This is a genomic window from Acidobacteriota bacterium (assembly GCA_016208495.1).
In the GTDB taxonomy this organism is placed as follows: domain Bacteria; phylum Acidobacteriota; class Blastocatellia; order Chloracidobacteriales; family Chloracidobacteriaceae; genus JACQXX01.
Genome location: JACQXX010000006.1, coordinates 1 through 45,909, shown reverse-complemented (window position 1 = coordinate 45,909; position 45,909 = coordinate 1). Strand labels below are relative to the sequence as shown.

The 45,909-nt window shown below is 48.9% G+C and carries 37 protein-coding genes; 20 read left to right on the top strand and 17 right to left on the bottom strand.

All coding sequences use genetic code 11. From position 1 onward, the window contains the following. The first annotated feature begins 158 nt into the window (after window positions 1–158). The 7 genes from HY774_01050 to HY774_01020 all read left to right on the top strand — a co-directional run bounded on the left by HY774_01050 (window position 159) and on the right by HY774_01020 (window position 10,666). Window positions 159–1,343: a hypothetical protein gene (locus tag HY774_01050; GenBank protein ID MBI4747049.1), complete on the top strand. Its 1,185-nt coding sequence runs from the start codon at window positions 159–161 to the stop codon at window positions 1,341–1,343. A 999-nt stretch (window positions 1,344–2,342) separates the two neighbouring features. Next, entirely contained in the window at window positions 2,343–4,064 is a 1,722-nt protein-coding gene (locus HY774_01045; GenBank protein MBI4747048.1) for a right-handed parallel beta-helix repeat-containing protein, read from the top strand. Between the two features lie 48 nt (window positions 4,065–4,112). Next, window positions 4,113–4,589 (top strand): hypothetical protein, encoded by a 477-nt coding sequence (locus tag HY774_01040; GenBank protein ID MBI4747047.1) that lies wholly within the window; start codon window positions 4,113–4,115, stop codon window positions 4,587–4,589. A 363-nt stretch (window positions 4,590–4,952) separates the two neighbouring features. Then, window positions 4,953–5,795 (top strand): alpha/beta hydrolase, encoded by an 843-nt coding sequence (locus HY774_01035; GenBank protein ID MBI4747046.1) that lies wholly within the window; start codon window positions 4,953–4,955, stop codon window positions 5,793–5,795. A 358-nt stretch (window positions 5,796–6,153) separates the two neighbouring features. Further along, window positions 6,154–8,067, top strand: coding sequence for a squalene--hopene cyclase (gene shc, locus HY774_01030; protein ID MBI4747045.1), 1,914 nt, complete (start codon window positions 6,154–6,156; stop codon window positions 8,065–8,067). A gap of 404 nt (window positions 8,068–8,471) precedes the next feature. Beyond that, entirely contained in the window at window positions 8,472–9,413 is a 942-nt protein-coding gene (locus tag HY774_01025) for a MoxR family ATPase (GenBank protein MBI4747044.1), read from the top strand. Then, window positions 9,410–10,666: a DUF58 domain-containing protein gene (locus tag HY774_01020; GenBank protein MBI4747043.1), complete on the top strand. Its 1,257-nt coding sequence runs from the start codon at window positions 9,410–9,412 to the stop codon at window positions 10,664–10,666. Before HY774_01025 ends, HY774_01020 begins: the two co-directional genes overlap by 4 nt. A 12-nt stretch (window positions 10,667–10,678) precedes the next feature. Here HY774_01020 and HY774_01015 read toward each other — a convergent pair whose 3' ends face one another. Both HY774_01015 and HY774_01010 read right to left on the bottom strand, forming a co-directional pair. Next, complete coding sequence (locus HY774_01015; protein MBI4747042.1) at window positions 10,679–11,047, bottom strand: hypothetical protein; 369 nt, start codon at window positions 11,045–11,047, stop codon at window positions 10,679–10,681. Window positions 11,048–11,171: 124 nt separating this feature from the next. After that, the gene (locus tag HY774_01010; protein ID MBI4747041.1) at window positions 11,172–12,878 is read right to left on the bottom strand and encodes a hypothetical protein; all 1,707 of its coding nucleotides are present in this window, start codon (window positions 12,876–12,878) and stop codon (window positions 11,172–11,174) included. Between the two features lie 140 nt (window positions 12,879–13,018). Between HY774_01010 and HY774_01005 the strand changes: the two genes are divergently transcribed. Further along, on the top strand, window positions 13,019–14,995 hold the full coding sequence (locus HY774_01005) for a winged helix-turn-helix domain-containing protein (protein ID MBI4747040.1): 1,977 nt from the start codon (window positions 13,019–13,021) through the stop codon (window positions 14,993–14,995). Between the two features lie 97 nt (window positions 14,996–15,092). Next, entirely contained in the window at window positions 15,093–15,986 is an 894-nt protein-coding gene (locus HY774_01000; protein MBI4747039.1) for a haloalkane dehalogenase, read from the top strand. Here the strand turns inward: HY774_01000 and HY774_00995 are convergent. The 4 genes from HY774_00995 to HY774_00980 all read right to left on the bottom strand — a co-directional run bounded on the left by HY774_00995 (window position 15,973) and on the right by HY774_00980 (window position 19,778). Beyond that, window positions 15,973–16,725: a response regulator transcription factor gene (locus tag HY774_00995; GenBank protein MBI4747038.1), complete on the bottom strand. Its 753-nt coding sequence runs from the start codon at window positions 16,723–16,725 to the stop codon at window positions 15,973–15,975. The two genes, HY774_01000 and HY774_00995, sit on opposite strands and share 14 nt — an antisense overlap. Beyond that, window positions 16,722–17,864 carry a histidine kinase gene (locus tag HY774_00990; GenBank protein MBI4747037.1) on the bottom strand — a complete coding sequence of 381 codons (1,143 nt, stop codon included), beginning with the start codon at window positions 17,862–17,864 and terminating at the stop codon, window positions 16,722–16,724. Before HY774_00990 ends, HY774_00995 begins: the two co-directional genes overlap by 4 nt. A gap of 12 nt (window positions 17,865–17,876) precedes the next feature. Further along, complete coding sequence (locus tag HY774_00985) at window positions 17,877–19,214, bottom strand: hypothetical protein (GenBank protein MBI4747036.1); 1,338 nt, start codon at window positions 19,212–19,214, stop codon at window positions 17,877–17,879. Between the two features lie 81 nt (window positions 19,215–19,295). Continuing rightward, window positions 19,296–19,778: a hypothetical protein gene (locus tag HY774_00980; protein MBI4747035.1), complete on the bottom strand. Its 483-nt coding sequence runs from the start codon at window positions 19,776–19,778 to the stop codon at window positions 19,296–19,298. A 287-nt stretch (window positions 19,779–20,065) separates the two neighbouring features. On the opposite strand from HY774_00980, the gene HY774_00975 reads away from it, so the two are divergent. The 7 genes from HY774_00975 (at window position 20,066) to HY774_00945 (ending at window position 27,389) form a co-directional block, all read left to right on the top strand. Next, entirely contained in the window at window positions 20,066–20,563 is a 498-nt protein-coding gene (locus HY774_00975) for an Rrf2 family transcriptional regulator (GenBank protein MBI4747034.1), read from the top strand. 50 nt (window positions 20,564–20,613) lie between these two features. Next, entirely contained in the window at window positions 20,614–22,050 is a 1,437-nt protein-coding gene (gene sufB / locus HY774_00970) for a Fe-S cluster assembly protein SufB (protein MBI4747033.1), read from the top strand. 199 nt (window positions 22,051–22,249) lie between these two features. After that, window positions 22,250–23,023 (top strand): Fe-S cluster assembly ATPase SufC, encoded by a 774-nt coding sequence (sufC, locus tag HY774_00965; GenBank protein MBI4747032.1) that lies wholly within the window; start codon window positions 22,250–22,252, stop codon window positions 23,021–23,023. Window positions 23,024–23,170: 147 nt separating this feature from the next. Next, window positions 23,171–24,514, top strand: a complete 1,344-nt coding sequence (gene sufD, locus HY774_00960; GenBank protein ID MBI4747031.1) for a Fe-S cluster assembly protein SufD — start codon at window positions 23,171–23,173, stop codon at window positions 24,512–24,514. A 260-nt stretch (window positions 24,515–24,774) separates the two neighbouring features. Further along, window positions 24,775–26,034 (top strand): cysteine desulfurase, encoded by a 1,260-nt coding sequence (locus HY774_00955; protein ID MBI4747030.1) that lies wholly within the window; start codon window positions 24,775–24,777, stop codon window positions 26,032–26,034. Beyond that, window positions 26,035–26,487 carry an SUF system NifU family Fe-S cluster assembly protein gene (locus tag HY774_00950; GenBank protein ID MBI4747029.1) on the top strand — a complete coding sequence of 151 codons (453 nt, stop codon included), beginning with the start codon at window positions 26,035–26,037 and terminating at the stop codon, window positions 26,485–26,487. 422 nt (window positions 26,488–26,909) lie between these two features. Then, complete coding sequence (locus HY774_00945) at window positions 26,910–27,389, top strand: hypothetical protein (GenBank protein MBI4747028.1); 480 nt, start codon at window positions 26,910–26,912, stop codon at window positions 27,387–27,389. A gap of 90 nt (window positions 27,390–27,479) precedes the next feature. On the opposite strand, the gene HY774_00940 is transcribed toward HY774_00945, so the two are convergent. From HY774_00940 to HY774_00925, 4 genes are all read right to left on the bottom strand, one after another. Beyond that, window positions 27,480–29,033, bottom strand: coding sequence for a hypothetical protein (locus HY774_00940; protein ID MBI4747027.1), 1,554 nt, complete (start codon window positions 29,031–29,033; stop codon window positions 27,480–27,482). Window positions 29,034–29,291: 258 nt separating this feature from the next. Then, on the bottom strand, window positions 29,292–30,086 hold the full coding sequence (locus tag HY774_00935; GenBank protein MBI4747026.1) for an ABC-2 family transporter protein: 795 nt from the start codon (window positions 30,084–30,086) through the stop codon (window positions 29,292–29,294). Between the two features lie 69 nt (window positions 30,087–30,155). Continuing rightward, window positions 30,156–30,941 carry an ABC-2 family transporter protein gene (locus HY774_00930; protein ID MBI4747025.1) on the bottom strand — a complete coding sequence of 262 codons (786 nt, stop codon included), beginning with the start codon at window positions 30,939–30,941 and terminating at the stop codon, window positions 30,156–30,158. A 352-nt stretch (window positions 30,942–31,293) separates the two neighbouring features. Next, window positions 31,294–32,247, bottom strand: a complete 954-nt coding sequence (locus tag HY774_00925) for an ATP-binding cassette domain-containing protein (GenBank protein MBI4747024.1) — start codon at window positions 32,245–32,247, stop codon at window positions 31,294–31,296. A 197-nt stretch (window positions 32,248–32,444) separates the two neighbouring features. Here HY774_00925 and HY774_00920 point away from each other — a divergent pair, with 197 nt between their 5' ends. Continuing rightward, window positions 32,445–33,581, top strand: coding sequence for an ankyrin repeat domain-containing protein (locus HY774_00920; protein MBI4747023.1), 1,137 nt, complete (start codon window positions 32,445–32,447; stop codon window positions 33,579–33,581). A gap of 44 nt (window positions 33,582–33,625) precedes the next feature. Here the strand turns inward: HY774_00920 and HY774_00915 are convergent, their stop codons facing one another. Both HY774_00915 and HY774_00910 read right to left on the bottom strand, forming a co-directional pair. Beyond that, on the bottom strand, window positions 33,626–34,873 hold the full coding sequence (locus HY774_00915) for an FHA domain-containing protein (GenBank protein MBI4747022.1): 1,248 nt from the start codon (window positions 34,871–34,873) through the stop codon (window positions 33,626–33,628). A 54-nt stretch (window positions 34,874–34,927) separates the two neighbouring features. After that, window positions 34,928–35,581 (bottom strand): DUF4384 domain-containing protein, encoded by a 654-nt coding sequence (locus HY774_00910; protein ID MBI4747021.1) that lies wholly within the window; start codon window positions 35,579–35,581, stop codon window positions 34,928–34,930. Window positions 35,582–35,878: 297 nt separating this feature from the next. Between HY774_00910 and mgtE the strand changes: the two genes are divergently transcribed. Further along, the gene (mgtE, locus tag HY774_00905) at window positions 35,879–37,276 is read left to right on the top strand and encodes a magnesium transporter (GenBank protein ID MBI4747020.1); all 1,398 of its coding nucleotides are present in this window, start codon (window positions 35,879–35,881) and stop codon (window positions 37,274–37,276) included. Between the two features lie 395 nt (window positions 37,277–37,671). Here mgtE and HY774_00900 read toward each other — a convergent pair whose 3' ends face one another. The 3 genes from HY774_00900 to HY774_00890 form a co-directional block, all read right to left on the bottom strand. After that, window positions 37,672–38,055, bottom strand: a complete 384-nt coding sequence (locus tag HY774_00900) for a hypothetical protein (protein MBI4747019.1) — start codon at window positions 38,053–38,055, stop codon at window positions 37,672–37,674. Between the two features lie 189 nt (window positions 38,056–38,244). Further along, window positions 38,245–38,724: a hypothetical protein gene (locus HY774_00895; protein MBI4747018.1), complete on the bottom strand. Its 480-nt coding sequence runs from the start codon at window positions 38,722–38,724 to the stop codon at window positions 38,245–38,247. A gap of 505 nt (window positions 38,725–39,229) precedes the next feature. Further along, window positions 39,230–41,833 (bottom strand): protein kinase, encoded by a 2,604-nt coding sequence (locus HY774_00890; protein ID MBI4747017.1) that lies wholly within the window; start codon window positions 41,831–41,833, stop codon window positions 39,230–39,232. A gap of 121 nt (window positions 41,834–41,954) precedes the next feature. On the opposite strand from HY774_00890, the gene HY774_00885 reads away from it, so the two are divergent. Further along, window positions 41,955–43,853 carry a M14 family metallopeptidase gene (locus HY774_00885; protein ID MBI4747016.1) on the top strand — a complete coding sequence of 633 codons (1,899 nt, stop codon included), beginning with the start codon at window positions 41,955–41,957 and terminating at the stop codon, window positions 43,851–43,853. A 62-nt stretch (window positions 43,854–43,915) separates the two neighbouring features. Continuing rightward, window positions 43,916–44,146: a CDGSH iron-sulfur domain-containing protein gene (locus HY774_00880; protein ID MBI4747015.1), complete on the top strand. Its 231-nt coding sequence runs from the start codon at window positions 43,916–43,918 to the stop codon at window positions 44,144–44,146. A gap of 310 nt (window positions 44,147–44,456) precedes the next feature. Here HY774_00880 and HY774_00875 read toward each other — a convergent pair whose 3' ends face one another. Together HY774_00875 and HY774_00870 are read right to left on the bottom strand one after the other, a co-directional pair. Further along, window positions 44,457–45,434: a polysaccharide deacetylase family protein gene (locus HY774_00875; protein ID MBI4747014.1), complete on the bottom strand. Its 978-nt coding sequence runs from the start codon at window positions 45,432–45,434 to the stop codon at window positions 44,457–44,459. A 273-nt stretch (window positions 45,435–45,707) separates the two neighbouring features. After that, window positions 45,708–45,909 (bottom strand): hypothetical protein (locus HY774_00870; protein MBI4747013.1); only part of this gene is annotated, 202 nt, incomplete at its 5' end.

Here is a 45,909-nt window from a genome sequence, read left to right as displayed (position 1 = left end):
ATGTCGGCTCCGTCAGACCGATTTCAGGAAACGTGACGCACATCACCGTCAAGCTGGTGGCCGAAAAAGGGCGGGAACGCTTTGCCTCGGCCACCTACCAGACACAATAGCGACCGAATGACCAGCACTTTGATTGTATTCCAATGGAGAGAATGAGTATGAAACAGCGACCAACCAGACAACCAGTCTTGCGAACCCGGCGGTATCGAGGCTACATCGTGCCGTGCACGCTCCTGATCTGTTTTTTCATCCTGAGCTGGCTGCTCGTCCTGGGACTGGAAACCGCGGCGAATGTCAGACTGGCGGCGCACGAAGGGTATCGGATTCAGGCCGAATCGGTGTCGTTCGCGATGCAGCCGGATTTGAAGGTGGCGGCGGAAGCATTTTTCGTGCGGACGGCCTGTGCGCTGGAAGAAGAATGGCAGCAGAAATTCGCGAAAGCGACCCCGCCAACACCACAGGAGGTGCGGCAGTTTATAGACGACCGGTTTCCATACTACCAGCCGATAGAGATGTTTTACGCGACGCTGGTGCAGGGAGCGCCGGAAGAAGTGGCGCAAGGATTTCGGAAGGTGTATGGACAGGGGATGATCAAACTGGACGTTGACGCCATTGAGTTGCGGACAGTCGGAGGGCGGCCAAACCGGATCGTGATCCCGTTCACGATGGTGATTCCATACCGGATCTCATTTGCATCGAGGGATTTAGCGCCGTCGCCGCAGGCATTTTTGGACGTGTACGGCTCGATCTGGCATCCGCCGACGGGAGTGCTGTTTGATGCCAAAACGGTGGATAAGAAAAATGACATCAGCGCGTTGACGATGCCGAACTTCGACAATGCGATCCAGTACCGGGCAGAGTTGGTATTGGTGCTGGAGAAACCAGGAGTTGAACCACCAGTTTGGAATCCACCGGCTGGGATACGCCCTGGAAAACCCGGCCCCTGTCCAGTATCGGTCGCCCGGAATGCGGATGGAACGTGTGATGTGGTGAACTGTAATGGGGATAATGTGTCAGGTGGAGGGACCTTTACCGATTGTGCTGAGGCTCAAGACGTGGCTGATGCCTATAACCAAAATCCAGGGCAAGGGCAGCAAGCATTGCAAACTGCAGCCTATGAGGGAACTTTTAAAAGTTTTTGCCTGGGATTAGATGCCTGTCAGCAACCCGTGCTAATTGATACCTCACAATACACCAATCTTGAGGATTATGGCGAAACAGTCGATGGAGATAAACCGGTTGATAACCTCGGGGTTCCGCCTGGGTCACTCATTCGTGAAGCCAAAGTCCGCTTTCCCAAAGAAGGGTTCTTTCGAGGAATTCCACGTCGGATGAGGTTTTAAATGAGAAAAGTACAAATCTATTTTCTTCCCCTTTGGGTTGTCTGGACCATTGCCTTTCAACAACCCGTACTTGCCTTTTCATTCTCGTGTGAACTCAACTCGAGTACTGAGTCCTCAAGACTCATCGGCCATATCCTCTCACCTGCAGAGGTTAAACGGGCAGATGGAATGTTGAGTCTCGTGGGAAAAATATTAAAGATTGGGGGGAATGGGTACTATGACCAACACCCAATCAGGGAATTTGAAGAACTATCTCTAGCAAACAATGCTTTTGGTTCCCCAATAGAGCGGTATGTGGTCCTCAGGGAAACCGTTGGGACTTTGATAAAAATGTACCGAGCGACTGAACCAGCAACCAGGCAGCCTACCCAACCGGCTGGATTCCTGGAAGAATCAGATTATGCAAATTTTTCTGAAATTGTAATTTCAAACACAGGTGATTCAGGGGCTGGAACGTTGCGTGACGCTGTTGCCCTGGCAAATCGTACAGGGGGAAGCCGACGAATCGTCTTTAGACTACCAACATCTGACCCAGGTTATAATCGCCTAACAGGGGTCTGGCGGATTACGCTAAAAGATCCCATCATCCTCCAAACAAATAAAGTTTTCCTGGATGGACTCTCGCAAGCCAAATTTGGCGGAGAAACAAATCCCAATGGTCCTGAAATTCAAATTTATGATGGGATCCGAAGGGGGTTTGAAACTTTACCCGGTCAAAATAACAGTATTTTTCTACAGTCAATGATTTGTATTTATAGTGGGAGCCAAAATTGGATCCGTGGTTTTAATTTTGGCTCAGACGAATCACTTGCAACGAGATCCTGGGGCGGACCCGAGATATGCCATTTCAATAGTGATGGAAGTGCGTTTGCTTCAGGAAATAAAATTACAGATAACTGGTTTGGGTTAGCACAAACTGGAGAAGCAATCGAAAGTAATTTAATGACGCCCGGAATTTTGTTTGATCAAGGAGCTAGTGATAATTTAATTGAGCGAAACGTGATTTGTGCATATGGCCTTACTGTTTTACTAGATGGATCAGCCACCTTTACTTCTATACAAAGGAATATTATAAGACAAAATTACTTTGGTACTAATAAAACAGGAACGAGAAGGTTAGAATACAAAGCATTTCTCCAAGGTCCATTTTTTTTTCCATCAACTTACATTGACGTAGCGGAAGGAAGCACTGGCAATATAATTGAAAGTAACTACTTTGCGGGAAACGAAGCAGGTGCAATTGGTAGAACCAGCAATTTTGGAGGATTATCCTCTGGCGATATTATCAGGAATAACTTTATTGGGGTTGGAGTGAACGGAGAAGATATTGCCCCAAATGGAACTCCAGATAATCCCCCATTGCCCGAAAATGATACTGGTGCTTTTTCAATTGGTATCCAGGTTGCTGAAGGTGATCAAGTTACAGGGAACATAATCGCCAATTTCCCCTACTGCGGGATTATCGTTCAAGATTTGACACGTGACCCTGATCCAAGAAAAAGAACACTTGTGGAAAATAATCAAGTATTAAACACACCAGTTGGAATCCAGATCTCAAATATAAGTTCTCAAACTACTATTCGCCAAAATCGACTTGAAAATTGTCCACGAGGAGGAATTGTCCTTTGTTCTAACCCATTTAATATAGTCAATTTGTACTACCCCACTCAAGAAGTTAGAAACTATATTACCAACAACATCACCATCTCAAACAACACCTTCATCAATGTCGGAGGCCCAGGCATTGCCCTGACTGAATTCTTTCGGACCGTGTTTGAACGCCGCTGGGTGCCCAATCAATTGACCGAACTCCAACCCACCGGGCCGAATAATTACCAGCCATCGGTGATGCTGGCTTCGGCCAAGAAGCAAAAAGATGGAAGTATCGTTGTTTCAGGGACTTCGCCAGGGTCGGGGACGATGGAGCTGTGTGCGTCGCAGCGACCGGCACTCCCAAATGCTCCGGCGACCGAGCCGCTTGCTTACGGACTGGGAAATTTGATCCAGTCCGCCCAAATTGGCACGGGAGCGTTTCAAGTGACGATTCCTGTGGATAAGGCGTCAGGGGTGACGGATATCACGGCTACCCTCACCGTCAACAACCAGACCTCGGAGTTTGCCCGAACCGTGGCGGTGACTCCCGCCGATGTTGATCCGCCTCCAGATACAGTCAAGCCAACCGTGTCTGTCACTTCCCCGGCTCAAGGACTGGTGGTCGAATCCCGTCCCAATGCCCAGGTTGAGGTCATCTGGCAATCTTCTGACAATGTTGGAGTTACTGGTCATTGGATCAAACTCGACGGCAGCCGCAACGGCACTCCGTTTGAGGAAACCCTCGCGGCTGGGCTGCCTGGAACCGCCACCAGTTTCACGCTCCAAATCACTGAAAACGATGCCTATTCCCAGGCACAACTCATGGTTTCGGCCACCGATGCCGCCGGCAACGTTGGAGACGGCCAATCCGGCATTTTCCCGAATGTGACCATTTCCTGGACCTCAGCCGACAACATCGCGGTGACGTCGCACGACGTGCTCTACGCCACCGATGGCACGACCTTCTCGACAACGGTGGTGACTGGATTGCCTGGGAATCAACAACAATTCGCCTGGACGGTTCCAGCTTCGTTTGCCAAAACCAAGAAAGCCCGCGTCAAAGTCATCGCCCGCGATGCGGCCTCCAATTCCGGCGAAGCTGTCAGCGGTACTTTCGTGGTCAAGTAGCGGCGCCCGCACGGCTTTGCGTGCTCCCCCGGAAAAAAAGGATAGAACATGCAAATCAAAGTTTCAAAAAAGAAATTGATCTCGCTGGCAGTTTATTTTGTGGTAGGTGACCTGCTTGCCTTATCGGTAGGCATTTACATTCTGACCCACCCCGACGCGAGCTTGAAAATGATAACTACGGCCTCAGGCGCTGTGATTTCGACAAATGAATACCAGGCTGCCGCCCATAAAATCGCTGATGCAATCAAGGCTCAACAAATTCCAGGCGGGCGAATGTTCATTTTGGGAGTCTGGGTTGACCAGAACGGCAAAGTGTATGCCGAAGAGGCTGAAAGTCATACTGTGATTTTAGATGAGGACCCAGACCCGAAACAGGGAAAGGTATTGATGGGTGGCGTCAACCTGGTCAATTTACCCTTTGACACCGTGAGTGGATTGCTGATTCTGACCGAAGACGAACACACACTCGTGGGTCAGTCAGCAACCGTCTACCAGCGAAAACCACTTCCTTCCCAGCCCAAATGATTGCAAAGAGGAATTGACAAAATCATTCCTTGCAAACAAAAGACTTACCATTCACTCAAATTTGGGATGCTTCTGAACATTCAATCTGAACCGTGCATCCCGGCACAGGATACCTCCAAAAAGCTGTGGGTCAGCGTCAGCGCCACCCATGGGAACATTCCATAAGCGCCAAAATAGGAAAATAGCCTGTGAGTGGTGACCATTTTACATTGTTCTTGCAGGGCTTTGGCCGACATTTCTTGATTTCTGTTCGTCAAACGGAGTAATTTTCAGGTAACACAAAAAACAAGACCTAACCCCCTTAGCCACCAGACTTAACAAATTCTTTCATAGTCCACTCAATAGCTTGCCTTGAAACAGAAAATGCTTGTTTTACTGAAAATCTCGCTGGTTGTCGTCGCAGCCGGGTATATCGGTTTGTTAGTCCTGTTGTACCTTGGACAAGAATGGCTGATGTTTCCTGGAAAAACCAACCAGGGAACGACATATGCTCAAGTGAAGCCTGGGGAAGGTGAGGAACTTCTCTCCCTTCAGACGCCATCCAGGGATACCGTGGCTGCCCTGTTTGGGAAAGCGCTAACCCCGGACGGCAAGATCCACCCCGACGCGAAGCAATGCCCAACCTTGATCTATTTTTATGGCAATGGCATGTGTCTCCAGGATGCCTTATATGAATTTGGCGAGTACCGCCGGTTGGGCGTCAATATGATTGTTCCGGATTATCTCGGGTACGGCCTGAGTTCCGGAACTCCTTCAGAACAAGGCTGTTATACTGCGGCGGATGCTGTCTATGACCATCTGCGTTCGCGAACGGATATTGATCAAACGAAAATTATTGCTCTTGGCCGGTCACTTGGGTCTGGAGTCGCGGTTGACCTGGCTGCCCGCAAACCACTCGCCGGGCTGATTACTTTTAGTGCCTACACCAGCATGGTGGAGATGGGAAAGGCCAGCTATCCGGTCGTGCCGGTCTCAATGCTGCTCAAGCACCGGTTTGAAAGTATCGGGAAAATCCAGCATGTCAAATGCCCGATTTTGTTTGGACACGGGAAGCGGGATGATGTGATTCCGTTCACGATGACGCACCAGTTAGCCCAAAAAGCCCAGGCTCCCGTGACTGAATTTTATGTGGACCATCTGGGGCATAATGATTTTTGGGGTGAAACCACCCTGCAACCACTCCAGAAATTCCTGAACCAGTTTTGATACTGTTCAGAATACAAGCTTTCGCTTGCGAAAAATGGATGCTTCCTTCCTGGTAAGTTTTTGAAGAGATTTGAGTTGCTCGATAATTGAGACATCGGTAAGCTGAAGCTTGAACTCGGTACTGTTTTTCATGATCTAACCCGCCAATTGCCACGAGACCTTTGAATAAATTCCCCATTCGCCTATTATCCAGCATCTTTTGTCTGATTCAGACGCCCAATTCCGAAACATTTAAGAAAGTGTCATGCCAGTCTCAATTCGCCATTTTCTATTCGTAGCTGGCTAAGTAACTCAAAGAAAATCACTTAGCAAACTACTGACTTCTGACAGCCGACTGGTAATGAGAGGTTGAATATCCATGAGTTTTGCGAAAACTGCCATTGCCGTTGAAACATCCGCCCTGGCGAAGGCAATCGAAAAAGCACAGCAGTACACGCTCAGTCAGCAATACCCGGAAGGTTACTGGTGGGCTGAACTGGAAGCAAATGTCACCTTGACCGCCGAATATGTCATGTTGCACACCATTCTGGGTACCGGGGCCAATCGGCCTTTGCGGAAGGTCATTCCTTATTTATTGAATCGCCAAAGGGAACACGGTGGCTGGGAATTGTTTTATGGCGACGGTGGGGAGCTCAGCACGACAGTCGAAGCTTACTTTGCTTTGAAATTGTTAGGAGTATCAATCGAAGATCCTCGAATGCAGCGTGCCCGAACATTTATCCTGGATCGGGGCGGGGTTACCAAAACCCGGATTTTCACCAAGCTCCATCTGGCCTTATTTGGTGCCTTTGATTGGAAGGGGATTCCAACGCTGCCAGCCTGGATTATGGAATTTCCGGAATGGTTTCCGTTCACCATTTATGAAATGGCAAGCTGGGCGCGGAGCAGTACCGTTCCGTTACTGATTGTGTGTGATAAGAAACCAGTTTGGCCCACATCGAATGGCCTCCTTGATGAGTTGTATGTTGGTGGGCGTGAAGCTGCCGACCTTTCGCTGCCGTGTGAGGATGGGTTCTTTTCGATTGGGAACACCTTTGTCCAACTCGACAAGTTGTTTAAATTCGCTGAAAAGATAGGATTTGTCCCACTTCGGGAAAAGGCGCTCAAGCACGCCGAACAGTGGGTACTGGAGCATCAGGATGAGCCTGGCGATTGGGCGGGAATCATTCCGGCGATGTTGAATTCATTGCTGGCGTTCCACGTATTGGGCTATCCGGTAACGCACGATGTGGTGCGAAAAGGACTGGAAGCGATTGACCGGTTTGGAATTGAAACAGACGACGAATTCCACATCCAGCCCTGTGTATCGCCAGTTTGGGATACTGGGCTCATGCTGATTGGGTTGCTCGATACTGGAATGCCCGCTGACCATCCGGCCCTGGTCAAGGCTGGGGAATGGTTAATTTCAAAACAGATTTTGCGCAAAGGCGATTGGGCCATCAAAAATAAAACTGGGCAGCCCGGCGGTTGGGCATTTGAGTTTTTTAATGATTTTTACCCTGACGTAGACGACACCGCCGTCATCATTATGGCGCTTGACCGGCTCAAATTGCCGAACGAAAAACGCAAACAGGAATCAATCCGGCGTGCCCAGGAATGGGTGCTCAGCATGCAATGCAAAAAAGGCGGTTGGGCGGCATTTGACGTTGATAACGACCTGGATTTGTTGAACCAGATTCCCTATGGTGACTTAAAGGCCATGATTGATCCATGCACTTCCGATCTCACCGGACGTGTATTGGAAATGCTGGGACGCACCAAATACAAAACCGATCAACGAGTGATTGATCGAGCCATTCAATTCCTCAAATCGGAGCAGGAATCCGAAGGGTGCTGGTTTGGTCGCTGGGGGGTGAATTACATCTACGGCACGAGCGGCGTCATCAACGGAGCCGTCCAAATTGGAATTGACCCACGTGAAACCTTTCTCATGCGTGGGATTCAATGGCTGTATGCCCATCAAAATGAAGATGGCGGATGGGGCGAAAGCTGTGATTCCTATAAAGATCGAAATCTCATGGGCGAAGGCAAAAGCACGGCGTCGCAAACTGCCTGGGCCTTGATGGGGTTAATTGCTGGAGATGAAGGCCACTCCGATGCGGTCAAACGGGGAATTGAATACCTGATTCGCACCCAAAATGAAGCCGGGAACTGGTCGGAAGATGAATTTACCGGCACGGGTTTTCCATGCCACTTCTACATCAACTATCACTTTTACCGGAACTTCTTCCCATTGATGGCTTTAGGGCGATATTTGCATAAGACGAAGTAGGGCTGAAAGACCATCGGGCTGAAGAAGTTGGGCTGAAGGCTCGAAGACTCGGGGCACAGAAAGGGATGAGGGATGAAGGATGAGGGATGAAATAAAACCAGTTCTTCAGCCCTGAGCCCCAAGCCCTGAGCCCGTTGTCTTCAGCCCCAAGCCCTCAGTACAAGTTCCCATAAATGGGGGATGGAATTTCGGTGATTTCGAATTGGCTTTCGCCCATCCGGGCGCGAACCCGTGATGGTGACTCTGTCCGGTGGCTGCGTGTCCAAAGCGACACTTGCCACCGGCTATTTTCCATCGCCCATCCGGGCGAAAACCAATTTTTCTTTCATCGAGTGGTCGAATTTCATCCCCCTTTTATGGGGACTTGTACCAGGCCCTAATGATGAAAAGCAGGAGCAAAGTGCTTGCAAACCACACACGCTGTTGAGTTAATTGCCAAAGTCCGTGAGAACCTATGCCGGGTCATCATTGGAAAACAAAAGCAGATTGATTATGTGCTGGCGGCTTTAATCAGCGGTGGGCATCTGCTGTTGGAAGATATTCCTGGCGTTGGGAAAACCACCCTGGTCAAGGCACTGGCGGCTTCCGTCGGCGGCAAGGTCAGTCGTATTCAATTTACCCCAGATTTATTGCCGACCGACATTGTTGGCGGTTCGATTTATAACCAGAAAGACGGTCAGTTTCACTTCAACCCGGGGCCGTTATTTGCCAATGTGATACTGGCTGACGAAATCAACCGGGCTTCACCACGCACCCAATCTGCCTTGCTTGAAGCCATGGGGGAAAAACAAATTTCGATTGATGGAAAATCAATTCGATTAGAACCCCCGTTTGTGGTGATTGCCACCCAAAATCCGGTTGATTCGCATGGAACCTATCCACTTCCAGAAGCCCAGCTTGACCGGTTTTGTATGCAATTGTCGCTCGGCTACCCAACCACCAGCGAACTCAAATCCATCATGCTGGGAGACGGCGGAACGGCAAAACTGGATGAATTGACACCGGCCATGTCGCTTGAGGAACTGCTCCTGATTCAAGCACTTGCGAATAAGGTCGAGATTGAAAACTCCGTCGCTGATTATTTGCTGGCCCTGGTGGATGCCACCCGGTCGCATCAGGCGGTCAAGTTCGGAGTTTCCCCACGCGGTGCCATTGCCTTCCTGGCGACTGTCCGGGCACTGGCATTTATGAACGGTCGTCTTTACGTTTTGCCTGATGATTTGAAAAAGCTGGCAGTCCCAGTCCTGGCTCACCGGCTGGTGCTGGATATGAAGTCAAAATATGCAGGCATCCACAAAGACACGGTCATCACTGAAATTCTGAGTACCGTGCGAGTTCCACGATGAGGAAACCGAAAGCGAACCCGACCAAAAATCGTACCTTGCGCCGGTCAAAACTGGTGAATCTGGCTGAGCTTGTGGTTCGAGGGTATTTGACGCCCACAGGGTGGGTCCTGGGGTTAGTGACTGTGATCGGAGGCGGTTTGGCTGCCGGGCGAGATGCGGATTTGACACTCATTCCAATGATTTATGCGGCGGCGTCGTTTTTGATTGGCCTTTTCACCACTGCCTGTGTCGTGGCTTACTTTCACAAATCAAAGGTGTTTTTCAGACGTCGGCCAATTGTCCCAACCACTGCGGGCAAAGACGTGGTGATCGTGGTCGAAGCCGAAAATCGGTCTGCGAAACCGGCTCTGGGAATTGAAGTAATGGAACTGGTGCTTCCTGAATTCATTCAATCGCCTTCGGAAGCGGCTCCGGTTCTGATTGAGCGAATTGAACCGGGAGAAACAGTTCGAGTTGAAGTGCATCTGAAGTGTGAGAAACGGGGAAGTTATACCCTGAAATATCTGTGTGGTGGTTCAGCCTATCCCTTTGGAATTTGTCGGGGTCTGCTTCGGTGTCGGCAGGAGTCAACGTTTTTGGTGTATCCCAAATTTGAGTTGCTTGATGAATTTCAGGTGCCCGAGGGGCGGCGGTATCAGCCGGGCGGTTTTCTGGTTTCTTCCAATGTTGGTGAATCGCCTGAGTTTATGGGCACGCGGGAATATCGCACCGGAGACAACTTGCGGCATATTCACTGGTCATCCTGGGCCCGGTTGGGAAAACCGGTCGTCAAACAATTTCATGAAGAATATTTTGTGCGTCTGGCTGTGATTGTGGATACCGAAGTCCCTTCGGGTTTCTCAGACCATGTTTTTGAAGCTGCTGTCTCCAAAACGGCTGCCATCGCGGAATTTCTTTCCCGCCAGGAATACCTCATTGACATTTTCGCGGTTGGCACGACGGTTTATCACTTCCAGTCAGGCCGGGCGATTGCCCATTTTGAAAACATTCTGGAAATTCTGGCCTGTCTTGAACCAACACCTGACGTTGACTGGAAAACCTTGTGGAATGAGTTACTGGCCGAAGCGGCCAAACTGACCGCCATTGTTGTGGTCTTGTTGACCTGGAATGAGCAACGGGCGGCATTTATCAATCAGTTGAAAGCGGTTGGGGTTGGCATTCGAGTCATTTTGGTGTCAGATCAGGACTCATTTCCAACCCCAGGAGGGTTTGACACTCAAGAATTTGTTCATCTTCAATCGAGTGGATTGTGATGCGGTGACGATTTAGGGAACGTCAACGGTGACTTCCTTAATTTCGGGCTCGGCTGAGTTTCGACCACCAATTTTTACACCTTTTGAATTTCCATCAGTAAACTCAACTTTTTCGGTAACCGTAGTTCCATCCTTTAAACAAACGGTTATTTCATAAGTGCCATTGAGATGAGCGCCTTTTTCGGGGTGGGTACCTTTAGCATACAAATACCAGCCCCCTGATGTCCCTTTGACTTCATACCCATTTGTTTTAGCGCCTTTTGTCAGTGTTATTGATGCTGCCAGTACCAGAGCTGGAAACATAAGACTCACAGGAACAGCCCAAAAAAGGCAGTTCAACAAAGACCGTCGGGTTCGATTCGGTTCATTTGAATTTTTCATACTTCTCCTTAATTGCTAGAATGGGATTGTAAGGCCCTCAAATCGGTTAATTGGTTGAGTGATGATTTAACTAATTGATAAATCAGGGTTTACCACGGCTGTAAATTCTGAATCCGAACTTGGATTAATTGGTTGACCGTAAATAAACAGTCTTGTCTTCACCTGTTGCGATTTCGAAGAATACCGGAGCATAGCTTCCTTTATGGCTCCAGCCATCAACCCGATAGCGTCCAGGAAGAATCGGATGTTTTTCGTTTGAAAGTTTGTGGATCCGCTCCTGTCCCGATCCAGTGCTGACAAAACAGCGGTCTTTTTTATCAGGGCTTCCATCTGCTTTTTGGTAGGCAAACGTGATATATCCGACCGGAACAGAAATGGTGAGGTGCTGGGATTCCTGGTTGGAAATGGTCACCCCTGGCGAGACATGGGGCACTAATTTGTTGAGGAGATGGAGTTCATAAATCCCTGGTGTCACCGTTGCACCGTTCACGGAGTGTACTTCATAGATTTTCTGATTTCCCTGCCATAACTCCATATTGTCTCGAAATACAACCTCAGAACCAGCGGCAACCATCTTGAAAAAGACTTTCACCGTTTGAATAAGCTGAAAGAGAATCTCTTTGTGATCGCCTGGGCCGAATGTTTCAGTGACTGGAGGTAGATCCTGACCTGGGATTTTTGATTGAAATTCGTAAGTACCTTCATCTAAATAGGTTTTGTCAATGGCCCGAAATTTGAATACCTCTTTTCCGTTTTGATAAGCCGCTATTAAATTATGAGGCTGGACCTCCTGGCCTTGGGCAAACCTGGCTTTCACAGACGGAGGTAGTGGAACCGTGACGGTAACCGTGGTGGTCTCATTTTCCAGTATTTTGATCCGTTGGATGACAGGCTGATAAAGATTTCCATTTGCCGTCTTCACACCAGCGGATAACACATATTCTCCAGCGTCAACCAGTGCTTTGGCAGCGGAGTTGACTTGATAGCGGACAATATTATTTTGAGAGAGGGTGCCATTCACCAATAGTTCAACGCCAGAGGTGTCCTGGCCTTTAAGAATAAACCCTTGCTTGACCGTTTTTTGGTGAATTTTTGCCAGTTCCTCTGCCAGAGCTGGGGCGGTTGTGGCATCGTGAAACTGGGTTCCAGCAGCGGTGGAAATACATCCCAGCGTTTTTTTCGCTTTTTCATCTACCCCAAACCCAACAACATGTACTTTTACCTGAATGTTTTTGGCGCGCCATTCCTGAACCAACGCGCAAGGATCAGCTTCGCAAGACTCAATTCCATCTGTAATTAAAATGATTTCCGCCTGTCTTTCGCCGATATCTTTCAGGGCTTCGATCAGACTAAACGTTATAGGCGTTCTGCCCAATGGCACAATCCGTTGGATCATTGTTTTGAAAGATTGGACCACCTTTTCTGGGGGGCCAATCGGGATGAGCAATTCTGAATCCGTACAATCTTCTTTTTTGCGATGACCATACACCCGTAGCGCCAGTTCATGTCCTGAAAAATCTTTTGATACAAAACCGTGGAGGACTTCTTTGGCAGCATCAATTCGTGACCTCTTATCGGGTAATTTTGCCGCCATTGAGCCCGAAGCATCGAAAATTATATAAATAATGCCGGCTGAAGATGGTGGTGTTTTTTCTGAGGGTCCGGGAGAAACGGAGTGAGGTTGAATCGTCGCTGGATTTTTTTGCTCCGAAGAGAATTGATATATTTTCGGGTCGCCGGGTTGGGCCGATTGGCTCAGATTATGAAAACAAGCCCCTCCACCAATCGCAACCAGCATCACAAGCCATAACAGTTTTTGAGCCCAAACCATATCGAACCCCTTTCGAATACAGACACTTCAATCAGTTTGCCTAAAAAATAGCTGTAAGCTACAGTAGTCGAGGGCGATTCTATGGGCTGGGAAGAAAAACTGGTCATCAAAAAGTTCTCAAAAAGTTCTCAAAGTCTGCTATGAGTAAGTGTATCAAGTATTTCTATGAATTTGGGCCATACTGGTTAGATTGTGGTGACCAATCTCTTTGGCTTGAGGAGCGAGTTGTTCCGTTGACTCCAAAAGTATTCCAGGTGCTCCTGGTTCTGGTCGAACGTCAAGGACAGGTGGTTGAAAAGGACGAGTTAATGAGGCTGGTTTGGCCCGATACTTTTGTGGAAAAAGGCAATCTAACCCAAAGTATTTCAATGTTGAGAAAGGCGCTTGATGAAATTGACCCCGAAAAATACATTGAGACGGTCCCAAGACGAGGGTATCGGCTTACTGTTCCCGTACTCAGGCGTTGCCAGGAGCTCGAAAGTCATCAAATTCAGAAAGATGACCACCCTGGCGGTGAACAATCTGGAAGACCCGTTTGTCCGTTTTTAGATAGCCTGCCGTGCAATATTTCCGAAATATCCCAAATTACCCCGCTCACAATCAAATCTGGTGATAGGTCATTTGCTACTGCTCAGTTAGCTGTTGCTTCGAAGACAACCTTTCACAAAACGGCTTTTTTCATGGGGATGATCACCGTAACCGTCATTCTGACCCTGGCCTTCATCCAGGTCCCGTTGGTAACACCAACTTCCAAACAAAAAGAACGCCCGGTTGGAGCACCTCAAATCCAGGTTATTGTTGAACCATTTAAACTTGTGAAGGCAACTACAAGTGAGAATTTAGCTGATGGAATTTGCGATTTACTGATTTCCAAACTCAGGGAATGTCCCTTTGTACAGCCAAGGCTTTCGCAACAACAAAATGTCTCCCTTAAACAACCAGTTTTCTGGGGTGAGAACACCTCACCAACTCCAGAAATTTTAGTTACCGGCTCAATTGAAGCGGGTCTGAATCGAATTGCAGTTGGTATGAAATTAAGCCGTATCCAGGACGGTTCGGTCATCTGGTCTGAATTGTATTATGAACCGACAGCTCCATCTGACCAGATGCGTGAAAACATCGCCGCGCGACTGGCTTTTGCACTCCAGGTAATTTTGAACACGTCAAAACCAGTACCGCCATCCCGTGAATACACGTCGAATCCAGAGGCTTCTGAAGCTTTCCAAAAGGGACGATATTTCTGGAACAACCGCTCTCACAATGGACTGATGAGAAGCATAACCTATTTGCAGCAGGCAATTGATCGGGATCCTCAGTTTGCAAGAGCATATGCCGCCCTTGGGGATGCCTATGCCTTTGATTTGGAGCGTTGGCCTGAAGCTGAACCGATGATTGAAAAAGCTATTGGGTTAGATCCAACGCTCGCTGAACCTCACTCCACTCTGGCGTTTATTCGGATGTTCCACCACTGGAATTGGAATGAGGCCGAATTGGAATTTCAAACGGCGTTGCACCTCAATCCGCAACACCCTATTGCGCACCAATGGTACGCCCAGTATCTGGCCACCCGTGGACAACTTTTCGAAGCGACGGTTCACTTGAAAAAAGCATACCAGCTTGATCCTCTCTCGCCTGCTATTGCGACGGATTTGGCACAGGTTTACTTCTCCCAGGATAGAACTCAACTGGCTATCGAATTCTGTCAAAAAGCGTTGGAACTCTTTCCGGATTTTGTCCCCGCGCATCAGTTGCTTTTTGAAATCTATATCCAAATGAGGCGATATGATGATGCTGTTCGGGAATACCTTGCTGCTCAAAAGAAAGACGGTCAGCAGCTCAAGGAAGGTCAGTCAATTGATAAAGTATATCAAACGTCTGGAATACAAGGATTTTTAGAAATGCAGATCCAACAAATGAAGCAAGTTCCAGCCAGCCGGGCCTACGATCTGGCCAAATATTTTGCTTATCTGGATGATCAGGAACAAACTATCCACTGGTTGGAAAGAGCGTATGAAGAGCACGGTTTTCTTCTCATCAATCTGAAAATTGATCCAGCTTTTCGGAAAGTCCGTCAGCACTCACAATTCCAAAAAATAATTCAATTGATGGGGCTCTAAATTGGGGTTGAGTTCGCCAGTACCAACTTCTTCATCAGGTGTTCAGTGCTGGCTTGTTTCTTGAGCCCGCATTCAAATTCCAGGAGATCCTTTATTTATGGAAATACTTCGCACGCCGAATGACCGATTTCAAAACTTATCTGGCTTTGATTTTTTACCGAATTATTTGGATATCAACGAGTTGCGCGTCCACTACCTTGATGAGGGACCCCGTGACGGGCAAATTGTACTTCTGCTTCACGGAGAGCCTTCGTGGTGCTATCTCTATCGGAAAATGATCCCGGTCTTTACGGCGGCGGGGTTGCGAGCCATCGCTCCGGACTTGATCGGGTTTGGGCGTTCGGACAAGCCCATTCGGCGCGAAGACTATTCTTATCAGTTTCACATCGAAATTCTCAGATCATTCATTGAGCAACTTGGTCTGACTGAGATCACGCTTTTTTGTCAGGATTGGGGTGGATTGATTGGGTTGCGCGTGGTGGCTGAAATGCCTGACCGATTTGCCCGGATTGTGGCGGCCAATACAGCACTTCCCACAGGTGACCATCCAATGCCAGAAGCCTTTTTACAATGGCAGCATTTCTCCCAAACGACACCGGTCTTTCCAATTGGGGCCATTCTTAGCCGGGGCTGTGTCAGCAAGCTTTCCCCCGAAGTCATCGCGGCCTATGATGCACCGTTTCCGGATGATTCCTACAAAGCCGGCGCCCGAGTGTTCCCAAGTCTGGTTCCCACCCGCGCCGACGATCCTGAAGGACTCAAGAATCAACAAGCCTGGGAAGTTTTCAAGCAATGGGACAAGCCGTTCCTGACAGCTTTCAGCGACAAAGATCCCATCACTCGTGGGGCCGATGTGGTCTTTCAAAAGTTGATTCCGGGTGCCAAAAACCAGCCGCACACAACAATTTGCGAAGCCGGACATTTTCTCCAGGAAGATAAAGGCGAGGAACTGGCAGCGGTGGTGGTGAAGTTTATCGTTAAACCCCTTTAATATTCTTCCGATAGTTTCGACTGAGCATCAACTGGGTTCCATCATTGAGAATGACATTGCAGTCACCGTGGAAGAGCGCTTCGAGTTTGCGGATGCGGTCAGAGTTGACAATGGTGGAGCGATGGATGCGGATAAATTTTGCCGGATTTAACTGACTCTCCAGATTACTTAGGGTTTCACGTAACAAGTGTGAGTCTTTCCCGGCATGCAGCCGCACATAGTTGCCTTCAGCCTCGATCCAGTCAATTTCTTCGACTTTGAGAAAGATCACATCGCCGCCGTTTTTGATCACAACCCGGTCGAGAAAGTCGGTCGGAGCTTTCAGGTCTTCAAGGCAGTCCAGGATCCGCCGCGTCAATGAATGGTCGCGTTGCTGTTTGATATGATCTTTGGCGCGTTGCAGGGCTTTGCGAAAGCGTTCGCGATCAATTGGCTTTAAGACATAATCAAGGGCGTGGACTTCGAAGGCATTGACGGCATATTGATCATAGGCCGTCACAAAAATAACGGATGGGATGGCGTCAGAGGGAAGTGATTCCAGGGTGTCAAAGCCGTCCATTTCGGGCATCTCGACATCAAGAAAAATCAGATCCGGAGTTTGGTCAATGACCAGGGCCACCAACCCACGCCCGGTCCCGCATTCACCGATCAGTTCAATGTCAGGGTCGTCTTCCAACAACACCCGAATTCCAGCCCGCGCTAAGGGTTCATCGTCAGCTATGACCGCCTGGATTTTCATATGAGACTCCGTTCATAAACCGGTCCTGCATCCTGGAGCACCAATGCTGGAGTAAGAGGAAATTCGACTATCACGGAAAGGCCGCCCTGAGGAATATCAATCAGTTCAAGCCGATACTGGTTACCATAGAGTTGCTCCAGGCGATCACGAGTGTTGTGCAGGCCAATTCCTTTTGATTTTCGATTGGATTGAGGAGCGCGTGAGAGGCCAGGCCCATCATCATTGATTTCGATATGCAAACGACCCGATTCCTGGGTGGCCCTGATCGAAATGGTTCCGGGTGTGGCGCGGGGGGCTATGCCATGTTTGATGGCGTTTTCAACAATTGGCTGAAGCAGTAAATTGGGAACCAGTGCATCCTGGATGGATGGGTCAATGTCAAAAATAACTGACAACCGGTCCTGAAATCGAGTTTGTTCAATCGCCAGATAACATTTCAAAAACTCAAGTTCACGCTGAAACGAGACTTCCTGGGAGCTGGAGTTTTCAAGCGTCAACCGCAAGAAATCCCCCAGTTGAGCCACCATTTTGTGGGCGGCTTTTGGGTTAACCAGCACCAGCGTCGAAATGGAATTGAGCGTGTTAAATAGAAAATGCGGCTGCAACTGCATTTTGAGGGATTGGAGCTGAGCGTTGACCAGTTGGGTTTCAAGTCGCGACGTTTGCAACTGAGACTCAAAGTACTGGCGCTGATAGACATAAGAGTGGTGCAGCAAAATGATGACCCAGTACACCATCACGCCTCGATCCAGCCCCCAAATAACCGAATTGATCAAGGATTGAACATTAAACGGTACGCTCAATACGGTCTGGTTCACCAGTCGGGGAATTGTCATCCAGACCACCGCAAACCCAATGCTGAACACCAGATGAGCCAGCAATCGTGAAATGAGAATCTGGCGTTCGATCCGCAACCGACTCGAAACCCAAATAAGGCCCGGAGTGGCAATCGCGCCAACGAGGCAAAAGGTAAATTCCGGCAGGAAAATTTCTGAAAAGGCAATTGTTTCGCCACGGCGCCAGTAAAAAGCGGCGCCTTGTAAGGAAAAAAAGGTGGCGACGATGGTCCAAATGCCCAGCAATGCCAGACTTTTGGCCCATCGGTTGGTTTTTAACAATTCAATCGTGTCTACGACCACAAGACCTGCCAGTTATTTGAGTGAAGCTTTTAAAATGATGTGCTGGTTGAGTTTATCAGGTGGAAACATCGTTCCATCCTTGTCAAAACTCTCCCACTGGCTGTTGGCGATAAAGTAAATTGAGTGGTTGACGATCACCCCCAGCGTTGGGTCTTCCAAATGCTGGGTTCCGCGTTCGATTACAGACAATTTTTCAATCCGGGTGAGTTTGGCATCCAGTTCAAGCCGAATCACACGCTTGGGCAGAATTCCGTTTTGCATCCCAATCAGTGAATTCTGGTGCAGGTACAGCCCATCAATCCCAAGCAGCAGCATCTCTGGGGAGGCTGGTACCAGTGAAAATGTTTTGGTTGTCAGATCAATGACGCCGATTCCAACTGAATAATCCGCCACAAACATCCGTTTGCCATCTGGAGTCACCGCCAAACCCTGTGGCGAAACAAAAGGAGACGTGTCCAGAAAACGTTCGAGCGAATCCGTGGTGGTTGAGATCCGATAGAGCCCGCCAGATTTGCTGTCAGTGACATACACATCACCCTTTGGATGCAATTCCAGGTCACCGAAAACGTGACCCTGTTCAGAGTTGGGCAAGATGTATTTCTTTACGAGTTTATGGGTCTTCAAATCATATTGAAAAATCCCAGCCTGACCGTCTTCCTCAGCTTTGAAGCCTTCAATTTCCCGCACCACCGAGGTACACAGCCAGAGCCGGTTGCGTTTGACATCAATTTTCATCCCAAACACGCCCCATAACCCATCCTGGCCGCTCGTGAGAAAGTCGGAAACCTTGCCATCCTGGGTAATTTTAAAGACTTTGCGTTTGCGAACACTGCTGACCAGAAAGGCTTTTTCAGATGGAAGATAGGCAATGCCTTCGGTAATCAGCCCTTTTTCAGCCAGTTCAAAGGCCACCTGGCTCCCGGCGACTGGTTTTTTGAGCCCTTCAAAGGTTTGAACCGCTTGAGTAAATTCGGATTTTGCCTGCAAGGGTTTCAGATCTTCATCCTGGTTGAGGTCAATGTAATTTCCCATCTGGGAAAGCTGGGTCAGCAACCGCAGGCTTTCAGATTGATTCCCGGTAAGAAAGTTGGCGCGAGCCAGGTGATAGAGGATAGGCGGGAAATTTGGTCGGAGCCTTGCAGCTTCGCGCACATTTTCCAGATAGGCGGCAAAGTCTTGCTTTTGATATGCCTGGATTCCTTTGCGGGCCAGGTCCCTGGATTTTTGAACCGGGTTTTCAGACGGTTGATTTTGGGCTGAAGCAAACGCACCTGTCGTCAAGATAAGGCTCAGCAGCACAATAAGTAAGGAAAATCGGCGCAATGAACGCCGTGAGAGAAAAGGTCTCATAGCAGTTTGAAGTCGGTCCTTGGAAAGAAATTTGAGGAGTGAGGTATAAGCTAAAGATTCAGATGTTGGAAAACAAGTTCTTCAGCGTGTCGGGCAGGAAACACGAGAAAACTGAAACCGTTCAACTCGATTTTTCCCTTTCACCAGCCCTGAAACTGTCACTTCGAGGAAATCAGGTTTCGTCAATCGGTACTCAATCTTTTGGGGAAAGTCGTGGTCTGGGTTTTCAAAGGTGGCCTCTGTCGCCGATGCCGCTGTTACCTGAAACGTGGCGGTTTTTTGACCTGAGGGGTGAGCCGTAAAAACCAGATTTGGTCCATCCTGGCGCAGTTCCATAAACTCAAAAAAGGCGAGTTTCCCGTTTTTGACCATTCGACCCATGCCGATCATTGTCCCGCCTGAGGGCGCCAGCCACTGTTCCTGGTGGTGGACAGCCTGAGTTTTAAATTCCCAGTAGCCGCCGAGCCAACCAAGTGATTGAAGTTCCGGTTTGGGTGTTTGCAGAGAGCAAAAGTTCACCATTGAAAAAACAAAACATACACTGACGGAGAGGAAAAAATTCATACTACCTCAAAAAAGCGAGAGTTTACGGCGGAGCAGGCCGGGTAAGAGGCGGTAAAGGATTCTACACCATAGGTTTGATTGGGCAATGGATCTGGTTCAAGTCGGTGAAAATGCTGGATAAAGTGGAGCAGCGTGGGACAAACGGTGTTGCGAAGTGTCAGAAAGGCCCACGGTGTGAAAGGGAACAATACTTGACAAAAAAGTAAGGTATTCAATAGAGTGACCCTGCTCGCTTTCTGAGCACAGCCAAAATCCCCAGGTGACACCATCACACATCGAATCAACTTATGAGAATTACCGCACTTGAAGAGTACGGCCTCCGGTGTTTGCTGCAACTTGCACGCCAACCCGAAGGTGACTCGCTTTCACTCAAGGAAATTGCTAGACGCGAGGGCATCTCGACGGCCAATGCCGGAAAAGTGCTCTGGCTCCTCAGCAATGCCGGCATTGTTCGGTCAGTTCGAGGTGTCAAAGGGGGGTATGTGCTGGCCAGGGCGGCCAGCGAAATCTCGGTTGGCGATATTATCGGCGTTTTGGATACCGAAGCGATGGACGATCATTGCAAGAGTTTTTCCGGTGCCCAGGAGGTCTGTGTCCATCACGATGACTGTGGCATCCGACCGGTACTCCATACCCTGAACCAGACTGTCCATCAGGTGCTTGGAAAAATTACCCTCGCGCACCTGATTCATTCCGAAGGCGATGTCAACCAGCGGTTGTTTCAGCTTCGGCGCATTCCAAAAACGGGAGAACTCGAAGCCACCGCCTTCCGGTCATCAATGTAGGAACCAGAAGAACAAAAAGTGGAGCGATTTTTAGGGTTGGTTGAAGGAGAATTATGAGCACAATTGCGGCACTTGCAGAACAGGAATACAAGTACGGGTTTACCACTGAAATTGAGTCGGAGGTCGTTCCGCGCGGGCTGACTGAAGATACCGTCCGCCTGATTTCCGAAAAAAAGAACGAGCCGGCGTTTATGCTTGAGTTTCGACTCAAGGCGTTTCGCCAGTGGCTGAAAATGACGCCGCCGGCCTGGTCAAACGTCACCTATCCGGCCATTGATTTTCAGGACATCATTTATTATTCGGCCCCGAAACCCAAAGCCAAACTCAATAGCCTGGATGAAGTTGATCCGGAATTGCTCGACACCTTTGAAAAGCTGGGCATTCCGCTCAACGAACAGAAAATGCTGGCCAATGTGGCGGTTGATGCCATTTTCGACAGCGTTTCGGTGGCAACGACCTTTCGAGAAAAACTGGCTGAAGCCGGTGTGATCTTCTGCTCATTCTCCGAAGCCCTGCAGCACTATCCAGAACTCATCAAAAAATACATGGGTTCAGTCGTGCCAATCAGCGACAATTTTTACGCGGCGCTCAATTCGGCTGTGTTTTCCGACGGTTCGTTTTGCTTTATCCCCAAAGGCGTAACCTGCCCGATGGAGCTGTCAAGCTATTTTCGAATCAATAACCCGGACACCGGGCAGTTTGAACGAACATTGATTGTGGCGGAAGAAGGTGCTTCCGTGTCATATCTTGAGGGGTGCACAGCGCCCCAATTCGATAAAAATCAACTCCATGCAGCCGTGGTTGAGCTGGTTGCGCTCAACAATGCCACGATCAAATATTCAACCGTGCAAAACTGGTATGCCGGCGACAAAGACGGGAAGGGTGGGATTTATAATTTCGTTACCAAGCGCGGAAAGTGCCTGGGCAACAATTCAAAAATTTCCTGGACACAGGTTGAAACCGGGTCGGCCATCACCTGGAAATACCCAAGCTGTGTGTTGATTGGGGATAATTCAGTTGGAGAGTTTTATTCAGTCGCCCTGACCAACCATCTTCAGCAGGCTGATACCGGCACGAAGATGATCCACATCGGAAAAAACACGACCAGCACAATTGTGTCGAAGGGAATTTCCGCTGGCCGGTCAAACAATACCTACCGTGGATTGGTCAAAATCATGCCGGGGGCTGACAATGCCCGCAATTACACCCAGTGCGATTCAATGCTCATCGGGCAAGCCTGCGGGGCCAATACCTTTCCCTACATTGAAGTTCAAAACAACTCCGCCACGGTTGAGCACGAAGCTTCAACGTCAAAGATCAGCGAAGAGCAGATTTTTTATTTCCTGCAGCGTGGTATTTCACAGGAAGACGCGATTTCAATGATCATCAACGGCTTTTGCAAAGAAGTCTTCCGTGAATTGCCAATGGAATTTGCCGTCGAAGCGTCACGGTTACTTGGAATGAAACTGGAAAATTCAGTGGGATAATCAATGAGTCAATCGTCAGTCGTCAGTGGTCAGTTGTTCGATACTTTGATTTCTTAGAATGACTTCACTGCCGGCTGATGAGCGTGACCAATTTCAATAAGTACAAATCAGGTGGCGGGAAGCCAGGAACAAGGCACAAGTCGTTTTTTCAAACCCTGAACCCTGAACCCTGAACCCTGAACCCTATACAGGTGAGGAAATTGTGTTAGAAATTCGAAATCTGCATGCCACCGTCAACGACATCGAGATTCTGCGTGGAATCAATTTGACGGTGAAGCCTGGTGAAATCCACGCAATTATGGGCCCAAACGGCTCAGGCAAAAGCACGTTGTCCAAGGTTCTGGCCGGTCATCCAAGTTATGTCGTGACCGAAGGCGAAATCGTGTTCAAAGGCACAAATTTGCTCGAACTGGCGCCTGATGAACGGGCTCGCGAAGGCATCTTCCTGGCGTTTCAGTACCCGATTGAACTTCCAGGTGTGAGCAATGCCACGTTCCTGCGACTGGCTTATAACCAGATTCGCAAACACCACGGCGAAGAAGAGCTTGACCCGTTGGAATTTGACGATTTGCTCCAGGAAAAGCTGAAAGTCATTGAAATGGACAAATCGTTTATCAACCGATCCGTCAACGAAGGCTTCTCCGGCGGTGAAAAGAAACGCAACGAGATTCTGCAAATGGCGGTTTTAGAACCCAAACTGGCCATTTTGGATGAAACGGATTCTGGCCTCGACATTGATGCCCTGCGGATTATCTCCAATGGAGTCAACAAACTCCACACAGATGACAACGGTATTATCCTGGTGACGCACTATCAGCGGTTGCTCAACTACATCACGCCTGATTTTGTGCACGTGCTGTACCAGGGCCGAATTGTGAAATCCGGCGGAAAAGAACTGGCGCTCGAACTCGAAGCCAAAGGCTATGACTGGATTAAGGAAGAAGAAAAAGAATTCCGTCAGGCCGCGAAATAGAATGAAGAATTGAGAGTGATTAAAGTGATTAGTGGTTAGTGGTTAGAAATCAATACCTTCCAAGAACCGAGAACTAACCACTAACCACTAACCACTAACCACTAATCACTAAAATTGGTTTCTTCATTCTTGATTCAAAAGGGATTTATGACTCCTGAACCATCAAAACAAAAACATTTGTATCAAAGCATTTTTGAAGCAGTGTCAAAAGCTGAAGCCGGCACGTCACCACAATGGCTGGTTGATTTGCGTGCGGCGGGTGTGGCGGCTTTTGAACGGATTGGGTTTCCGACCATTCGGGATGAAGAGTGGAAATACACCAATATCGCACCAGTTACCAAACAGGCATTTACTCCTGGTGTTGCCGGACATGTTGAAGCCGTTTCAAAGCTCATCCCGTTTTATCCTGAAGCTGAATCCAGCCGACTGGTATTTCTCAATGGCCGGTTAAACCACGAACTCTCGGCGTTTCCATCTCTCCCAGCCGGATGTGTGGTGGGGCTGCTGGCTGACGTCTGTGAGACACACCCGGAAGTGGTGCAAAAATACTTCGGGCAGGTGGTTGTTCCAGATCGGAATGGGTTTACCGCGCTCAATGCCGCCCTGATGGGTGAGGCCGTGGTGATTTATATTCCCCGAGGCAAAGTGGTTGAGACACCAATCAATTTGTTTTTTGTCTCAGATCACGCGGCTGATTTTCAGGCGACGTTCCCACGGGTGCTCATCGTTGCTGAGCAAGCCAGTATCGCGACGGTGGTTGAAAACTACCTGGCGCTCGATGATGAATCAGGCCGGTTTGGCGACCGTCCATACCTGACCAATGCCGTCACCGAAATTGTGCTTGAGGATGGTGCCATCCTGGAGCATTACAAAGTCCAGAAAGAAAGCCTGAACGCCTATCATATTGCCAACACCAGGGTTCGCATCCAGCAGGCGGCGGTGTTGAACGGGTATTCTTTTGCGCTCGGTGGTCAGATTTCCCGCAACCAGATTGATGTCGCGTTTACGGCGCCTGGTGGTGAGTGTGCCTTGCAAGGGTTGTATTACGTGAGCGGGAAACAACTGGCAGACGTGCATTTATCGGTTGATCACGCCCATCCGAACTGCACCAGCCAGATTCTCTACAAAGGAATGCTGGACGATAAGGCACGCGGCGTGTTTGATGGGAAAGTTTGGGTCCGAACCGATGCCCAGGGAACAAACGCCAACCAGACCAATAAGAATTTGCTGCTTTCAACCAGCGCCCGCGTTGACACCAAACCGCAACTTGAAATTTTTGCCGATGACGTCAAATGCAGCCACGGTGCCACCGTCGGTCAGCTCAACAAAGACGAAATTTTCTATTTGCTCAGCCGCGGGCTTCCACTGGAACAGGCCCGAACCATGCTGACTTTTGCTTTTGCCCAGGAAGTTGTGGATCGAATCAAAATTGAATCCATCAAATCGGGACTGGGCCGGGCCATTTCAACCCGCATTGCCGGACGTGGTTAAGAACCATTACTGAAGAATGAAGAACCCCTCTAGTGATTAGTGATTAGTGATTAGTGATTAGTGGTTAGAAATCAATACCTTCCAAGAACCAGCCACTAGCCACTAGCTGTAATGACAACTCAGGTTGTTTTGATGATTTTGAGCTTTCATCTGATTTTTCAAAGGATTACCTGAGGCGACTGAAACAATGTGAGTTGTCATTACCACTAACCACTAGCCACTCATCACTAACTCAGAAAGACTTTTGGAGAAAAAGTGATATGGCAGTTGCACAAAATTCTTTGGCGGTGGCTGAACCGCCTACGTTCAATGTCGAACACATTCGGGCTGATTTTCCAATGCTCAGACAGCAGGTGAATGGGAAACCGCTGGTCTATCTGGACAATGCCGCCACGAGCCAGAAACCGCACGTCGTGATTGACCGCATCAGCCGGTATTATTCGGAAGAATATGCGACTGTGCGGCGCAGCATCCATAAACTCTCTGAAAAAGCCACTATTGCCTATGAACACACGCGCGAAGTGGCCGCCCGGTTTTTAAACGCTCCAGCAACCCGGCAGATTATCTACACACGTGGCACAACCGAGGCGATCAATCTGGTGGCCCGTGGATATGGGGCGAAATTTATTTCAGCCGGTGACGAAGTTCTGGTTTCGGCCACCGAACACCACGCCAACATTGTGCCCTGGCAAATGATTTGTGCTGAAAAAGGGGCGACGCTGCGGGTGATCCCGGTCAATGACCAGGGTGACTTGATCCTGGAAGAATATGAAAAACTGCTGACTGACTGCACCCGAATGGTATGTGTCGGGCATGTTTCCAATGCGCTTGGGACGATTCACCCGATCAAACACATGATCGAACTGGCCCACGCCAAAAATATTCCATTCCTGGTGGATGGCGCTCAGGCGGCGCCGCATATGAAGGTTGATGTTCAGGACCTGGACTGTGACTTTTATGCATTTTCAGGCCATAAAGCGGTTGGTCCGACGGGCATTGGGATTTTGTATGGCAAGGCCGACCTGCTCGAAAAGATGAATCCGTTCCTGGGTGGCGGCGATATGATCGAATCGGTCACGTTTGAAAAAACGACGTATGCTCCGATTCCACATAAGTTTGAAGCTGGCACCCCTGCGATTGCCGAAGTCATCGGTCTGGGGACAGCGATTGACTATCTGACTGGAATTGGCCTGGATCGGATTCAGGCATATGAACACGAATTGTTGGAATATGGCACCCAGGTGCTATCAGCGATTCCACAGGTGAAGATAATTGGGACAGCGGCCCACAAGGCGGCGATTATTTCCTTTATTTTAGATGGCGTTCATCCACACGATATTGGCCATTTCCTTGATCAGGAAGGGGTTGCCATTCGTGCCGGTCACCATTGCGCCCAGCCGGTGATGAAACGGTTTGGCGTCCCCGCCACGGCTCGGGCTTCGTTTTCTTTCTACAATACCCGAGAGGAAATTGATGAACTGGCCAAAGCGATTCTGAAAACGATAGAGGTATTTAGCTAAATGTCGAGTTACAACAGCGAGTTGTACCAGCAGGTCATTCTCGATCACAACAAGAATCCCAGAAACTTTAAGACGCTTGAAAACCCGACGTGCATGTGCGAAGGGCACAACCCGCTCTGTGGTGATCAGATAACCGTCTTTATCAACCTGGATGGACCGGTGATCAAGGAAATTACTTTCACGGGCGTGGGATGTGCGATTTGCAAAGCCTCAGCCTCGATGATGACGGCTTTTATTAAGGGAAAACCCAAAGACGAAGCCGAAGTGCTGTTTCACGAATTTCACAAAATGGTCAAAGGCGAGCTGAATGTGAATTCTGAAGCGCATCATCTGGGGCGGCTGGCGATTTTTTCAAACGTCAGTCATTTTCCGGTGCGGGTCAAATGTGCCAGCCTTCCCTGGCACGCGATGCACTCGGCTTTAGAGCAAAAAGGATCTGCCTCAACCGAATGAGGCATTGGAGCCTGGCTTGCAGAAGCCAGCCTTTACAACGGTGTTCGTCTCGTACAAGCAAGTGGGCTGTATGGAATGATTGGGTACATTCCATACAGCCTTTTTTTGTGAGGTTATCCCATAGGGAGGCCATTCAAGCGCCGGAAGTCATCCGCCTCAGGAAGATGAAGCGTGCCAATAATAGAAAAAATCAATTTAATTTAATTTGGAAGGATATATCAAAGGAAGATAAATTCGTTTCTGTGTAAATTCTGAAAAATAAGAAGGCAATCTCTTTTTTTATTGAGGTAAAGCTTGATTTGAAAAGGGTTATTGTTTTTTTGGATTATAGTGGACAATTGACTTGAACTCTGGCACGCGAGTTGTTCTGAAGTGTGTATCGTTCAATAAACATTACTCATTTCACTTGGAGGTTTGTCTCAATGTTCGAAGTTTCTTCAAAAATTAAATCTTTCGCCCTGTTGTTGTTAATTGTGTGCTGTGCGACGACCGTGGCGTTGAGCCAGAATCGGCAAAAATACGGGAAGAATATCAAATTGTTTTATGGTGAAAATGGTATTCAGGTTGTTGCGGTACAGGTCGGTTCACCAGAAAATAATGAATTTCTCGTAAAAATCAGTGGAGATGATTTTCCCCTGAATGGAGTGATTGAGAAACATAAGCTGGTGGATACCAGTTCCTCTGCAACGTCCAGGCTTGATTATGTCAAGAAAGTCAATGGGGAAGATTACACAACCATGTATTTCCGTAATGGCAATGGCTGGGTGTATATTGTCAATGCAGCAGGTGAAGGACGTGAATATCGCGTTTATGGTCCGGAAACGATCAACGATGAAGAATCTGCAAAATCCCTGTATCTGGAATATTTAGGCCAGCAGGAAGACGCGAGCAATACCAATTAATAAAAGATTTGAGATCAAGAAAAAACCAAAAAACGGCAGGTCATTTGACCTGCCGTTTTTGGTTCTTACAGGGATTTTTTGTTCAAATAATCAATGACAGCAGGCAGGTTTTTTGGAAACCGCACCGTCTTTCCCAAAATATTTCTGCCAGGGAAGGGTTTTGGACTTCGACACTTCTGGGCGGAAGGCATCAGCCCAGTTGTACATTTCAACCGGTGAACTAAACAGAAGGCTGGATGCCATTTTCAATTTGGCCTGCTGCATAATGTCCACACCGCCCATTTTGATTGGAGGCTGGTCGGCAATCATGGCCTGAATCGGGTCAACTTCCTGGTATCTGGCTTTCTGATTTGGTGATTTGTCTGTCCAGGCAGACACATAATTCATAAAAACGAGGCACATTTCATCAGTGGTCTGTTCGCCCCATTCAACCTGCTTTGGTGGATTGTTTGGGTTCAGCGGGTTGGCCATTGAATTGTCATAGATGGCGGTTGCCGTAATAATCGTGCCGCCAGGAAGCGTGATTGGTTCCTTGAAGGCATAAGTGCCCTGCCAGCGGAAATCCCAGGTGGGAATATTCACCAGACAAATTTTTTCACCACCAGGGAGTCTGGCTTCGACCTGAATGCTTTTTCCCAGCAAATGCATGTGGGGCGTAATTCCCAAAACTTTGATGTTCCAGAAAAACGGAACCGTCATGACGGCTTTGACTTCGTGGCTGGGGGCGCCGGCTGGAATCTTGAAGAATGGATTGACGACTGGCAGTACCTGAAGCTCAGTTTCAACCGGCTCTTTGGCAAAATGCAGCCCCAACCGGGTCCGGTCGGTAAAGGCGGTACCATTGGGGTGGTAATGCACCTGCATCACGATGCGCGAGTTTTTCGGAATCTTGACGCCGATTCCTTTGGGTGTAAATCGAGGAAAGTTACCTGGTGCCCACCCACCCAGCAGTGCCGCTGGGATGAATCCCGGACCACCAAATGAAGTGTATCCAGGGGCCGGGTCGTCAGCATCCAGGCGTTCAGCCTCTCCTGAAGTATCAACAAACAGCAACACGTGATGCACGACTTCAGCCGCATCCGGCAGGATTTCTGAGGCGGTCAAGAAGGCTTCCTGATCAAACTTGTGTGGTAATACAAAGCATTGATAAATATCATCGCCTGAAGCTGGAATCGAAAAAGCTTCTGGGGAAGCCAGTTCAAGCTCCGGTTTGCCGAGTAACCAGTCGGACGAAAAGTTGACTGGTGGCGGAAGATGTTTCGCTTTTCCCTCTGGGGCGCCAGCATCGGCCCAGCGCGCAATCAGGTCAATATCTTCGGCTGAGAGAACCCGCTCATCATTAAAACTTCCACAACCAGATGCTGCTTTCCAGGGAGGCATGCGTTTGGCCTGGGTTTCGGCTTTGATTGCCTGTGCCCAGGGTTTTGCCTCGTCATAGGTCATCAGTGAGAATGGAGCAATGTAGTTCGGGTGATGACAGACCTGACAGTTTTTCTGAAAAATACGAACAATTTCTTTATTAAACGTGGGGACTTTTTGCTTTGATTGGGCAGCAACCGTTCTTTGCAGCCAGGGTTTGGAATAGGAAATAAGAAATAAAGTTCCAGCAAAGATCAACAGAGTCAGCAAAATAGCTTTTCGCATAGACGGCGTTCCTGAAATGGTAAGGAATTCAATCGGTGGTTGAGTGGATGCCGAATTATAGCCTTGAATCTTTCAGAAACGCACCAAAGACGTGCTGAATGACCGAATACAAAGGGCGAATGACGAAGAATGGAGAATGAAGAAGGTGGTTAGTGGTTAGTGATTAGAGATCAAGACTTTCGACCAAGAACCAAGAACCAAAAGCTAACCACTAACCATTCACTGGTTTCTTCATTCTCCATTCTCCATTCAGCTCAGTTAGCCACGCATATTCATCAAATTCCCTGATTCGTACCGGCGCAGGCCATAATAAAAAACTGATCCACCAATCCCCACCGCCAGCACGCCTCCCAAAAATGAAAGAGCCGCATGAAAAAGGGAAAGCTCCCGCAAGGCAGTGATGGGCAGGTTATTGATAAACATGGCTGGAATGGCGGTAAACAAAATGACTTTGACCGGCCCTTCAAAAATAACTGACGGGTAGGTACTGAAGGTGATTAACGAGAAGCGCAACTGTTCAGCCAACCCTTCTGAGTTTCCAAGGAAAAAGGCGAGGCTTCCAACCAGAATGTTAAATCCGAGAAAAACCATGGCCGCCGAAATACTCAACAGGAAGAAGAGCAGGAAATGAACTGGATCTGGTCGGACTATCGCCAGATAAATGACATACCCAAACAGTGCATCGCCCCAGGCTGTGGCATTGGTGCGTCCCAATAAGAGATGGGGGAGCAACGCACGCGGATACAGCATCCAGACATCAAGTTGACCCTGGACAATCAGCGATGAAAGCGAAAACGCATTGCCACAGATGCCATGTGAAATTCCAAACCCCGCAGCCGCAATCGCCCAGACGGTAATGACGTCTTTGACATCCCAGCCCCGCAGGACTGGAAATCGGGTAAAGAACAACCACCAGAAGGTCACCCACACAATGTCGTTCAAAAACATAGCCACGACTTGTGAGATAAAGGCGCCACGGTAGGCCAGTTGGGCTCTGAGATTAAACTTCAGGTAGGCGACTGCGAGCCAAAGAAAACCAGTAAGTGACGAAATCATAAATCCAATGATGGTTCAAGGATTAGAAAAAACTAACTTTTTCAGTTGTTTAACTGTTGTCCGGCGTTACCCGCCGTGGGCGGAAATCCGTTTCAGGGCAAGCCGATACACAAAAGAGACGATAGTGCCCAGGACCGCGATACCAAGTGATTGTTTGATGATCAGGTCAATCAACTGTGACCAGCCTGGTGCCACAAACATGTGTGCGGGGCCATAGACCATACTCGCGAAGGGTAAGATCCGAACAATTGGCTGGATGGCATCTGGAAAGAGTTCAATCGGGATCAACAACCCGCCTAAAATCATGGTGATCCGCGAATAAATCAGTGTCAGGCCGCCAGTATCCTCCAGCCAGAAAGCACCAAGGCCAATCAGAAACATCCCCAAAAAATCGAGCACAAATGCCAGGGGAATCGAAACGGCAAACATTGCCAACCCTGAAAGGCTGATTGAAATCGGTCCGACAAAAACCAAGGAAATCAGGGTGGCGACCGTCGCATTGAGGAAAAAGCGAACCGTGCGTTCCCCAAGCGTTGAAAACAGCCGGTACAGCGGATACGACAGTGGGCGGATTAACTGAACGGCTAGCGCTCCGGTCCGCACATCCTCATCAACCTCAGTCGAAACACGTGGGCTGGAGAGAATAATTGATTCTGTAATTGCCAGATACCAGAGCATTTGGGCCAGTGTAAAGCCGCCAAGTTGCTGGGCGCGGGTTTCTGAGAATGTCAGTTTCCAGAGCTGTAAAAAGATATACAAAATCACCCCTAAAAAAATGACGCGAGCCGCCACTTCAGTGAGGTAAGCCAGATTTGATCGGATAGAGGTAAAAGCAATCCAGAGGTATTTCATTTTGGGGTTCGGGGTCTCAAAGTTCTTCATTCCCTCAAATTTGCTCAAAATACTGACCGCTTGCCTGGGTTGGTCTCTGATGTGGTTGATCCGACTAAGAAAAGGACATCAAGGACATAAAAGACATAAAGGACAGGCTGGAAGTCAATTCTACTCAATATCCTGGGAGATTGCCGCCTGTAATTTGTGTCCCGATTTGGCTGACGGTGGTCGTTGGGTTATTTTAGGCAAAATTCGGGTAACTCGCACAAATGATTGGTTGTTGATTCTCAGGTCTTCCTGGAAAGTAGGGATTTCTAACCACTAACCACTAACCACTAACCACTAACCACTAAAGACCTTCTTCATTCGGTCATTTCTGGTTGTAGATATGGGCAATGACCTCTTCAAGCGGGGGATCTTCAATGGCAATGTCAGCCACCGATCCGGCTTTGAGAACTTCATTCATGACCTGCTCAATCGAAATGAGTTGGGTGTCAATTTCCAGTTTGAGCGCGTACCCGCTGCTCTTTAACTTGGTAACCCCAGGCAATGAAAAAGGTTGTGGAGGCTCATGGTATTTCACATCGAGGATTTTGGCCCCCAGGTACTGACGGCGCATGCTTGATACTTTGTCGTCGAGCACAACCCGCCCATGGTTGATGATAATGACCCGTTTGGCGACCTGTTCGATATCTCCAGCATCGTGACTGGTGAGAAACACGGTGACGCCTTCTTTTTGGTTCCATTCGCGAATGACATCCCGCAACTCCTGTCGTGCAATGACATCGAGGCCAATCGTAGGCTCGTCAAGGAACAGGACTTTTGGTTGATGCAATAAACTGGCGGCGACCTCGGCCCGCATCCGCTGGCCAAGTGACAGCTTTCGAACCGGAGTGTCTAAAAATGGACCCAGTCCAAACCGGTCTATCAGCATGGTTCGGCGGGCCTGATACTCAGTCGGCGTCAGGTTGTAAATTTTGGCGAGCAGGTCAAGCGTGTGCGAGGGGGGCAGGTGATACCAGAGCTGGGATCGCTGCCCAAAAACCACGCCAATCTGAAAGGCCAGCGTTCGGCGCTGTTCCCAGGGAACAACTCCCAACACCCGGGCGGTTCCTGAAGTGGGACGCAAAATTCCGGTCAACATCTTGATGGTGGTTGATTTTCCAGCGCCATTCGGGCCGATAAACGCCACTGATTGGCCTTCCGGAACGGCAAGGCTGATGTGATCAACGGCCAGGATCTCGGTGTACGTTCGGCGAAAAGCCCACCCTTTTGCCAAAACAAATGATTTATGCAAATTTTCTAGCCAAACACTGTCGTTCATGCCTTGAATATCCTGAAAATTATTTGTAACTATTCTGAGACAAGACTTCGAATTCAGCGATCCTTCTTGCCTGACGCTTCTTTCCAACTGGTTCGATCTGTGGACTGCCTGGAAGAGGTGAAAGGCTGGTACGTTTCAACTCTCCTCAATTGTTCGGCGAATCTTTATAAATTCAAGTTAGGCAAGGGTTTATCATAATGTTGGAAAGCGTGATTTTAGAGGCGACTCAGTTAGGTGATGTAGCAAAAGTTCGTGAGTTACTGCAAAACAATCCCAATCTTGTCAATGCCAAAGGGGAGCTTGGCGAAACACCGCTTCACTGGGCCTGGAATCGTGAAATTTCAGAAACGACAAAATCAAATGTGCTCACGTCCGATGACGATGATGCGGCCACCAAATACCGTGAAATCGCCAGCCTGCTGATTCAAATGGGAGCGGATGTGAATGCCTGTGATGAATTCGGAAAGACACCGCTTCATTATTCAGCCTGGAAACGTGAAATCGCTGAACTGCTGATCACCCATGGAGCTGATATCAATGCCCGGGATAGGGATGGAAACACCGCACTTCATATCACTGCCTGGGACAACTGGAACGATCAAAAAACAATCCCCGAGTTACTGATAAAGAAAGGGGCGGATGTCAATGTTCGCAATCTGAAGGGGAGCACGCCATTGCATTCGGCTGCCTATTGGGATTACCGCAACCTGGTCGAATTATTGATTACCAGCGGTGCCGATCCCAATGTCCGGGATAATGATGGGGACACACCGCTGCACCTGGTTTCCTACAATGGGCATTATGCGGTGGCCCAGTATCTGGTTTCACGCGGTGCCAACGTCAACATCAAAAATAAGGACGGAAATACGCCATTGCACTGGGTGGCACGCGGAAGACGAAAGAATATTGCCGATTTGTTGATTTCGCAGGGGGCTGATGTGAATGCCCACAACCTGGAAGGTCGCATCCCCTTGCACGAAGCCGCCAGATTTGGACGAAGTGGGTCACTGGTCAGTGTTTTTCTGCATCGAGGGGCGCGGGTGAATGAGCCTGACAACTATGGAAACACACCGCTCTTTTTTGCGGCTGGATGCGGTTTTCGGGACGTCGTCGAACTCCTCATTATCCATGGTGCGGATGTTATGGCCCATGATGAGGATGAAGAAACTCCACTTCATTGGGCCGCCATGAGCGGGCAGGTTGAGATTGCCGAATATTTGTTTGTCAATGGGGCGGAATTGACAGCCAAGAACCAGGAAGGAAAAACCCCAATTGATGTGGCGCCCAATGACCGCATTCGGGATGTTCTGTTGGGGTTACTGCGAAAGTACTGAGTCTGGTTGGGGCTGAAAAAACCTCAGCCCGAGATTTTTCAGCCCTAGAATTGAGCCGATAAGGGGGTTCCAGCAAGGCCATAAGCCTCGGGATGTTCGGCCACGACGCTGGCAGCCAGAATCCGGCAGAGTTGATGCCACTCCTGCTGGCCCAGAATACCAGTCTGATAACACTTCCATAAATCAGTTCGAAGCCGATGGTCAGGATCTTTCGCCTCTAACACCGCACGGATAGTGGCCACGCGTTGGAGTGGTTGACCATAGCAGGCCAAAGCCAGCCAAATATCCCTGGTATCAAAAACGACACACACATCCCGAATATAAAGGGCTGCAATTTCTGTTTCAGAAATTTGTGAAGCCCCTGCCGTGTATGACCGAAGGAGTTCTTGAGGGAGATTCCATCGGGATTGACCGGAAGTGGCTGATGTGGTTTGGAGTGAGGCAAGCAGAAAACCGCCTACCAGCGGCTGAATTCCACGATTTGAAAACACAGTCCGGACCAGTTGTTTTTCGTCCTCTCTGGGTTGGAAAGGAGAAGCTGTCATTTCTGGGATACAGGTTTGTACCTGTGCGATCAGTTCAGGCGAAAAGGTGGTTTGGTGAGAGCGGGTGACGAGCGTTGAAAGCGATTCAAGCTGCTGCTGCAAATCAGGATAAGCGGCTGATTCTGAAGAGGGTGTCGGTGAAGGCAGCGCTGGCTGCGAAATCTCCTTCACTGCGGTTGGGAGCACGGGGGGAGCTGGTGATTTGGGTGAAAGAGGTGGTTGATTGCCGTCCAGGTGGAGGGGATTTTGTGGCAATTGGGAAACAAACCAGAGAACAGGCACGGTCGTCAGGCAGAGCAGGATGACAAATCCAGCCAGCCAGATTTTCGCAACCGGTGGTGGGGAATCCGATACCCCTGACGGACTCATTGTTTGGTTTGGCCTTGAAACCAGCGAAGATGTGGCCTCGGTTTTCAAGTGAACTGGCTTCGGTTGAGACGGAGAATTGTGAGGTAGTATCGAATGAGTGAACGTGGCACGAATTCCACCCCCAAAAATAATCTCGTCTCCGTCTGATAATCTCTGTTCAAGTTGAATGGGCTGACCATTTAACCGGGTTCCATTCCGACTCCCACCATCTCGAATCACCGTTTCACCACACCTGGTTTCAATGATGGCTTGAAATCGCGAAATGCAGGAATCTTCAAGCCGCAAGGTGCAACTACGATCCCGGCCAATGGTGAAATGTCCCCGAATCGGGATCACCATCGGCTGGGGTTGAATTCCATAAACAATGAGTTTCGCCATTGTGGATAAAAGCAGACTTTTGAACAAACCAGGTTCATTGTTGAGATCTGAACTTTACCGACTCACGTGCTTGAGCTGGAGTTCAATAACTTCAACCTGAGGCTGGGCCCGGTTGACCATCCGAAGTTGAGCCGGACTGGTATTTGAAGTGACGGTACTGGTTGACGGAGGCGGTGTTTTGGCTGGTTTTGGTTGAAACGTTACACTCCGCGAAGTCGGTCCATAGGCAATCATTGGCTGGGAATCTGTCTGAAGCGGGTTGAGGTTCTCAATCCAGGTGTTCAGATTTGGGATTGGCTCGGTGCTGACATAAAAGCGGATCAATTCAATCCCACGTTCCCCATCAAATCGAAACGACTGCTGGCCAGCCGGGATTTCACAACTTTGATCGGAAAAGACAGGAATCGAGAGTTGATTCTGATCCGATAAAAGTCGAGCCTGGCCTGCCGGGGTGATATTCAAAATAGATACAAATCCATTCAATTTTGATTGAATTTTGAATTTAATTTGATCTCCCTGACGAAACGGATAGTCCCGGGAAACAGGAATAAAGGTTGTTCCTTGTTTGAGCAAAACAGTGACAAACTCTTTTGATTGAACGGGTAATGGTTCAAGACCTCGCCCTTGTTGCGGGGCGGCCAGGACTCGAAGCGTTCCGACCAAAACAGCAGTGAAGAGGCACAGGTAAATAAAAATTCGGCGCGACATAACGGGTGAATCCTCCTGAAAGTGCAGGTATAGTTGAGTTTAGAATCAGGAAGGGCAATCTGTGTGCCAGAGTGAAGTTCAATTTGAGAAAATAAATTGAGTCTGATAAGATTGATTATGTTCCAATATACTTTTTTCTTGCTTGCTGTAGACACCATTCTCAATCAAGAGTAAAAGCAAACACACATCCCTGTCCCGTTACCTATCGCTCCCCCTTGTTCATCTCGCCCACACTGATTCAGCTATTTTCCGACTTCATTGACCCCAACCCTTTTTCCTGAGGAGGAGGCCAGACCTGTGTCTACCAAAACCAAGAACACCATGACCCCAGAGCGACTGGCAAAACTTCGTGATGAATTGAGAGCAAATCCGCAGGCGGTGAGTGCGGTTATTGATCGCCTCAAAGCTCCAGATGTAGCTGAAGTTTTAAATGATTTTTCACTCGACGACGCCTTGCTGGCAATTTTGACCCTTGATTTGGGGGAAATCATCGCGGTTTTTAATGAGCCTAGCTTCGAACGGCGTCCCGCTCTGATTCAGTTACTGCATATTGAACAGGCAGCCAAGATTATTACTGGTCTTTCGTCAGATGAACGCGTGGATATTATTCAAAAGCTGCCCTCTGACTTTCGGGCCCAGGTAATGCCGTATCTGCCCGACAAAATCCAGCGGGAAACCAACCTCCTGCTTGAATTTGACCCCGCGACGGCTGGCGGGATCATGTCTACGGAATATGTTCGCCTTGAACCGTCTCAGACCGTTGCCCAGGCGCTTGAGTTTGTTCGATCCATCAGTAAAAACCGACTGCACGTGTATTCAGCTTATGTTTTAGATCCCGAGGATCGTCTTCTCGGCGCCATTTCGTTGCGTGACCTGGTGGTTTCCGACCCGGAACAGTTAGTTTCCCACATCATGCGCAAATACCCGATTAGTGTTCATTTTAAAGAGGATCAGGAACTTGTGGCCCGAAAACTGGCCAAATACAACTTGCTGGCCGTCCCAGTCGTGGACGACTCGCAACGGATACTGGGGTTTGTGACGGTTGATGATGCCCTGGATGTAATGGTTGAAGAGCAAACTGAAGACCTCCAAAAACTGGGTGGAATGCAGGCGCTCGAAGACGGGTATATGAATACTCCGCTCTGGCAACTTGCCCAGAAGCGCGCCGGCTGGCTTGTCGTCTTGTTGTTTGGAGAAATGCTGACGGCCACCGCAATGTCCTATTTCGAAGGCGAAATCCAAAAGGCGGTGGTGCTGGCGCTGTTTGTCCCATTGATTATTTCTAGTGGAGGCAACTCGGGATCTCAAGCGGCAACGTTGATCATTCGAGCCCTGGCGCTCAATGATGCCCGGCTTGATGACTGGTGGATCGTGATGCGGCGCGAGTTTATTTCGGGCTTGCTGCTTGGTGGAATCTTAGGTGTGATTGGCTTTTTGCGAATTGCAGTGTGGAGTCTATTTTCACCCGTTTATGGGCCGCATTGGGCGCTGGTGGGAGTGACCGTGGGAATGTCACTGCTGGGTGTGGTAATGCTGGGAACGCTTTGTGGGTCAATGCTTCCCTTTTTACTCAAACGAATTGGAGCTGACCCGGCGACTTCGTCGGCCCCGTTTGTGGCCACCATTGTGGATGTGGCAGGGCTGGTGATGTATTTCACGCTGGCCTTGCTGATTCTTCGCGGAAAACTACTATAGGGATTTAGGTTCGAAGCGGGTCTGACTCACTGGTACTCACCGTGAGAAAAATGCCGCCCTCAACCCAGTGAAAGAACAGGAGTGACCTGGAATTTCGTTTTTTGAGAAAGCTCATACGAGTTTCCCCAAAACTGCACCTTGGGGACCCAGAAGAAAATAAAATCCCACTGAAATCGGGTTCAGGGTTCAGGGTTTCGGCGATGAGTTGACTGATCCCACTCAAGATGAAGACTGGGGAACTGACGGGTACCACTCAACGTGGAGTATCTGGCCCTGAACCCCAAACCCTGACAAGATGACCGACTGACAAAATCTGGCCCTGAACCCCAAACCCTGACAAGATGACCGACTGACAAAGTGACAGGGTGATTTTTTCATCCCTTATCCTTCATCCCTCATCCCTTCCGAAAACCCTGAACCCTGGTGGTATGATATTTCCATCCGACTCCCTTGACCCATTTCCCGCTGGCCTCAGGTGTTTGGAGGTCACGCCACAGAGGAAAAAGAATTTCATCCTTGAGGGCTTCCTTTCGGAAGCGTTCATAGGCTGGCTGATCAAACAGAAAAGCGACCTTTTTGGCAATGCTCACGGCGGTAATCTCAAAAAAGGTGACTTTGATAATGTGAAACAGGGTGTTTGGTTCGGGTTGATGTCCGGCCAGGTAACTGGCCATCAGATCCTTTGAGCGGGCAATGACAACCGCACCTTCAATTTGAAAGTCTGTTTCATCCGGTAAATAGGCCATGTACCCAATTGTTTTGGTTGGATCTGAGGTCATAGACGCAGGTAATATCATTGAAGGTTCGGGGTATCGAGGTCAGAAAAGCAATTATTTCAATGGTTTCGCTTTCTGATAAATCAAGGATACGATTCCAAACTGGCATAAAACTGTTCAGTTCCCTGGTGACTGGTACTTGGGACATGTTGATTCCCAGGTACCAGGTCCCCAGAATTCAGGAACTCAAATTCAGGCGTTTCCGATCACTTTGAAGGAATAGCTGTGGTCTTCCCCATCACTGGTCACTGAAAAAATCAGGTCACAGGCTGGGGCTTCAGCTAATGATATTGTTTTTGCTTCACCTGGATTGACATAAGCAAAGACTTCCGCCCGGTTGCCAAACAACCCTTTGTCGGCTCGTCTGAGGGCGAACTTGATGGGCGAACCGTTTGATTTCCCATGAGTTACTTCCAACGCCAGTGGTGACCCGGTGGAAACAGAAAACCGAAAAAAGTCACCTTCGTCACCGTCAGCAAACAAAACCCCTTGATAGAGTTTATTTAACTGAACCCGCGCTGCCGTATCCGGCGAGTTGCCCAGTACCAGTCGCAGGTCTCCATCGTTTTGTTTTCCAATTAATGGAAGCTTGTCAGCGGTATTGCTGGTTGTGGGCAGATGGTTAATCGTTCCAGGATTCAACAAAAACAATCCAAGAAAAACAGTGTACATAAGAGAAACTCCTGTGCGGTATGAAGCGCACACGTCGGTGAGTGGCTACTTGTGGAGCGCCGTGCCTTCCATCACACGCTGGTACAGGCAGCCTGGGGATAAGCAAGTACCGTCCCGTCGGGTACAATGACCATCACGGTAAACCGATTGTATTGTTATCAGGGAAAACTCGATTGCCGAAAGGCGAGGAGGAAGGTCGAGTTACGTCACGTTGGTCAAGGGCGGTGACGCAACACGTCATTAAACGCCATGAAGTCCAAACTGGCAATAGTTTCTCCCGAAAAAATTTACCCGAAAGAAACATCGTGTTTCAGTGCCAGGAACTAAATGGGGTGCCGGGAGAAGATCCATGACGAGGATGAAAGGAAACAATCTTCGTGGGGCACCCTCAACCATCCTGGTTATACACGGAAATAGCCCTCAATGCGAGCACAATTTATTGGAAGTATGAAGTATGAAGTATGAAGTATGAACAGGTTAATATGTTATTATTCAATAACATAGACTATTCGTCGGTTGGAGCTGGCCGTTCAGTGACCACTGTTTCCATATTGGCGACGTGCCGTGGTTCCAGACTCGCAACCTCCTGGGTTTGTTCGACCACAGCCTGTTGAGTGAGGGTGGTGGTATCAGGCTTTTCAGCCAGAACGGTGATTGCATCCGACATTCCTTCGAAACTGGTTGGTCGGGGTTCACCTTGATGCCCCGTTGTCAATGGGGTGGTTTCGAAGGTCGAAATACGCCGGAGTTCACGGGGGGCCGTAACCTGATGGGTCTGAACCTCATCCAAATTAGCCAGGATGATGCTGAGTTGATGAGCCAGTTCACGAGCCGATGGACGGGCTTCCGGGGCTTTCGCCAAAGCCGAATAAACCAGCGTTTCCAGTTCTTCCGGGATGTTTTCGGTATAGGCTCGCAGGGATGGGATGGCACGTGTTGTATGGGCCAGAATCAACTCCCAGAGACTGTTTTGAGCTTCAGCAAACGGAAGTTGCCCGGCAATCATTTGGAACATGATGATGCCAATGCTGTAGACATCAGCGCGTCCATCATACGGTTTCCCACTCAGTCGTTCCGGAGGCATATACGCCGGGGTGCCGACAATCAACCCCGTGCCCGTCAGTTGCTCGCCGGCAATGCCCCCCGATTCAGCCCCGATCAGCTTGGCAATGCCAAAATCAAGTACCTTGACCACTTCCCCTTCAGGCGATTGATTGATAAAGATATTGTCAGGTTTGATATCCCGATGGATGATCCCGACGGAATGGGCATAACTGAGCGCATCGCACACCGGAATCAGGATTTTCAAGGACCGAGACACCGAAAGCCGTGGAGCAGATCGAAGTTCGTCAGTTAAGGTATGCCCATTGAGTAATTCCATGACGAGATAGGCAATTCCATCGCTTGAAACTCCGGAATCAACAATCGAAATCGCATTGGGATGGTTTACACGTGAGGCCGAGACCCCTTCGCGGCGAAATCGCTCAATCGCATCCTCGGAATCATTGCCCGCGGCTGGCCGGAAGACTTTGACCGCCACAGACCGGTTGAGATTAAGCTGGGTCGCCCGGAAGACCGCGCCAAAGCCTCCGGTCCCAATCTTTTCCGCAAGCTGGTATTTCCCGTCCAGGATTGTTCCCGGAAGCGCTTGGGCCAAGGCTGAGAAAATTCGATTGGCCTGTTTCTGGGCAGCGGTGAGTTCGGCCACTTTTTCGTCCAGTTCCTGGTTCTTGGCTTCAACTTCGGTTTTTCTCTGCTCCAGTTCTTCTTTTTGGCTCGCGATTTCGTCGCGCTGACGGGTAATTTGTTCGGTTCGTTCAATGACTTTCCGCTCCAGATCTTGATTCAACGCATCCAGCTCGGAATAAACCCGACTGAACCGATTTGAAAGCGAGAATGCCATCATAAAAAGAAAGCTCGCAAACCCATACTGGGCATAGTTGTCAATCTCAGGGAGGTAATGCCAAAACTTTGATTGTTTTACAACTTCCAGTATTTCACTTATTACCACAAACATAATCCCGATTCCCAACGGAATCGAATCAACGTATCGCTGCATCACTTTTTGATAAATAATGCTTCCAATCAAGACCACGCCAATCACTGAAAAATAAAATAGAAATTGGAAATTAGCATGAAACCACCTATCTGGAACGATGACCACCAGACCAGAAACTCCAATTAAAGCAACCTGATACCAGCGAATCAACTGGGATGTGGGATACTGAAAAAAGACCAGTACAAATTGCAACCCCATCAAGACGGTGAGAGTTTGACTTAAGGTCATCAATCGCATTTCCAAACGAGGGGAATTCACCCAAAAGTCAGCCCAAAAGCAAGTAATAAACGTGTTGCCAGCAAATCCAAGGGCCGTGAGTGAAAACCAGAAATATTCAGTCAGTTCCTGCCGCCGGCGGTATAGAACATAATGATAGATACCAACCAACGCAAATATCAGGGAGAGGATAAATGGGACGATGTGACGTACCATCAAGCCACGTTTCCAGGATAAAACCTGGGTTTCCAGGGCCATGGTCCACCATATTTTGACTGGGAACTGGAGCCGCGCGGTCCCAAAAAGCGGATCATCGGGGGCCCAGGCGCGGAAGGCCAGCTTTACCTTTCCCTGTGTGTTGACCGCATGCGCGGGGATGGGAACAACCATCGTGGTTTGGTTTTCAAAGCCAATCGCCGGCGGAAATCGGCCACAGCTTCCAACCTTGACTCCATTCAAAAAAACCTCGACGGCTTGATGGGCATAATTTTTTTGGTAGGAAAAGGCAATATCCTGACCGATCATGGCTGGTGGTATCGTCACCTCAGCCCGAAACCAGAAATATCCCTGCCAGTCAGTCAGTGGTTCCGATGGCGACTCTTTTTTAATGATGGTTTGAGACCAGCCGGAATCATCAAAATCCGGCGCCGCCCATCGGGCATCGTCCCCTTTTTGATATTTGTAGGTGTGGATTTCAATCGGCTGGTCAAATTTAGATGAAGGTAGTTCGCTTTGGGCAAACACTCCAAACGTGTTTATCCACATCAGGAACAACGGTCCTATGCAAAAGAATGAAGGGCGAAGTGTGTTGGGGAGGCGTTGTAACTTCATCATTTTCTTTCCTCAGCCTTGAATCGCATCATCAGCGGTCTGGAATTGCTTCTGAACGGCACTCTCTTTAGGATGTGCCGTCCACAACGACCTTCATCCTGATTCAAGCATTTTAGAAAAGCCTATGTCACGTAAAAAAAATGTTGCCAGCTTCCAATTTCTGCTGGCCTCACTTCTGGCGGTTCTGTTTGTGGTCCCGGCATTGGGGCAGAACCCATCCGTTTACCCAGTTCCACCTTCCCCGCCATTGACCGGCTGGCAGCCTCCGGAAGCGGGGCCGGCACGGTCACTTACCGACAGTACCAAAGCGTCGCCGCCTGACCTGCTGACCCACTTCGAGAAATCCAGGTATGTTGAGACCGGGCGATATGCGGAGGTCCTGGAACTCTATCAAAAACTTGAGAAACGCTCGTCCCTGATCAAAATCCAGCCCCTCGCCAGGACGCCCCAAGGCCGTGATCTGGTGGTGGTGATTGTGTCTAAGGACCGGGCGTTTACCCCCGAAGCCGCCGCGAAAACCGGCAAACCGATCATCTTTATCCAAAATGGAATTCACTCTGGTGAAATTGGCGGCAAAGACGCCTCGTTTATGTTTGTGCGGGATGTCGTGGTCTCCAAAAAGTATGCGGCTCTTTTAGATCACGTTATTTTACTGGTGATGCCGGTTTTTAATATTGATGGTCACGAACGCGTGTCAGCCTATAACCGCATTAACCAGGCCGGTCCCCGTGAAATGGGATTTCGCGTCACCGCGCACCGCAAAAACCTCAATCGTGATTATCTCAAAGCGGATACCCCGGAGATGCGAGCCTGGCTCAAGATGTGGACAAGCTGGAAACCAGACTTTTTGATGGATAACCATGTGACGGATGGCATGGATTACCAATATGACGTGACCATCAGTATTCCCAGTGGGTTAGAAGTCTGGCCAACGGTTGGAAACTGGGTTCGAAATTCGTTTGTGCCAAAATTTCAAGCCGGACTTGAACAGGGTGGCCACGTGGTTGGCCCCTATATTGAACCAATTGACGAACAGGACGTCACAAAAGGGTTTCAAGGCGGCCCCTCAACGCCGCGATTTTCGACCGGGTATGCCGCCATTTGCAATCGCCCAGGGTTGCTGGTGGAAACACACAGCCTCAAACCATATCGGACCCAGGTTTGGTCCCACTATGACGTCATTGTTCAAACCCTCCACCTCATTGCTGGTAATCCCGCCGCTCTCAAACAAGCCGTAACCCAGGCGGATGAACAAATCGCCGCGCTTTCACAAAAGCAGGCGCCGGGTGTCCAGTTGTATTTAGCTGGGAAACTGGGAACAGCGAACGAACCCTATGCTTTTCGAGGCGTGACCACCACGTTTGAACAAAGCGCGATCACTGGAAGTTCCATTCCCCGCTATGGCAGCCAGCCAGTCACGGTTGATTCGCTGTTTTATGATCAAACCGTTCCGACTGCCTCACCGGTCGTCCCCTATGGATATTTCATTCCAGCCGAGTGGACTGAGATTATTGACCTGCTGGAGGCACACGGGGTCCAGCTTAAGCGATTGTCACAGAACCTTTCGACTGAAGTTGAAGAGTATACTTTTCAGATGGTGAAGTGGTCTGACCGACCATTTGAAGGGCGGCATCTGGTTTCGAGTTTTTCCATGACCCCTCGAAAGCGGACGCTTTCGTTTCCAGCCGGAACCATCTTTGTTCCCATGAACCAGCGGGTGGCCAGGGTCGCCTTTAATATCCTGGAACCGGAAGGTCCCGATTCAGCACTGCGATGGGGCCGGTTTGACTCGATTTTTGAGCAAAAAGAATATTACTCCGACTATGTGATGGAGCCGATTGCCCGCAAAATGTTGGAGTTAAACCCCAAACTGCGCGAAGAGTTTGAGCAGCGGCTCAAAAATGATGCACAATTCGCCGCCGACCCACAGGCCCGCCTGTACTTTTTTTATCAACGCTCACCCTATTTCGAAACCGACAAAGATGTGTACCCGGTCGTGCGGGTGATGCACGCTTTCAAATAACCAGTACTTCAGGTTGAATGGCAGTTCAACCCAAACTTCAGTTCATCAGGAGAACACTCACTATGGCAGCTACCAAAATTACCATAAACCCAAATGGATCGCTGAGGATTGAAGGCGATTTTGAAATTTTTGATGCTCAGGGACGCCCGTTTGGGCTGGCTGGTCGCACCGTGATTGGGTTATGTCGGTGTGGACATTCGGTTAACAAGCCGTTTTGCGATGGGGCGCATGGCCGAAATGGATTTGAATCGGTTTGTGAAGCCCGCGAACTTCCTCCCCCGGTCAAGAAATAGCCCGTCTGATCAAAAAAAATGAGAATTGGATTTTGGAGACGAGCAACACGCCGCATTTGTATGTTCTCGCCAAAGGCCACAACCCAATTCTCATTGTTAACACTTCTCAGGTTCATTGGCTGATGAAATAAAGGTAAAAAAATTACAGCCAGTCGAAAAATTTTCCAGAAAAAATCCAGTATTCCTCTGATTCCATCTATCTCCTGAAAATACAGCAATTTGAATTAATTTGAGCTCAATGGCTCCCAGGTATTTCTTGCCATTGACAACTTCAACCCGGCAAAAAATTCAGTCAAATCCAGGGTGTTGATCAATATCCAAGCTGACCAAATGATTTTTGGATATCAACTGGAGGTTCGGGTTTTTTCCTGAACCTGGGGGTCATCTCTTTCGAAATTGCCCATCGTTGAAGCCAGGAAATGCCCCCTTTCCCGAAATAGGTGTCGGGCTGCTGGTAGGCTGGATCAGCCAGTGCCTCCTCAAGTGAGACAAAATGGTAGCCGCGTTTTTTCATCAAGCCGACCAGTTCGTCAAAATAGTCGGCATTGAGTTCATTGGAATGCAGTAACAAAATGTGACGCACCTGCCGACCAAGAACTGCTTCGGAGAGTGCTTCAAAATAAGCAAACATTTCTTCGGTATAGGTGACATACGCCTGACCCACCGCCTGCATTTCGTGTTTCTTTCCAGCCAGTTTGGCCGGAGTATAGAGGGCATTAAACATCCAGTCGGAGTTTTCAATGGTGACTGGGGCAATTGTGTACCCGCGCCGGCTGAGAAAAGATTCGATCTGGGCTCTGGTTTCGGGTGATAGTCCAGCCCGCAGGTATGGATGGCGGAAGTACCGGAGCGGGAGTTTCTTTGGCTTATAGAGCATTTTGGTGACGGTTTCACCACGGATGATGTCTTCCATAAAGACTTCAACCGGGGTTTCATGCAGGGATGGATGTGAATACGTATGGTTTCCAAGCTCTAATTCAGCATCTACCCAGAGTTTTAAAAGGTCCACCCGACGGTCAATTTCCCCATATTCAAAAAGCTGGGCTTCATTCACAAATCCCACCGCCGCAATCCGGTTGGTGCGGATGGTGTAAATTAACCGCTGGGTCATTTTGTGTTGGAGTATCAAACTGGTTTGTCGTCCATTGAGAGGAAGATCGTCAAATGTGATGGCGATGACTGGTGACTCTGGCGTTTGTTCAATCACAGGCTGGCTCAATGCTGGTTGATGGAAAATTGATAGAGCTGATAACAGGCTATAGAAAAGACGCTGAAGATGATTTTTCATAAGTGGCCCTGGGTTTGTTATGTTGGGGAATCTGAGATATCCATAGCCGGTGGGGGAATTTGTCGTCAAGTAGCTTTGGGATGATGGTGGATGTTTGAAAGGTAAATACTGAGAAACCGGAAATATTTATTGATTACAGGAATTAGCTTGAGTAAGGTTGTTTGGTTGAAGTTAAGGGTCAGAATGTTTTTATTATTATCAGACTGAGTCTCTTTGATCCAGCTTTACGAAGACAATTTTTCCAGTTGTTTTTTAGAGTAAAGGTTATTACGATTAAATCATAGGAACCCAGGGTGTGATCCGAACTCGAAAATTGTGAAGGGCGGCACAAACTCCCATCACCAGATCCCGAACCCCCTCGCCCTGTAACCGAATCTGTTCCTTGACAATCCGACATCGCTTCACGCTGCTGTTGACATGCTCAATCCGAACCCGACGCCGGGCCAGGACCTGATTTTCAGCCTTCTGTTCCGCG

What these genes read in the sequence shown, in the direction of transcription:
- HY774_00880 (MBI4747015.1), top strand. Translation starts at nt 43,916, where the DNA reads ATGGCAGCTACCAAAATTACCATAAACCCAAATGGATCGCTGAGGATT.
- HY774_01010 (MBI4747041.1), bottom strand. Translation starts at nt 12,878, where the DNA reads ATGGTTTGGGCTCAAAAACTGTTATGGCTTGTGATGCTGGTTGCGATT.
- HY774_01000 (MBI4747039.1), top strand. Translation starts at nt 15,093, where the DNA reads ATGGAAATACTTCGCACGCCGAATGACCGATTTCAAAACTTATCTGGC.
- HY774_00885 (MBI4747016.1), top strand. Translation starts at nt 41,955, where the DNA reads ATGTCACGTAAAAAAAATGTTGCCAGCTTCCAATTTCTGCTGGCCTCA.
- HY774_00930 (MBI4747025.1), bottom strand. Translation starts at nt 30,941, where the DNA reads ATGAAATACCTCTGGATTGCTTTTACCTCTATCCGATCAAATCTGGCT.
- HY774_01035 (MBI4747046.1), top strand. Translation starts at nt 4,953, where the DNA reads ATGCTTGTTTTACTGAAAATCTCGCTGGTTGTCGTCGCAGCCGGGTAT.
- sufD (MBI4747031.1), top strand. Translation starts at nt 23,171, where the DNA reads ATGACTCCTGAACCATCAAAACAAAAACATTTGTATCAAAGCATTTTT.
- HY774_00975 (MBI4747034.1), top strand. Translation starts at nt 20,066, where the DNA reads ATGAGAATTACCGCACTTGAAGAGTACGGCCTCCGGTGTTTGCTGCAA.
- HY774_00915 (MBI4747022.1), bottom strand. Translation starts at nt 34,873, where the DNA reads ATGGCGAAACTCATTGTTTATGGAATTCAACCCCAGCCGATGGTGATC.
- HY774_00875 (MBI4747014.1), bottom strand. Translation starts at nt 45,434, where the DNA reads ATGAAAAATCATCTTCAGCGTCTTTTCTATAGCCTGTTATCAGCTCTA.
- HY774_01050 (MBI4747049.1), top strand. Translation starts at nt 159, where the DNA reads ATGAAACAGCGACCAACCAGACAACCAGTCTTGCGAACCCGGCGGTAT.
- HY774_00925 (MBI4747024.1), bottom strand. Translation starts at nt 32,247, where the DNA reads ATGAACGACAGTGTTTGGCTAGAAAATTTGCATAAATCATTTGTTTTG.
- HY774_00985 (MBI4747036.1), bottom strand. Translation starts at nt 19,214, where the DNA reads ATGAGACCTTTTCTCTCACGGCGTTCATTGCGCCGATTTTCCTTACTT.
- shc (MBI4747045.1), top strand. Translation starts at nt 6,154, where the DNA reads ATGAGTTTTGCGAAAACTGCCATTGCCGTTGAAACATCCGCCCTGGCG.
- HY774_00900 (MBI4747019.1), bottom strand. Translation starts at nt 38,055, where the DNA reads ATGACCTCAGATCCAACCAAAACAATTGGGTACATGGCCTATTTACCG.
- HY774_00940 (MBI4747027.1), bottom strand. Translation starts at nt 29,033, where the DNA reads ATGCGAAAAGCTATTTTGCTGACTCTGTTGATCTTTGCTGGAACTTTA.
- HY774_00890 (MBI4747017.1), bottom strand. Translation starts at nt 41,833, where the DNA reads ATGATGAAGTTACAACGCCTCCCCAACACACTTCGCCCTTCATTCTTT.
- HY774_00910 (MBI4747021.1), bottom strand. Translation starts at nt 35,581, where the DNA reads ATGTCGCGCCGAATTTTTATTTACCTGTGCCTCTTCACTGCTGTTTTG.
- HY774_00950 (MBI4747029.1), top strand. Translation starts at nt 26,035, where the DNA reads ATGTCGAGTTACAACAGCGAGTTGTACCAGCAGGTCATTCTCGATCAC.
- HY774_00920 (MBI4747023.1), top strand. Translation starts at nt 32,445, where the DNA reads ATGTTGGAAAGCGTGATTTTAGAGGCGACTCAGTTAGGTGATGTAGCA.
- HY774_01005 (MBI4747040.1), top strand. Translation starts at nt 13,019, where the DNA reads ATGAGTAAGTGTATCAAGTATTTCTATGAATTTGGGCCATACTGGTTA.
- HY774_00955 (MBI4747030.1), top strand. Translation starts at nt 24,775, where the DNA reads ATGGCAGTTGCACAAAATTCTTTGGCGGTGGCTGAACCGCCTACGTTC.
- HY774_00895 (MBI4747018.1), bottom strand. Translation starts at nt 38,724, where the DNA reads ATGTACACTGTTTTTCTTGGATTGTTTTTGTTGAATCCTGGAACGATT.
- HY774_00995 (MBI4747038.1), bottom strand. Translation starts at nt 16,725, where the DNA reads ATGAAAATCCAGGCGGTCATAGCTGACGATGAACCCTTAGCGCGGGCT.
- HY774_00945 (MBI4747028.1), top strand. Translation starts at nt 26,910, where the DNA reads ATGTTCGAAGTTTCTTCAAAAATTAAATCTTTCGCCCTGTTGTTGTTA.
- HY774_01015 (MBI4747042.1), bottom strand. Translation starts at nt 11,047, where the DNA reads ATGAAAAATTCAAATGAACCGAATCGAACCCGACGGTCTTTGTTGAAC.
- HY774_00980 (MBI4747035.1), bottom strand. Translation starts at nt 19,778, where the DNA reads ATGAATTTTTTCCTCTCCGTCAGTGTATGTTTTGTTTTTTCAATGGTG.
- HY774_01020 (MBI4747043.1), top strand. Translation starts at nt 9,410, where the DNA reads ATGAGGAAACCGAAAGCGAACCCGACCAAAAATCGTACCTTGCGCCGG.
- HY774_01040 (MBI4747047.1), top strand. Translation starts at nt 4,113, where the DNA reads ATGCAAATCAAAGTTTCAAAAAAGAAATTGATCTCGCTGGCAGTTTAT.